This is a genomic window from Bacillus sp. JK62, assembly GCF_053663455.1.
In genome coordinates, this window is sequence record NZ_JBSJQA010000009.1 from 57,672 (window position 1) to 101,845 (window position 44,174).

The 44,174-nt window shown below is 46.4% G+C and carries 38 protein-coding genes and 2 pseudogenes (1 of these 40 only partly in view); 28 read left to right on the top strand and 12 right to left on the bottom strand.

Going from position 1 to position 44,174, the window contains the following annotated elements; all coding sequences use genetic code 11:
• The 9 genes from purC to purD all read left to right on the top strand — a co-directional run.
• Nucleotides 1-126: the 3' end of a phosphoribosylaminoimidazolesuccinocarboxamide synthase gene (purC, locus tag ACWJJ4_RS18580; protein WP_014417101.1), read on the top strand. 594 nt of this gene lie to the left of the window's left edge; 126 of the gene's 720 nt are visible here — the last part of the coding sequence; its start codon lies off the left edge, out of view; the stop codon is at nucleotides 124-126.
• Nucleotides 126-380 carry a phosphoribosylformylglycinamidine synthase subunit PurS gene (purS, locus tag ACWJJ4_RS18585; RefSeq protein ID WP_003155758.1) on the top strand — a complete coding sequence of 85 codons (255 nt, stop codon included), beginning with the start codon at nucleotides 126-128 and terminating at the stop codon, nucleotides 378-380. The genes purC and purS overlap by 1 nt, the downstream gene beginning before the upstream one ends.
• The gene (purQ, locus tag ACWJJ4_RS18590) at nucleotides 377-1,060 is read left to right on the top strand and encodes a phosphoribosylformylglycinamidine synthase subunit PurQ (protein ID WP_007408898.1); all 684 of its coding nucleotides are present in this window, start codon (nucleotides 377-379) and stop codon (nucleotides 1,058-1,060) included. Before purS ends, purQ begins: the two co-directional genes overlap by 4 nt.
• Nucleotides 1,044-3,272, top strand: a complete 2,229-nt coding sequence (purL, locus tag ACWJJ4_RS18595; protein ID WP_454021866.1) for a phosphoribosylformylglycinamidine synthase subunit PurL — start codon at nucleotides 1,044-1,046, stop codon at nucleotides 3,270-3,272. The genes purQ and purL overlap by 17 nt, the downstream gene beginning before the upstream one ends.
• Nucleotides 3,248-4,678 carry an amidophosphoribosyltransferase gene (gene purF / locus ACWJJ4_RS18600; RefSeq protein ID WP_060674456.1) on the top strand — a complete coding sequence of 477 codons (1,431 nt, stop codon included), beginning with the start codon at nucleotides 3,248-3,250 and terminating at the stop codon, nucleotides 4,676-4,678. Before purL ends, purF begins: the two co-directional genes overlap by 25 nt.
• Nucleotides 4,679-4,769: 91 nt before the next feature.
• Nucleotides 4,770-5,810 (top strand): phosphoribosylformylglycinamidine cyclo-ligase, encoded by a 1,041-nt coding sequence (gene purM, locus ACWJJ4_RS18605; protein WP_003155753.1) that lies wholly within the window; start codon nucleotides 4,770-4,772, stop codon nucleotides 5,808-5,810.
• Nucleotides 5,807-6,394, top strand: a complete 588-nt coding sequence (gene purN / locus ACWJJ4_RS18610; protein ID WP_204530338.1) for a phosphoribosylglycinamide formyltransferase — start codon at nucleotides 5,807-5,809, stop codon at nucleotides 6,392-6,394. Before purM ends, purN begins: the two co-directional genes overlap by 4 nt.
• Nucleotides 6,391-7,929, top strand: a complete 1,539-nt coding sequence (gene purH, locus ACWJJ4_RS18615) for a bifunctional phosphoribosylaminoimidazolecarboxamide formyltransferase/IMP cyclohydrolase (protein ID WP_353575432.1) — start codon at nucleotides 6,391-6,393, stop codon at nucleotides 7,927-7,929. The genes purN and purH overlap by 4 nt, the downstream gene beginning before the upstream one ends.
• A gap of 17 nt (nucleotides 7,930-7,946) precedes the next feature.
• Nucleotides 7,947-9,215 (top strand): phosphoribosylamine--glycine ligase, encoded by a 1,269-nt coding sequence (gene purD / locus ACWJJ4_RS18620; protein ID WP_353575431.1) that lies wholly within the window; start codon nucleotides 7,947-7,949, stop codon nucleotides 9,213-9,215.
• A gap of 165 nt (nucleotides 9,216-9,380) precedes the next feature.
• Here purD and ACWJJ4_RS18625 read toward each other — a convergent pair whose 3' ends face one another.
• Nucleotides 9,381-9,611: a YgaP family membrane protein gene (locus ACWJJ4_RS18625; RefSeq protein WP_003155749.1), complete on the bottom strand. Its 231-nt coding sequence runs from the start codon at nucleotides 9,609-9,611 to the stop codon at nucleotides 9,381-9,383.
• A 121-nt stretch (nucleotides 9,612-9,732) separates the two neighbouring features.
• Here ACWJJ4_RS18625 and ACWJJ4_RS18630 point away from each other — a divergent pair, with 121 nt between their 5' ends.
• The 3 genes from ACWJJ4_RS18630 to ACWJJ4_RS18640 are packed head-to-tail and all read left to right on the top strand — an operon-like array spanning nucleotide 9,733 to nucleotide 12,809.
• Nucleotides 9,733-11,475, top strand: a complete 1,743-nt coding sequence (locus ACWJJ4_RS18630; RefSeq protein WP_003155748.1) for an adenine deaminase — start codon at nucleotides 9,733-9,735, stop codon at nucleotides 11,473-11,475.
• A gap of 24 nt (nucleotides 11,476-11,499) precedes the next feature.
• Nucleotides 11,500-12,495 carry a DUF3048 domain-containing protein gene (locus ACWJJ4_RS18635; RefSeq protein WP_063174586.1) on the top strand — a complete coding sequence of 332 codons (996 nt, stop codon included), beginning with the start codon at nucleotides 11,500-11,502 and terminating at the stop codon, nucleotides 12,493-12,495.
• A gap of 2 nt (nucleotides 12,496-12,497) precedes the next feature.
• Nucleotides 12,498-12,809, top strand: a complete 312-nt coding sequence (locus ACWJJ4_RS18640) for a YerC/YecD family TrpR-related protein (RefSeq protein WP_003155745.1) — start codon at nucleotides 12,498-12,500, stop codon at nucleotides 12,807-12,809.
• A gap of 34 nt (nucleotides 12,810-12,843) precedes the next feature.
• Here ACWJJ4_RS18640 and ACWJJ4_RS18645 read toward each other — a convergent pair whose 3' ends face one another.
• On the bottom strand, nucleotides 12,844-14,418 hold the full coding sequence (locus ACWJJ4_RS18645) for an FMN-binding glutamate synthase family protein (protein WP_167859952.1): 1,575 nt from the start codon (nucleotides 14,416-14,418) through the stop codon (nucleotides 12,844-12,846).
• A 195-nt stretch (nucleotides 14,419-14,613) separates the two neighbouring features.
• Here ACWJJ4_RS18645 and ACWJJ4_RS18650 point away from each other — a divergent pair, with 195 nt between their 5' ends.
• The 5 genes from ACWJJ4_RS18650 (at nucleotide 14,614) to ACWJJ4_RS18670 (ending at nucleotide 22,055) form a co-directional block, all read left to right on the top strand.
• Entirely contained in the window at nucleotides 14,614-15,303 is a 690-nt protein-coding gene (locus tag ACWJJ4_RS18650; protein ID WP_003155740.1) for a heptaprenylglyceryl phosphate synthase, read from the top strand.
• Nucleotides 15,304-15,360: 57 nt separating this feature from the next.
• Complete coding sequence (pcrA, locus tag ACWJJ4_RS18655; protein WP_176283171.1) at nucleotides 15,361-17,580, top strand: DNA helicase PcrA; 2,220 nt, start codon at nucleotides 15,361-15,363, stop codon at nucleotides 17,578-17,580.
• 24 nt (nucleotides 17,581-17,604) lie between these two features.
• Nucleotides 17,605-19,611 (top strand): NAD-dependent DNA ligase LigA, encoded by a 2,007-nt coding sequence (gene ligA / locus ACWJJ4_RS18660; RefSeq protein WP_017419034.1) that lies wholly within the window; start codon nucleotides 17,605-17,607, stop codon nucleotides 19,609-19,611.
• A 15-nt stretch (nucleotides 19,612-19,626) separates the two neighbouring features.
• Nucleotides 19,627-20,823: a CamS family sex pheromone protein gene (locus ACWJJ4_RS18665; RefSeq protein ID WP_003155737.1), complete on the top strand. Its 1,197-nt coding sequence runs from the start codon at nucleotides 19,627-19,629 to the stop codon at nucleotides 20,821-20,823.
• 236 nt (nucleotides 20,824-21,059) lie between these two features.
• Nucleotides 21,060-22,055 (top strand): phosphotransferase enzyme family protein, encoded by a 996-nt coding sequence (locus ACWJJ4_RS18670; RefSeq protein ID WP_015388584.1) that lies wholly within the window; start codon nucleotides 21,060-21,062, stop codon nucleotides 22,053-22,055.
• A gap of 36 nt (nucleotides 22,056-22,091) precedes the next feature.
• Here the strand turns inward: ACWJJ4_RS18670 and ACWJJ4_RS18675 are convergent, their stop codons facing one another.
• Both ACWJJ4_RS18675 and putP read right to left on the bottom strand, forming a co-directional pair.
• Nucleotides 22,092-22,784: an MgtC/SapB family protein gene (locus ACWJJ4_RS18675; protein WP_003155735.1), complete on the bottom strand. Its 693-nt coding sequence runs from the start codon at nucleotides 22,782-22,784 to the stop codon at nucleotides 22,092-22,094.
• A 120-nt stretch (nucleotides 22,785-22,904) separates the two neighbouring features.
• Complete coding sequence (gene putP, locus ACWJJ4_RS18680; protein WP_007408914.1) at nucleotides 22,905-24,383, bottom strand: sodium/proline symporter PutP; 1,479 nt, start codon at nucleotides 24,381-24,383, stop codon at nucleotides 22,905-22,907.
• Nucleotides 24,384-24,803: 420 nt separating this feature from the next.
• Here putP and gatC point away from each other — a divergent pair, with 420 nt between their 5' ends.
• The 3 genes from gatC to gatB are packed head-to-tail and all read left to right on the top strand — an operon-like array spanning nucleotide 24,804 to nucleotide 28,010.
• Nucleotides 24,804-25,094 (top strand): Asp-tRNA(Asn)/Glu-tRNA(Gln) amidotransferase subunit GatC, encoded by a 291-nt coding sequence (gene gatC, locus ACWJJ4_RS18685; RefSeq protein WP_003155732.1) that lies wholly within the window; start codon nucleotides 24,804-24,806, stop codon nucleotides 25,092-25,094.
• A 14-nt stretch (nucleotides 25,095-25,108) separates the two neighbouring features.
• Nucleotides 25,109-26,566, top strand: a complete 1,458-nt coding sequence (gene gatA, locus ACWJJ4_RS18690; RefSeq protein WP_060674468.1) for an Asp-tRNA(Asn)/Glu-tRNA(Gln) amidotransferase subunit GatA — start codon at nucleotides 25,109-25,111, stop codon at nucleotides 26,564-26,566.
• A 13-nt stretch (nucleotides 26,567-26,579) separates the two neighbouring features.
• Nucleotides 26,580-28,010, top strand: coding sequence for an Asp-tRNA(Asn)/Glu-tRNA(Gln) amidotransferase subunit GatB (gene gatB / locus ACWJJ4_RS18695; protein ID WP_015388583.1), 1,431 nt, complete (start codon nucleotides 26,580-26,582; stop codon nucleotides 28,008-28,010).
• 62 nt (nucleotides 28,011-28,072) lie between these two features.
• Here gatB and ACWJJ4_RS18700 read toward each other — a convergent pair whose 3' ends face one another.
• The gene (locus ACWJJ4_RS18700) at nucleotides 28,073-28,921 is read right to left on the bottom strand and encodes a TetR/AcrR family transcriptional regulator (RefSeq protein WP_060674470.1); all 849 of its coding nucleotides are present in this window, start codon (nucleotides 28,919-28,921) and stop codon (nucleotides 28,073-28,075) included.
• A 128-nt stretch (nucleotides 28,922-29,049) separates the two neighbouring features.
• On the opposite strand from ACWJJ4_RS18700, the gene ACWJJ4_RS18705 reads away from it, so the two are divergent.
• The 3 genes from ACWJJ4_RS18705 to rlmD all read left to right on the top strand — a co-directional run bounded on the left by ACWJJ4_RS18705 (nucleotide 29,050) and on the right by rlmD (nucleotide 34,790).
• On the top strand, nucleotides 29,050-32,193 hold the full coding sequence (locus ACWJJ4_RS18705; RefSeq protein ID WP_454021867.1) for an efflux RND transporter permease subunit: 3,144 nt from the start codon (nucleotides 29,050-29,052) through the stop codon (nucleotides 32,191-32,193).
• Between the two features lie 152 nt (nucleotides 32,194-32,345).
• Nucleotides 32,346-33,257 (top strand): diacylglycerol kinase, encoded by a 912-nt coding sequence (locus tag ACWJJ4_RS18710; protein ID WP_020955460.1) that lies wholly within the window; start codon nucleotides 32,346-32,348, stop codon nucleotides 33,255-33,257.
• A 147-nt stretch (nucleotides 33,258-33,404) separates the two neighbouring features.
• The gene (gene rlmD / locus ACWJJ4_RS18715; protein ID WP_454021868.1) at nucleotides 33,405-34,790 is read left to right on the top strand and encodes a 23S rRNA (uracil(1939)-C(5))-methyltransferase RlmD; all 1,386 of its coding nucleotides are present in this window, start codon (nucleotides 33,405-33,407) and stop codon (nucleotides 34,788-34,790) included.
• A gap of 154 nt (nucleotides 34,791-34,944) precedes the next feature.
• On the opposite strand, the gene ACWJJ4_RS18720 is transcribed toward rlmD, so the two are convergent.
• On the bottom strand, nucleotides 34,945-35,394 hold the full coding sequence (locus ACWJJ4_RS18720) for a hypothetical protein (protein WP_327969583.1): 450 nt from the start codon (nucleotides 35,392-35,394) through the stop codon (nucleotides 34,945-34,947).
• A 351-nt stretch (nucleotides 35,395-35,745) separates the two neighbouring features.
• On the opposite strand from ACWJJ4_RS18720, the gene ACWJJ4_RS18725 reads away from it, so the two are divergent.
• Both ACWJJ4_RS18725 and ACWJJ4_RS18730 read left to right on the top strand, forming a co-directional pair.
• Entirely contained in the window at nucleotides 35,746-36,699 is a 954-nt protein-coding gene (locus ACWJJ4_RS18725) for an ABC transporter ATP-binding protein (protein WP_017419047.1), read from the top strand.
• Nucleotides 36,700-37,575, top strand: a complete 876-nt coding sequence (locus tag ACWJJ4_RS18730; protein ID WP_003155719.1) for an ABC transporter permease — start codon at nucleotides 36,700-36,702, stop codon at nucleotides 37,573-37,575.
• A 103-nt stretch (nucleotides 37,576-37,678) separates the two neighbouring features.
• Here the strand turns inward: ACWJJ4_RS18730 and ACWJJ4_RS18735 are convergent.
• The 4 genes and pseudogenes from ACWJJ4_RS18735 to ACWJJ4_RS18750 form a co-directional block, all read right to left on the bottom strand.
• Nucleotides 37,679-37,879: pseudogene (locus ACWJJ4_RS18735) on the bottom strand (TIGR01741 family protein); the annotation flags it as partial.
• Nucleotides 37,880-37,912: 33 nt separating this feature from the next.
• Nucleotides 37,913-38,176: pseudogene (locus tag ACWJJ4_RS18740) on the bottom strand (TIGR01741 family protein); the annotation flags it as partial.
• A gap of 13 nt (nucleotides 38,177-38,189) precedes the next feature.
• Nucleotides 38,190-38,675: an antitoxin YezG family protein gene (locus ACWJJ4_RS18745; protein ID WP_069473184.1), complete on the bottom strand. Its 486-nt coding sequence runs from the start codon at nucleotides 38,673-38,675 to the stop codon at nucleotides 38,190-38,192.
• Nucleotides 38,676-38,679: 4 nt separating this feature from the next.
• Nucleotides 38,680-40,686, bottom strand: coding sequence for a T7SS effector LXG polymorphic toxin (locus tag ACWJJ4_RS18750; protein ID WP_454021869.1), 2,007 nt, complete (start codon nucleotides 40,684-40,686; stop codon nucleotides 38,680-38,682).
• Nucleotides 40,687-41,155: 469 nt separating this feature from the next.
• Between ACWJJ4_RS18750 and ACWJJ4_RS18755 the strand changes: the two genes are divergently transcribed.
• From ACWJJ4_RS18755 to ACWJJ4_RS18765, 3 genes are read left to right on the top strand one after another with little or no spacing between them, the layout of a single operon-like run.
• Nucleotides 41,156-41,773: a hypothetical protein gene (locus tag ACWJJ4_RS18755; RefSeq protein ID WP_063174602.1), complete on the top strand. Its 618-nt coding sequence runs from the start codon at nucleotides 41,156-41,158 to the stop codon at nucleotides 41,771-41,773.
• A gap of 12 nt (nucleotides 41,774-41,785) precedes the next feature.
• Nucleotides 41,786-42,076 (top strand): hypothetical protein, encoded by a 291-nt coding sequence (locus ACWJJ4_RS18760; RefSeq protein WP_063174603.1) that lies wholly within the window; start codon nucleotides 41,786-41,788, stop codon nucleotides 42,074-42,076.
• 17 nt (nucleotides 42,077-42,093) lie between these two features.
• Nucleotides 42,094-42,567: a protein-export chaperone SecB gene (locus ACWJJ4_RS18765; RefSeq protein WP_063174604.1), complete on the top strand. Its 474-nt coding sequence runs from the start codon at nucleotides 42,094-42,096 to the stop codon at nucleotides 42,565-42,567.
• A 548-nt stretch (nucleotides 42,568-43,115) separates the two neighbouring features.
• Here ACWJJ4_RS18765 and ACWJJ4_RS18770 read toward each other — a convergent pair.
• Both ACWJJ4_RS18770 and ACWJJ4_RS18775 read right to left on the bottom strand, forming a co-directional pair.
• Nucleotides 43,116-43,406, bottom strand: coding sequence for a contact-dependent growth inhibition system immunity protein (locus ACWJJ4_RS18770; RefSeq protein WP_015417243.1), 291 nt, complete (start codon nucleotides 43,404-43,406; stop codon nucleotides 43,116-43,118).
• Between the two features lie 16 nt (nucleotides 43,407-43,422).
• The coding region (locus ACWJJ4_RS18775) for an RNase A-like domain-containing protein (RefSeq protein ID WP_454021870.1) at nucleotides 43,423-44,174 on the bottom strand (752 nt) is incomplete at its 5' end.

Below are 44,174 nucleotides of genomic sequence, written 5' to 3' on the forward strand. Positions count from 1 at the left end.
GACACGTGCCGTCTGTGGGACAAAGACACAAACGAAAAGCTCGATAAAGATTTGTTCAGACGGAACCTGGGAAGCTTAACCGACGCATATGAAGAGATTTTCAAAAGACTGGGAGGCATTTCATAATGTATAAAGTGAAAGTTTATGTCAGCTTAAAAGAAAGTGTGCTCGATCCTCAAGGAAGCGCGGTGCAGCATGCATTGCACAGCATGACCTACAATGAAGTGCAGGATGTGCGCATCGGAAAATACATGGAGCTGACGATCGAAAAATCTGACCGCGATCTTGACGCGCTCGTGAAAGAAATGTGTGAAAAGCTCCTTGCCAATACAGTCATTGAAGACTACCGATATGAAGTTGAGGAGGTTGTCGCACAGTGAAATTTGCGGTGATTGTGTTACCCGGCTCCAACTGTGATATTGATATGTTCCACGCCGTAAAGGACGAACTCGGCGAAGAAGTCGAGTATGTCTGGCACGAGGAAACAAGCCTTGACGGATTTGACGGCGTACTCATCCCCGGCGGGTTTTCATACGGCGACTACTTGAGATGCGGCGCCATCGCCAGATTCGCAAACATCATGCCGGCCGTGAAAAAAGCGGCTGCCGAAGGAAAACCGGTTCTCGGCGTCTGCAACGGATTCCAGATTCTGCAGGAGCTCGGACTTCTGCCCGGCGCCATGAGACGCAACAAAGATTTAAAGTTCATCTGCCGCCCGGTTGAATTAATCGTGCAGAACGGCGGTACGTTATTCACATCTTCCTATGAAAAGGGACAATCGATTACGATTCCGGTTGCCCACGGCGAAGGCAATTTCTACTGTGATGACGAAACGCTTGAAAGATTAAAAGAAAACAATCAAATCGCCTTCACATACGGCGGCGATATTAACGGAAGCGTCAGCGGCATTGCCGGCGTCGTGAATGAGAAAGGCAACGTATTAGGCATGATGCCTCACCCTGAGCGCGCAGTCGATGAACTGCTCGGCAGCGCAGACGGTCTTACATTGTTCCGGTCTATCGTGAAAAATTGGAGGGAAACTCATGTCGCTACTGCTTGAACCAAGTAAAGAACAAATAAAAGAAGAGAAACTCTATCAGCAAATGGGTGTCAGTGATGACGAGTTCGCACTCATTGAATCTATTATCGGAAGATTGCCGAACTACACGGAAATCGGGATTTTTTCCGTGATGTGGTCAGAGCACTGCAGCTATAAAAACTCAAAACCGGTTTTACGCAAATTCCCGACTAGCGGCGAACGCGTGCTGCAGGGTCCCGGAGAAGGCGCGGGAATCGTTGACATCGGTGACAATCAGGCGGTCGTGTTCAAAATTGAATCGCATAACCATCCGTCAGCGCTTGAGCCATACCAGGGTGCTGCGACCGGAGTGGGCGGTATCATCCGTGACGTTTTCTCAATGGGCGCCCGTCCGATAGCTGTATTAAACTCTCTTCGATTTGGTGAACTCACTTCACCTCGTGTGAAGTACTTGTTTGAAGAAGTAGTGGCGGGAATCGCGGGATACGGAAACTGTATCGGCATCCCGACGGTCGGCGGAGAAGTGCAGTTTGACGCAAGCTATGAAGGCAATCCGCTTGTCAATGCAATGTGTGTCGGCTTGATTGATCATAAAGATATTAAAAAAGGCCAGGCGAAAGGTGTCGGCAACACGGTCATGTACGTCGGCGCTAAAACGGGCCGCGACGGCATACACGGCGCTACTTTCGCATCAGAAGAAATGTCAGATTCATCTGAAGAAAAACGTTCTGCCGTGCAGGTCGGCGATCCTTTCATGGAAAAACTTCTCCTGGAAGCATGCCTTGAAGTCATCCAATGCGACGCCTTAGTCGGCATTCAGGATATGGGGGCGGCCGGTCTGACAAGTTCGAGTGCTGAAATGGCAAGCAAAGCCGGCTCCGGCATTGAAATGAACCTTGATCTCATTCCGCAGCGGGAAACGGGTATGACCGCTTACGAAATGATGCTTTCCGAGTCTCAGGAACGCATGCTTCTCGTCATTGAACGCGGACGTGAACAGGAAATTGTCGATATTTTTGATAAATATGATCTTGAAGCGGTTTCCGTAGGTCATGTTACGGATGATAAAATGCTCCGCCTCCGCCATAACGGAGAGGTTGTTTGCGAACTTCCGGTCGACGCACTGGCGGAAGAAGCGCCCGTATACCACAAACCGTCAGCAGAACCCGCGTACTACCGCGAGTTTCAGAAAACGGAAGTTGCCGCGCCTGAAGTGAAAGATGGGACAGAGACGCTTTTTGCCCTGCTGCAGCAGCCGACAATCGCCAGCAAAGAGTGGGTGTATGATCAATATGACTACATGGTGCGTACAAATACGGTGGTCGCTCCCGGCTCTGACGCGGGAGTGCTCAGAATCCGCGGCACGAAAAAAGCGCTGGCAATGACGACGGATTGCAACGCCCGTTATTTATATCTTGATCCAGAAGAAGGCGGAAAAATCGCCGTTGCCGAAGCGGCGCGCAACATCGTATGCTCCGGCGCCGAACCGCTTGCGGTCACGGATAATCTGAATTTCGGAAACCCGGAAAAACCTGAAATTTTCTGGCAGATCGAAAAAGCGGCCGACGGCATCAGCGAGGCGTGCAATGTTCTCAGCACACCCGTCATCGGCGGAAACGTATCACTTTATAATGAATCGAACGGAACGGCCATCTACCCGACGCCTGTTATCGGCATGGTCGGCTTAATTGAAGATACCGCTCATATTACGACACAGCATTTCAAACAAGCGGGGGATCTTGTATACGTGATCGGCGAAACAAAACCTGAGTTTGCCGGAAGCGAACTGCAAAAAATGACAGAAGGCCGCATTTACGGCAAAGCGCCGCAAATCGATCTTGATATAGAGCTGTCACGCCAAAAAGCATTGCTTGACGCGATTAAAAAAGGCTTCGTTCAATCCGCGCATGACGTATCAGAAGGCGGCTTAGGCGTAGCGATCGCAGAAAGCGTCATGACGACGGAAAACCTTGGCGCCAACGTGACTGTTGCAGGGGAAGCGGCGTTATTATTCTCTGAATCTCAATCCCGCTTCGTCGTTTCGGTCAAAAAAGAACACCAAGCGGCCTTTGAAGCAGCTGCGGCTGATGCGGTTCATATCGGTGAGGTAACGGCTGACGGACTTCTGGCGATTCAAAATCAGGACGGACAACAATTGGTTCACGCGCAAACGAAAGAACTTGAGCGCGCGTGGAAAGGAGCTATTCCATGCTTGCTGAAATCAAAGGCCTGAATGAAGAATGCGGTGTGTTTGGCATCTGGGGACATGAAGAAGCCCCGCAAATTACGTATTACGGCCTCCACAGCCTCCAGCACAGAGGACAGGAAGGCGCGGGAATTGTCGCGACTGACGGTGAAAAACTGACGGCGCACAAAGGCCAAGGACTGATCACTGAAGTATTTCAAAACGGCGAGCTCAGCAAAGTAAAGGGAAAAGGCGCGATCGGGCACGTTCGTTACGCAACGGCTGGAGGGGGCGGATATGAAAATGTTCAGCCGCTCCTGTTCCGTTCGCAAAACAACGGCAGCCTCGCGCTCGCCCATAACGGCAACTTGGTCAACGCCACACAGTTGAAGCAGCAGCTTGAAAACCAAGGGAGCATTTTTCAGACTTCCTCCGATACGGAAGTGCTGGCTCATCTGATTAAACGCAGCGGACACTTTTCGCTGAAGGATCAGATCAAAAATTCGCTATCTATGCTGAAAGGCGCTTATGCCTTTTTAATCATGACAGAAACAGAGATGATTGTAGCGCTTGACCCGAACGGACTCAGACCGCTGTCAATCGGCATCATGGGCGATGCTTATGTGGTCGCTTCAGAAACGTGCGCATTTGACGTCGTCGGCGCAACGTACCTTCGCGAGGTAGAGCCGGGCGAAATGCTGATCATCAACGATGAAGGCATGAAATCAGAGCGCTTTTCCATGAATATCAACCGTTCCATCTGCAGCATGGAGTACATTTATTTCTCAAGACCTGACAGCAATATCGACGGCATTAACGTGCACAGCGCCCGGAAAAACCTCGGGAAAATGCTTGCCCAGGAGTCAGCGGTTGAAGCGGATGTCGTCACAGGCGTGCCTGATTCCAGTATTTCTGCGGCCATCGGCTATGCCGAGGCAACGGGCATCCCGTACGAACTCGGTCTCATTAAAAACCGTTATGTCGGCAGAACGTTTATCCAGCCGTCACAGGCTCTCCGTGAGCAAGGCGTCAGAATGAAGCTGTCCGCCGTCCGCGGTGTTGTCGAAGGAAAACGGGTCGTCATGGTTGATGATTCCATCGTGCGCGGGACGACAAGCCGCCGGATTGTCACAATGCTCAGAGAAGCGGGGGCGACAGAGGTGCACGTCAAGATCAGTTCACCGCCGATCGCTCATCCGTGCTTCTACGGCATCGACACATCAACCCATGAGGAGCTGATCGCTTCTTCTCATTCCGTGGAAGAAATCCGTCAGATCATCGGAGCCGACACGCTTTCTTTCTTAAGTGTAGACGGATTGTTAAAAGGAGTCGGCCGAAAATTTGAAGACACCAATTGCGGACAATGCCTCGCTTGTTTTACGGGCAAATATCCGACGGAAATTTATCAGGATACAGTGCTTCCTCACGTAAAAGAAGCGGTGCTGACAAAATAAAATGTGAAAATGACATAAAGGCAGCGGGAATTCAGGCTGCCTTTCTCTTTCTGCCTTTTAAGGAGAAACGAATTGACAAGGAGTGATAGGGATGTCTGATGCTTATAAAAATGCCGGGGTTGACATCGAAGCCGGATATGAAGCCGTCAAACGAATGAAAAAACACGTGGAGCGCACGAAAAGGCTCGGCGTTATGGGAAGCCTGGGCGGTTTTGGCGGAATGTTTGATCTGTCAGAGCTTCCGTATCAAAAGCCTGTTTTGATTTCCGGAACAGACGGTGTCGGCACCAAACTGAAACTCGCATTTTCAATGGATAAGCATGACACGATCGGCGTCGATGCGGTCGCGATGTGTGTAAACGATGTGCTTGCCCAGGGAGCGGAGCCGCTGTTTTTCCTTGATTATTTGGCGGTCGGCAAGGCTGATCCGGTGAAAATTGAGCAGATCGTTCAGGGTGTGGCGGACGGATGCGAGCAGTCAGGATCAGCGCTTATCGGCGGTGAGACGGCGGAAATGCCGGGGCTGTATACGTCTGATGAATACGATATTGCGGGCTTTTCAGTCGGCGTCGCGGAAAAAGACGAAATCGTCACCGGTGAACATATCGAAGAGGGGCATCTCTTAATCGGACTTACTTCAAGCGGCCTTCACAGCAACGGATTTTCCCTTGTGAGAAAAGTGCTTCTTGATGACGGCGGACTTGATTTGGATACTGTCTATGAACCGTTTGCGCGTCCTCTCGGAGAAGAATTGCTGGAACCGACGAGAATATATGTGAAGCCGGTGCTCAAGGCGGTGAAAAGCGGTAAGGTGGACGGCATGGCGCATGTGACAGGCGGAGGATTCATCGAGAACATCCCGCGGATGCTGCCGGACGGATTGAGCGCGGAAATTGATCACGGATCATGGCCGATCCCGCCGATTTTTCCGTTTCTGCAGGAGCACGGCAAGCTGAAAGAAGAAGAAATGTTCAATGTTTTTAATATGGGCATCGGTTTTGTCCTTGCCGTTAAAGAAGAAAACCTGACAGACGTCATCGGCACGCTTGAAGCTCAGGGCGAGAAGGCTTATCTGATCGGCCGGGTCAAGCGGGGCGAAGGCATTTCTTTCGGCGGTGCGGCTCTTTCATGAAAAAGTTTGCGGTATTTGCTTCAGGAAACGGATCGAACTTCGAGGCCATTGCCAAACGCATGAGAGAAGAGAAGTGGGATGCGGAGCTCTCGCTTCTCGTGACGGATAAGCCTCAGGCAAAGGCGGCGGAAAGGGCGGAGGCTTTACATATCCCGTCATTCGCCTTTGAACCGTCATCTTTTGAAAACAAAGCGGCCTTTGAACAGGCCATTATTGAACAGCTGCGCCTGCACGGGGCGGAATTAATCGTTCTCGCCGGCTATATGAGACTGATTGGAGATACGCTGCTTGAAGCATACGGGGGCCGCATTATTAATATACATCCCTCGCTTCTTCCGGCATTCCCTGGGATTGACGCTGTCGGACAGGCGTATCGGGCCGGTGTGAAAGTGGCGGGTATTACCGTTCATTACGTCGACGAAGGCATGGACACCGGACCGATTATCGCGCAAAAAGCATTTGAAATACAGGAAAACGATACGCTTGAAGACATAGAGCGTACAATACACGAGCTTGAGCACAAATGGTATCCGAGCGTTGTGAAACGGCTGCTGGGACTAAATAACAGAGGTGAAAAGGCATGACAATCAAACGCGCACTAATCAGTGTTTCTGATAAAACAAATCTCGTACCTTTCGTAAAGGAACTGACAGAGCTCGGCGTCGAAGTCATTTCGACCGGAGGAACAAAAAAACTTCTTCAGGAAAACGGTGTGGATGTCATCGGCATTTCAGAAGTGACCGGATTTCCTGAAATTATGGACGGTCGGTTAAAAACGCTCCATCCTAATATTCACGGCGGTCTGCTTGCCGTAAGAGATAATGAAGAGCATATGGCGCAGATCAATGAGCACGGCATTGCACCGATTGACCTTGTGGTCGTCAACCTTTATCCGTTTAAAGAAACGATTTCAAAAGAAGACGTAACATACGATGAAGCGATAGAAAACATTGATATCGGCGGCCCAGGCATGCTGCGCGCCGCATCGAAAAACCATCAGGATGTGACGGTCATCACAGATCCGGCCGATTACAGCTCTGTGCTCAATGAGATGAAAGAACACGGCGGCGTTTCGCTCAAAAGAAAACGCGAGCTTGCGGCCAAAGTATTCCGCCATACCGCGGCATACGACGCATTAATCGCTGATTACTTAACACGCGAGGCCGGTGAGAAAGACCCTGAGCAATTCACCGTTACTTTTGAGAAAAAACAGTCGCTCCGCTACGGTGAAAACCCTCACCAAGAGGCGGTTTTCTACCAAAGCGCACGTCCTGTCTCCGGTTCCATCGCGGCGGCAAAACAGCTTCACGGCAAAGAGCTTTCTTACAACAATATTAAGGACGCGGATGCGGCCGTTCAAATCGTCCGGGAATTTACAGAACCCGCAGCTGTTGCCGTTAAACATATGAATCCGTGCGGAGTCGGTACGGGAGCTTCAATTGAGGAAGCATTCAATAAAGCGTATGAAGCTGATAAAACCTCCATTTTCGGCGGCATCATCGCGCTGAACCGTGAAGTTGATCAGGCAACGGCTGAAGCCCTTCACGGCATCTTTTTAGAAATCATTATCGCCCCTTCTTTCAGTGAAGAAGCGCTGAACGTGCTGACGGCGAAGAAAAACCTTCGTCTGCTCACGCTTGACGTGACCGCATCAGGAAAGAAAGAAAAACAGCTGACTTCCGTACAGGGCGGTCTTTTGATTCAAGATTTAGACGTCCATGGATTTGATGACGCCGACATCAGCATTCCGACAAAAAGAGAGCCGAGCGAGCAGGAATGGGAAGATTTGAAGCTGGCCTGGAAAGTCGTCAAACACGTGAAATCCAACGCGATCGTGCTTGCAAAAGACCATATGACGGTCGGTGTGGGCGCAGGACAGATGAATCGCGTCGGTTCAGCCAAAATCGCCATTGAGCAGGCCGGAGAAAAAGCAAAAGGCAGCACGCTCGGATCAGACGCGTTTTTCCCGATGCCGGATACAGTCGAAGAAGCCGCAAAAGCCGGTGTCACGGCGATTATCCAGCCCGGCGGATCGGTCCGCGATGAAGATTCAATTAAAAAAGCGGATGAATACGGCATCGCCATGGTATTCACCGGCATCAGACATTTCAAACATTAAGGGGAGGGGAACGAAGCGTGAATGTATTGATTATCGGAAAAGGCGGCAGAGAGCATACATTGGCTTGGAAAGCGGCGCAAAGCCCGCTTGTTGACACGGTGTACGCCGCGCCCGGAAATGACGGTATGGCAGACTGCGCGACACTGGTCAACATTGAAGAAAGCGATCATGCCGCACTCATTGCGTTTGCGAAAGAACATCATGTCGGCCTGACGATTATCGGCCCTGAAGTTCCTCTGATTGAAGGGATAGCCGACCAGTTTGAAAAAGCCGGACTGCTTGTTTTCGGACCGTCTGAAAAAGCGGCTATTATTGAAGGAAGCAAACAGTTTGCCAAGGATTTAATGAAAAAACACGGCATTCCGACGGCGGAGTACGAGACGTTTACTTCATTTGAAGAGGCGAAAGCATATGTACAGCAAAAAGGCGCGCCGATTGTCATTAAAGCGGACGGACTTGCCGCCGGAAAAGGTGTCACAGTCGCGATGACGGAAGAAGAAGCGATTGAATGCCTGCACGATTTTCTTGAGGACGAGAAATTCGGGGAGGCGAGCGCATCTGTTGTCATTGAAGAGTTTCTCGCCGGCGAAGAATTTTCTTTAATGGCGTTTGTAAAAGGGGAGACCGTCTATCCGATGGTCATCGCTCAAGACCATAAACGCGCCTTCGATGGAGACAAAGGGCCGAATACGGGCGGAATGGGCGCCTACTCACCGGTGCCGCACATTTCCGATGATATCGTCAGAAGCGCAGTCGAAACGATTGTGAAGCCGGCGGCAAAAGCAATGGTGAAAGAGGGGCGCTCCTTCACGGGCGTGCTGTACGCGGGGCTGATTCTGACGGAAGACGGATCAAAGGTCATTGAATTCAACGCGCGCTTCGGAGATCCGGAAACACAGGTCGTCGTGCCGAGAATGGAATCTGACCTCATTCAGGTGCTCTTAGATCTTCTGCATGAGAAAGATGTTGACCTAAGATGGAAGGATACGGCCGCGGTCAGCGTTGTCTTGGCTTCTGAAGGCTATCCGGAAGGCTATGCGAAAGGGACGCCGATCGGCAGTTTGACGTCCGCTGAAGACGGGATCGCCGTTTTTCATGCCGGAACGAAAAAAGACGGCGGACAATTTGTTACGAACGGCGGCCGGGTCGCCAATGTCACGGCATTTGCTGAGACATTTGAAGCGGCGAGGGATAAAGTGTACAGCGCCGTTTCAGGGCTGACAAAACCCGGACTGTTTTACAGAAGCGATATCGGCGCCCGTGCGCTGAAAGCATCGCAGCGATAAAGAGGAAACCCCCGCGTCTTAAAAGATGCGGGTTTCTTCTGAATGACGACTAAGATTGTCATGCAGTCTTGAATTCTGTCCCGGCTTTTGTGATGCCGGGATCGCCGGCAGATTCTTCTCATACTCGCGGGACAGGAGAAAAAAATAACAAGCCGAAACGGCTTGTTATTTTTCTTGCTGATGGCTGTCATCCTGATTCATTCCGGCTTGGAACATATATGTCACCGGACAGAAGCGGAGGATGCCGGACGCCGCTTTCATCGCGCCCATCATCATACAGAAGAGATGCATCTTGCACCAAGGTTTTCTCGTGTATTTTGCTGAAGCGGCAGACAAAATGGTGAGGCCGCAAGTGATGCGCATAACGGCATTTAATAAACTGATATTCGGTTTCATCATTTCAGCTCCCTTAGAAAAAGTTTTTCATTCATCTTCAATAATTTGTAACGTTTTAGCCGTGCGATAATTGTGCGGATGTGATACGATGGGTCTAATATAAGCGAAGGAGAGTATGTGAATGTCCGAACGTACCTTTAACTGGAAAAATAAAGACATCAGATCACAGGCGGATGTTGTAGACTCAAAGCTGCTTCCAACGCTACTTTTACGGGATGCTCTCGTATTAAATCCTTTTTTAAAACAATGGCTGAAAAAAAACGTCTGGATTTACGGAGACCGAATTGTATATGTTGGTCATGAGCTTCCTGATGCAGCAGAGCACATTCATACCATAAATTGTGAAGGAAAATACATTGTGCCAGGTTACATTGAACCGCATACACATCCTTTTCAAATATATAATCCCCAAACGCTCGCCGAATATGTGTCTCAATTCGGAACAACGACGTTTGTTAATGATAACTTGTTTTTTCTTTTGCACAGCGGTAAAAAGAAAGCGCTTACTATATTGGAAGAACTGAAAAAACAGCCGGTGCAATATTTCTGGTGGTCCAGATATGATCTGCAGACTGAAGTGCTGAATGAGGATCAGCTCCTTTCTTTTGATGTCCGCAAGCAATGGATTGAGCACCCGGATGTCATTCAAGGCGGAGAATTGACCGGATGGCCGCGCCTCATGGACGGCGATGACTTGATGCTTCATTGCATGCAGGCGACAAAGAAACTGCGCAAGCGGATAGAAGGGCATTTTCCCGGAGCCTCTGAAAAAACACTGACGAAGATGAAACTGTTCGGGGCTGATTCTGACCACGAGGCGATGAATGGCGACGAGGTGATGAGACGGCTTGAATTGGGTTACTATGTTTCGCTCAGACATTCATCCATCCGCCCTGATTTGAGAACGATTTTGCAGGATCTCCATCAAAAAGGCTTCCGGCATTATGATCATTTCTTTTACACGACGGATGGAGCGACGCCGCATTTTTATAAAGGCGGCATGACGAATGAATTAATCAAAATCGCTTTGGAGGAAGGGGTTCCGGCGATTGACGCCTACAATATGGCCTCCTTTAATATCGCGAAATATTATCAGATGGATGACTTTCTCGGTGTGATCGGTCCGGGCCGGCTTGCTTCATTGAACATTCTCGATGACCCGATGAATCCGGACCCGGTCACGGTGATCTCCAAAGGCATCCTGCTGAGGGAAGACGGCCGAAATATGAATGCGTTTACAGAAACAGATTGGAAAAAGGGCGGTCTTGTCCCTCTTGAGCTTTCATATGATATGACGATGGATGATTTACAGTTTTCAATGCCGATGGGTGTGATAATGCGCAACGCCGTCATTATGGAGCCGTATATGATTGCGATTGATAATTCTGTTGACCAGCTTTCTTTTGATCATGATGAATGCTATCTCACGCTTCTCGATAAGCATGGAAAATGGCGGGTCAATACAATGCTGAAAGGTTTTGCCGATCGGGTGCAGGGCTTTGTCAGTTCCTACACGACAACCGGAGATATTATCGCTGCCGGAAAAAATAAAGAAGATATCCTGCTCGCTTTCTCACGGATGAAAGAAATCGGCGGCGGAATCGTGCTTGCCGAAAACGGGAAGATTCTGCATGAGATCCCCCTCGCCTTAAACGGTTCTGCATCTGCGGAGAATTATGAAGAAGTGCTTGAGAAAGAGCAAAAACTGAGGACGCTGCTGGAGGAGCGGGGCTACCGATTCTGCGATCCGATCTATACGCTGCTCTTTTTGCAGAGCACACACCTGCCTTATATCCGCATTACGCCGAGAGGAATATTCGACGTGATGAAAAAAACTGTACTCTTTCCATCGATAATGCGTTAAAATATAAAAGCAGGGAGCCGACATATGAAAAGATGGAAAACCGTTTGTATGCTTTGTTTTGCGTTTTTGCTGCTTGCCGCCTGCCGGCAGAACAATGCCGATCAGGTGCAGCCGAAAGAAGCGGAAGCTCCTTTAACGGGGCTGAAAACTGAGCAGAAGCTCGCAGAACGCCGTCCGATTGCAGTCGCAGTGAACAATCATCCGAAGGCGAGGCCCCAATCCGGGCTGTCAAAGGCGGATGTTGTCATCGAAGCGCTCGCGGAGGGCCGGATTACGCGGTTTCTCGCGATTTTTCAAAGTGAGATGCCGGAAACGGTCGGGCCTGTGCGGAGCGCGAGGGAATATTTTGTCACGCTCAGCAGCGGGTTTAACAGCATATTTGTCCATCATGGCTGGAGTCCCGGCGCTAAAAAGCAGCTGGAGTCCGGAACTTACGATTATATAAACGGTTTGGATTTTGACGGCAGCCTGTTTTGGAGAGCCGATTTCAGCAAGCCGCCCCACAATTCCTACACGTCGTATGACAATATCAGGAAGGCGGCGGAACAAAAAGGATACAAGCTGAACGGAAAAACAGAACCGCTCCCATTTCAGACATCAGATGCAAAACCCGGAAACGAAACCTACAATATTCGGATAGATTATGGAACACAAAACGTTACAAATCTTGTCGAATACGATTATGATAAAAAAGCTGATGCTTATACAAGAAGCTCTGATGGTGTGAAAGCGACAGACCGGGAGACCGGAAAGCCTTTAGCCATGCACAACATTTTTATTGTTGAAGCCGGCCATCGCATGACAGACAAAGATGGAAGGCGGGCCATCGATATTCAGTCAGGGGGGAAGGGCCTCCTGCTTCAGCACGGCGATGTTATAGAGTCAGACTGGGAATATAAAGACGGCCGTATTCTGCCCGTAAAAGGCGGTGAGATTCTTCCGTTTGTGCCAGGAAAGACATGGATTAATATCGTGCCTGATCTCGATGCAGCTTCCATTAGTAAAGGAGAAGGTGTTTGACGATGCAAATCGATAAATTACGCGGAAAAGAACTGGACCAGTTATTTTTATCTATTTTATCGCTGAAAGATCTGGAGGAATGCTATCGTTTCTTTGACGATCTTTGTACGATTAATGAAATCCAATCGCTGGCGCAGCGTTTGGAAGTGGCGAGAATGCTCCGCGAAGGAAATACGTATCACAAAATTGAAAGCGAAACGGGTGCTTCCACAGCGACGATTTCCCGGGTGAAGCGCTGCTTAAATTACGGGAACGACGCCTATGAAATGGCGCTTGACCGCGTAAACAAAGGAGAATCCTCCTCAGCTACGTAAAAAACCGCTCTGCCGATGACGGCAGGCGGTTTTTTTATGCGTGCTGATTCAAAAGGCCGGAAAGTTCCCTCAGGCTTCCGTCTTCCTCCCGGTATACGATGTGTTCAGCTGAGAAATGAATCGGCGAGCTGATACCCGCCGCCGCGGCAAGGTGAAACAGCCCTTCACGCAACGAGAGCACGTAGTTGCAGACGCGGTGCTGTTTATCCTCGATACTGAGCGCGCGCTGAAGTTTTGGATCGGTTGTCGCCACTCCGACAGGACAATGATTGGTGTGGCATACTTGAGCACGGATACAGCCGACTGAAAACATCATTCCCCGGGCAATATTGACAAAATCCGCGCCTAACGCGAGGGCAACGGCAATCTTATCCGGAGTGAGCAGCTTTCCGGATGCGAAAATTTTCAGCTTATCTCTTATACCGTATGTCTTCAAAAGGCCGTCAACAAGGGGGAGGCCGGTCAGAATCGGCAGGCCGACGGAATCCGCCAGTTCATGGAAAGAAGCTCCCGTTCCCCCTTCACTGCCGTCAATCGTAATAAAGTCGGGAAGTTTGCCTGATGAACTCATACAGGAAATAAGGTCTTCAAGGTCTTTGCGGCTGCCCGGGACAATTTTGATGCCGACCGGTTTTTCACCGACAGTTCTTAATTTCTCAATGAAATCAAGCATGTCCGGAACATTTGAGAATTCGTTGAAGCGGTTTGGGCTGTCAATGGATTGTCCGGGCTGCACATTTCTGATGGCGGCAATTTCTTCGGTCACCTTTGAACCGTCAATATGACCGCCTCTTGCTTTCGCCCCTTGCGCAAGCTTTAATTCAAAGGCTTTAATCTGCTCGAGGCGGCTTTTTTTCTTAAATTCTTCCCATGAAAATTCTCCATCTTCAGTGCGCACGCCGAACAGCCCGGGGCCGATTTGGCAGATAATATCCGCACCGCCTTTCAAGTGATATTCAGACAGACCGCCTTCGCCTGTATTCATCCATGTGCCGCCGGCCTGGTGCAGCCCTTTTGACAGGGCGGTGATTGCCCGGTCGCCAAGTGAGCCGTAGCTCATCGCTGATTGTCCGATTAACCCTTTTACATAAAACGGTTTCTTGCATGTGTCGCGGCCGATCACTTGCACATCGTCCGGATGCAGGTAATAAGGGTCCGCTTTTGCTTTTTCACGGTGTTCGCTGCGTTTCAGCAGGTTGTCTTTGTCAATCTTGTATACCATCGTGTCGATCTTCGGCGTCTGATCTGTGCGCAGCTCCTCCCTTTGTTTCGGGAAGAGGGCGTTACGGATATAATAGCCCGGCTGATCGAAATCCCGTTCTGAGCCGAAGCCCATCATTCTGCTTTTATACTTTCCCGACATGACCGTCTGTTCATATTCTCTCCGGGAAAACGGCTGTTCTTCGTTATCATTGCTGAATAAATACTGCCGCAGCTCAGGTCCGATTTTTTCAAATATATAGCGCAGTTTTCCCGCTGCGGGATAATTGCGCAGCACTGAATGTTCTTCCTGCTTTTCGTCTCTTATGTATATCCAGAGAAACAATGCGGCGGGAACTAAAATAATAAAAATCAATATACAAATCAGTACGATAATGGCTTGTTCCATTGAGACCAGACTCCTTGCCTTTTTTCTCTTTGACATTCCACATATTGTCTGTTTTCAAACATAGACGTTTCCCATCGGGCGGAGCGCAATCTTTTTTTGTGAATCAGGTGAATGACGTCTTTTTCCGTTTTTCCGGGCCAAACGAATTTGTTATAATGTTTAAATGGCAAGAAACGAATGGAGGAACGAAAACGCATGTACGATGTTAACGAGTGGAAGCATGTTTTTAAACTCGATCCGAATAAAGATTTACCGGATGAACAGCTGGAACGGCTTTGTGAATCAGGGACTGACGCCATTGTGATCGGAGGAAGCGACAATATCACCGAGGACAATGTGCTGAGACTGATGTCAAAGGTGCGGCGGTTTTTAGTGCCGTGCGTACTTGAGGTGTCGACGATTGATTCCATTGTGCCCGGGTTTGATCTTTATTTCATTCCGAGTGTGCTCAACAGCAAAAAGGCGGACTGGATTGTCGGCATGCATCATCAGGCGATGAAAGAATACGGAGAGCTCATGTCAATGGAGGAAATCGTGACGGAGGGCTACTGCATCGTCAACCCTGATTGTAAGGCGGCCGCTTTGACGGAGGCGGATACACATATAGAAACAGAAGATATTCTCGCCTATGCGCGGGTCGCGGAACATTTGCTTCATCTCCCGATTTTTTATCTGGAATACAGCGGGATGCTGGCGGACATAGAAACGGTGGAGAAAACGAAGGCTGTGCTGGACAAGTCCGTCCTGTTTTACGGAGGCGGGATTAAAGACGCGGAAACGGCGGAACGGTTCGGCCGTCATGCCGATGTCATCGTTGTCGGAAATGCCGTATATGAAGATTTTGATCAGGCGCTCAAAACGGTGGCGGCTGTAAAGACAAAGTAGCCAAGCGAACGAAATTGATTTATGATAGAACATATGTTTGATAGGCGGTGAACGGATATGAATTACATTAGCAATCAATTATTAAGCGGATTAAATCCCGTTCAGCAGGAAGCGGTCAAGACGACGGACGGTCCGCTGCTTCTGATGGCGGGCGCGGGAAGCGGAAAAACACGTGTGCTGACGCACAGAATCGCATACTTAATGGCGGAAAAACACGTGGCGCCATGGAACATTCTGGCGATTACCTTTACAAATAAAGCCGCCAGAGAAATGAAGGAGCGGGTGGAGAGCATTCTCGGACCCGGCGCGGATGAAATCTGGATTTCCACCTTCCACAGCATGTGCGTGCGGATTCTGCGCAGGGATATTGACAGAATCGGCATCAACCGAAACTTCTCCATTCTTGATACGGCTGATCAGCTTTCCGTTATTAAAGGGATTTTGAAAGAGCGGAATATCGATCCGAAAAAGTTTGATCCGAGAAGTATTTTAGGCTCCATCAGCAGCGCCAAAAACGAGCTGATCGAACCTGAGGAATTCGCAAAAACGGCCGGCGGCTACTACGATCAGGTCACGAGTGACGTGTATACCGATTATCAGAAAAAACTGCTGAAAAACCAATCGCTCGATTTTGATGATTTAATCATGACGACGATTAAGCTTTTCGATCGTGTGCCGGAAGTGCTTGAGTTTTATCAGCGCAAATTCCAGTACATTCACGTAGACGAGTATCAGGATACGAACAGGGCGCAATACCTGCTTGTAAAGCAGCTTGCGGCCCGCCTTGAAAATATCTGCGTCGTCGGTGACTCCGACCAGTCCATTTACAGATGGCGCGGGGCGGATATCGCGAATATCCTTTCCTTTGAAAAAGATTACCCGAGCGCAAACGTGATTCTGCTCGAGCAAAACTACCGCTCAACAAAGCGGATTCTGCAAGCTGCTAACGAAGTGATCAAAAACAACTCAAACCGCAAGCCGAAAAACCTGTGGACGGAAAATGACGAAGGCATCAAGCTTTCTTATTACAGCGGCGACAATGAATTCGGCGAAGGCCAATTCGTCGCGGGCAAAATTTATGAGCTGCACAGCTCGGGGCGGCGGAAGCTTTCCGATATCGCGATTTTATACCGGACAAACGCCCAGTCGCGCGTCATTGAGGAAACCCTTTTAAAATCCGGTCTGAACTACAATATCGTCGGCGGAACCAAGTTCTACGACAGGAAAGAAATTAAAGACATTCTTGCATACCTGCGCCTTGTGTCAAATCCGGACGACGACATCAGTTTTACGCGGATCGTCAATGTGCCGAAGCGGGGCGTCGGCGCCACTTCGCTAGAAAAAATCGCGTCATATGCGGCGATGAACGGAATGTCAATGTTCCAGGCGATCAAACAGGTTGATTTCATCGGAGTCAGCGCAAAAGCGGCAAACGCGCTTGACGGCTTTGGCGCGATGATTGAAAATCTGACGAACATGCAGGATTACCTGTCCATTACGGAACTCACGGAAGAAATTCTCGAAAAAACGGAATACAGAGAAATGCTGAAGGCCGAAAAATCAATCGAAGCCCAAAGCCGCCTTGAAAATATCGACGAGTTTCTTTCCGTGACGAAAAACTTCGAACAAAAAAGCGAAGACAAGTCTCTCGTCGCGTTTCTGACCGATCTGGCGCTGATCGCGGATATTGATCAGCTCGACCAGAAGGAAGAAGAAGCAGGCGGAAAGGATGCCGTCACTTTAATGACACTGCACGCCGCTAAGGGGCTTGAATTTCCAGTCGTGTTCTTAATGGGCATGGAAGAAGGCGTGTTCCCGCACAGCCGCTCCCTGATGGAAGAAGCCGAGATGGAAGAAGAACGCAGGCTCGCATATGTAGGCATTACGAGGGCGGAAGAAGAACTGTATTTAACGAATGCTAAAATGCGAACCTTATTCGGCCGCACCAATATGAATCCGGAATCCCGCTTTATCAGGGAAATACCTGGCGATTTATTGGAGAACCTAAATGAGAAGAAAACACCTCGCATGCAGCCGGGACGAAAAGTGCAGCCGAAACGCGGGCCCGTATCCCGTCCTGTTTCCTATGCGAACAAAACAGGCGGCGACTCGCTCAGCTGGGCGGTCGGCGATAAAGCGGGCCATAAAAAATGGGGCACCGGAACGGTTGTCAGCGTAAAAGGAGAAGGCGAAAGCACCGAGCTTGATATCGCATTCCCGAGCCCAGTCGGCGTGAAGCGTCTGCTTGCAGCTTTTGCGCCGATTGAAAAGCAGTAACCTGAAGAGGAAAGGAAGAACATGATGGACAAAGAAACAGCGAAACACCGGGCAGAAGAATTGCGCCGCACCATCGATCAGTACAGTTATGAATATTACACCTTAGATGAACCGAGCGTGCCGGATTCCGAGTACGACAGACTGATGCAGGAGCTGATTGCCATAGAGGAAGAGCACCCGGAGCTCAGAACGCCTGATTCGCCCACACAGCGGGTCGGGGGAGCGGTGCTTGAATCTTTTCAAAAGGTGCAGCACGGCACGCCGATGCTCAGTCTCGGCAACGCATTTAACGATGATGATCTCCGCGATTTTGACCGCCGCGTCCGTCAGGCTGTCGGTGACGGCGTCGCTTACAATGTGGAGCTGAAAATAGACGGTCTTGCTGTTTCTCTCCGTTATGAAGACGGCTATTTCGTCAGAGGCGCGACAAGAGGAGACGGAACGACGGGCGAAGATATCACGGAAAACTTAAAAACGATCCGCAACATTCCGCTGAAAATGAAACGGAATCTTTCCATAGAAGTGCGCGGAGAGGCGTACATGCCGAAACAGTCATTTGAAGCGCTCAATGAAGAAAGGCTGAAACATGAAGAGGAGCCGTTCGCCAATCCCCGGAACGCGGCTGCGGGCTCACTCAGACAGCTCGATCCGAAAATTGCAGCGAAACGAAATCTTGACATCTTCGTCTACAGTATAGCGGAGCTTGACGAAATGGGTGTGGAAACACAGAGTCAGGGCCTGGATTTTCTGGATGAGCTCGGTTTTAAAACAAACCAGGAACGGAAAAAATGCGCCACGATAGATGAAGTCATTGAAATGATCGAAGAGCTGCAGGCGAAGCGGGCCGATCTCCCTTATGAAATTGACGGAATCGTCATCAAAGTCGATTCGCTCGACCAGCAGGAAGAACTCGGGTATACGGCAAAAAGCCCGCGCTGGGCGATTGCTTACAAATTCCCGGCGGAAGAGGTCGTGACAAAACTGCTCGATATCGAACTGAATGTCGGAAGAACGGGCGTTATTACGCCGACCGCCGTTCTGGAACCGGTAAAAGTCGCGGGAACAACGGTCTCAAGAGCATCCCTTCATAACGAAGATTTAATTAAAGAGAAGGATATCCGCATTCTCGATAAAGTGGTCGTCAAAAAAGCGGGCGACATCATCCCTGAGGTCGTCAATGTCTTAATTGAACAGCGGACCGGGGAAGAAAAAGAATTCAATATGCCGACCAGCTGCCCTGAGTGCGAAAGCGAACTTGTCCGCATTGAAGGGGAAGTCGCGCTGCGCTGCATCAATCCGGAATGTCCGGCGCAGATCAGAGAAGGCCTGATTCACTTTGTCTCACGCAACGCGATGAATATTGACGGACTCGGAGAACGTGTCATCACACAGCTTTTCCGTGAACATCTCGTCCGTAATGTCGCTGATTTGTATAAGCTGACGAAAGAACAGGTTATCCGGCTTGAGCGGATGGGGGAAAAATCAACTGACAATCTGATCAGCTCCATCCAAAAGTCGAAAGAGAATTCGCTGGAACGCCTGCTGTTCGGTCTCGGCATCCGTTTTATCGGCTCAAAAGCGGCCAAAACACTGGCCATGCATTTTGAAAGCCTGGAAAATCTGAAACAAGCCACGGAAGAAGAGCTGCTTGCGGTAGATGAAATCGGCGAAAAGATGGCCGATGCCGTTATCACCTATTTCCGCAAAGAGGAAATGCTTGAGCTTTTGAATGAACTTGAGGAACTCGGTGTGAACACACTCTACAAAGGCCCGAAAAAAGTAAAAGCGGAGGACAGCGACTCTTATTTTGCCGGCAAAACCATCGTGTTAACCGGAAAGCTTGAAGAGCTGTCCAGAAATGAAGCCAAGGCGCAGATTGAAGCGCTCGGCGGAAAGCTGACGGGATCTGTCAGCAAAAAAACAGACTTGCTGATTGCCGGAGAAGCGGCCGGAAGCAAGCTGACAAAAGCGCAGGAATTAAACATTGAAGTATGGAATGAAGCACAGCTATTGGGAGAGCTAAAGAAATAAGAGGAGTGTTTTCTATTGAAAAAGATGTTGGCATTGGCGGCGACGGCAACGGCGGCAGTACTCATGCTGTCGGCCTGTTCGCCGAGTTTCGGGGGAAAAAAAGAGGAAGAGATCACGCAGAAAACGGCAAAGTCTTCTGAAAAAGCGATCATACCGAAATATAATATCTCTGATTCCTACTATAAAATGGTGCTCCCGTTTAAGGCCGGAAAAGCGCGCGGCCTGACCGCGGACCGGCTGAACACGAGGCTGGACATCGATGAATTCGAGACGGGGCTGATGCGGCTCGCTCAAGACACGTTCCCGACGGATGACTATTTGTATCAGGAAGGCCAGTATTTAGATGAGGACACGGTACTCAGCTGGCTTGACCGCAAAAAAGAGGGCAGTGATCTGAAAAAGGCGAAAAAGGCAGACGCCAATTTCCAGAATCTCGGCTTAAACCCGGTGCTGCCAAGCTCGGGATCAGCAAAAGAGAAAAACGAAAACAGCCCGATTTACTTAGCGTCCATGCTTGAGCAGGATTACCTAGTAAGAAAAGATAAAAATTCCATCCAGCTTGGCGGTGTCATGATCGGTCTCGCTCTCAACTCTGTTTACTATTACCGCGAAAACACAGGTGATCCGCAGCAGGAAGTGGAGCTCAGCGACAAAACGATCCGCAGCCACGGGGAAGAAATCGCACAGGAAGTCGTTAACCGCCTTCGGAAAATGGATAACCTGAAAAATGTGCCGATTACCGTCGCCCTTTATAAACAAGCGCCGAAAACATCAATCGTACCGGGAAATTACATTGCAAAAACAGAAGTCAAAGCCGGCTCATCCACCATTTCAAACTGGGATGATGTTAAAGAAAAATACGTCTTCTATCCGGCGGATACAGACACGGCAAAGAAATACCCTGATGATTCCGAAGTGTTTAAACGCTTCAAAAACGCCATCGACAGCTACTTCCCGAATTACACAGGAGTTGTCGGAACGGCAATGTACGAAAACGATGAAATGAGAAAAATGAAGATTGAAATCCCGATGCAATTTTACGGGAAAAGCGAAGTCATCGCCTTTACCCAATACTTAACAGGTGAGCTGATGGATTATTATTCAAAAGGCTCAGTTGATGTCGAAATTAACATTACCTCGTCTGACGGGCAGGAAGCGCTGATCGTCCGCAATGCGGGTGACAAAGAACCGACCGTCCATATTTACGATTAACCAAGATGCCCTTGTTCATTTCTGTATGAGCAAGGGTTTTTTAGTGTGAATATCGTTGGAGAGAGGAATGAGGTATGTTAAGATATTTGTATAATTAGGAATTAACAGGAAAACACATTGCATTTCTAAGCGGATGTTACGAATCTGCTGTGAAAAAAGAAGGGCAGGAATGTTGATGAATGACATTTGCTGAGTACACACACCGCCTACAAACGTTATGAAAAGGGTGAATCAGCATGCATAAAGATATTAAAGCGATTTTTGAGGAAGATAAGGTGCTCGCTGAAGCAGGTGAAATATACGGATTTACCAAGTTTCAATTTATCGCGGACGCAGAGAACTACGTATATGAAATTGTGAAAGATAACGAACCGTATATCTTAAAAATTACGCATACGATCAGAAGAACACCGGAATATATTCTCGGAGAAATGGAATGGCTTCATCATCTGGCAAAGGGAGGGCTTTCAGTAGCAAAGCCGATTCCTTCATTAAATGGCAAAGATGTCGAAGAAGTGCCGGACGGAAAAGGCGGAGCGTTTTTATTAAGAGTCTATGAAAAAGCGCCCGGACGCAAAGTGGAGGAATCAGACTGGAACGGAACTCTGTTTTACCAGCTTGGAAAGTACACGGGGAACATGCACCGGCTGACGAAAAGCTACCGTCTGAGCGATCCGGCATATAAAAGGCAGGAATGGGATGAAGAGGAGCAGCTGAAGCTGAGAAAATACGTGCCCGCAGATCAGCATCTCGTATTTGAGCGGGCGGATGCTCTAATGGAAAAACTGCGCCGTTTGCCGAAGAATCCTGAAAACTACGGCCTTGTGCACGCCGATCTGCATCATGGCAATTTCAATTGGGACAACGGAAAAATCACTGCATTTGATTTTGATGATATCGGCTACAATTGGTTTGTGAATGATATCAGTATTCTGCTGTACAACATGTTGTGGTATCCGGTCATCCCGTATGAAGACAAGGCCGCGTTTACGGGTGAATTCATGACTCACTTTATGAAAGGCTACAGGGAAGAAAATGACCTTGATTCCGCATGGTTTGAACACATCCCGGATTTCCTCCGGCTGCGCCATATGCTGATCTACGGATTATTGCATCAGGCGTTTGACCTCAATTCACTCGGGGACGAGGAACTCGGGATGCTGAAAGCCTTCAGGCGCGATATCGAAAATGAAACACCGATTACGGAGTATCAATTTTCTGCATTCGTATAAATAGAAAAACGCCGGCTGAATCCAGCCCGGCGTTTTTTATAACGTATCACATTTCACTCCGACGACGCCCTGAATTTCTTTAATATCATAATAGACGTCAGTGGTGTAGCGGTTTTTATGAACACTGACTTTCACTTCCATAATCGGAAATTCTTTTTCACCCAGATCATCAATCCGGACGGAGTGAATGCGGAGCTGTTTGCTTTTCATTTCCTTTAAAATCTCGGTCATTTTGTCTTTATCGGAAAGAGACATTCTCACGCGGATATCCTTTTCCTTCAAGCGGTTGGGACCGATTTTTCTGATCAGCCACGGAAGAAATTCGACACTGATCAGGATAAACAAGAGGCTTGCGAACGCCTCTTTATAAAAGCCGGCGCCTGTAGCCAGACCCAGCCCGGCCGCGCCCCAGATGATAGCCGATGTCGTCAGGCCGGATATGACGTCATTGCTTTTACGCAGGATCACGCCCGCGCCGATAAAACCGACGCCGGAAATGATTTGGGCGGGAAGGCGGAGCGGATCCATCATGATACGGTAATATTTTGGGAAATGGTATGCCGCATTAATGCTGACGATCGTCAGCATACAGGAGCTGACGGCGATGACGATACAGGTTTTCAGTCCGAGCGGTTTGTTTTTCAGTTCTCGTTCAAGACCGATGATCATGCCGATCAGCGTGGCAATGCCCAGCTTTAATAAAATGTCTGGTTCGATAGGCCAGCTCAATTTGCACAGCACCTCCGCAATTTTTCTTATAATAAATTGATATGATTTTCTCACAGTATTTATAGCAGGACAAGTGCGGAAGAAAAAAGCCGTCAGGGATAAAATCTGACGGCTTTTTGTCTATTTCTTGTTTTTCAAAAGAGCTTCCATCCGGCTGAACAGCTGATAAGAAGCATCGGCCGGTTTTTTGGTCAGCAGGCTGACGGCAATACCGGCAATCAGACTGAGGAAGAATCCCGGAATGATTTCGTATACGCCGGTTGAAGCGGCAAGCCCTGTCGTAATCCAGATTAAAACGGCCGCGGCCCCGGTAATCATCGCCGCAAGCGCTCCCCATTCATTCATCCGTTTCCAGTACAGACTGAGCAAGAGCGCCGGGCCGATAGCCGAACCGAAGCCAGCCCACGCATATCCGACCAGATCAAGAATGGTGCTGTTCGGATTCATGGAAAGCAGGATGGCGATAACGGCCACGATCAATACCGACAGGCGTCCGGTCATGACCAATTCTTTATCGCTCGCTTCCCGTCTGAAAAAGGCGCGGTATAAATCTTCCGTAATGGCGCTTGCCGTTACGAGAAGCTGTGAGGAAATGGAACTCATGATCGCCGCTAAAATCGCAGACAGCAAGAAGCCCGTAATCAGCGGGTGGAACAAGATTTTAGAAAAAATAATGAAAATCGTTTCCGGATCTTTTACGGAGACCCCGAAGTGATGAGAATACGCAACCCCGATAATCCCGGTCAGCAATGAACCGACAACTGAAATAACCATCCAGCTCATCCCGATTCTGCGGGCGGGTTTTAAATCTTTCACTTCTTTAATCGCCATAAATCGTACGATGATATGAGGCTGGCCGTAATAGCCGAGTCCCCATGCCAAATAAGAAATAATGCTAATGACGCTCGCGCCTTTAAAGATATCCAATAGTTTCGGGTTAACGGCGTTGATCGAATCAATCGTCGTTGAAACGCTCCCGAGCTGGGTAAAAGCAACGATCGGCACAAGCACTAATGCCGCAAACATGATCGCTCCCTGTACAAAGTCAGTCAGACTGACAGCGAGGAAACCGCCAAACAGCGTGTAAAGGACAACAACACCGGCCGTTAAAAACAAACCGAATTTGTAGTCGGCGCCGAATGCCGATTCAAATAACCTGCCTCCGGATACCATCCCGGACGATGTGTACAGTGTGAAAAAGATCATAATAATCACGGCGGAAACAATTTTCAGCAATGATGACGAGTGGCGGAACCGTTTATCGAAAAAATCGGGAATCGTAATCGCATCATCCGCAACTTCCGTGTAAGCGCGCAGCCTCGGAGCAAGCAGCAGATAATTTGAATACGCGCCGATCGTCAAACCGAGCGCCAGCCATAAGGTCGATAACCCCGTTGCGAACATTGCGCCGGGAACTCCCATCAGCATCCATGCGCTCATATCCGCCGCACCTGCGGACAGCGCCGTTACGAACGGGCCGAGTCCTCTTCCGCCCAGCATGTAATCATTAATATTCGTTGTCTTTCTGAATGCGTACCAGCCGATTAACAGCATGGCAGCAAAGTAAATGCCAAGAGATATAATTAATTCAATACTCACGTTTTTGGACCCTCTCTTCTTTCATGTAAATGTTGCATCACCTCTGTAGATTAGTAGTGCCGGAATATGCGCCGGCGATCCAGCCTTTAGTCATCATTCCATGCGAATCACATATTTAGTGCCGGCTATGGTTACTAAACCTAACAAAGTATCCCCGATCAATCAACTCTCGAAACCTGGCCCGCTCAAGGAAAAAATCCCCGCCAACATAGAACAGCTTAGAGATGAAAACGCTACCAATAAATTATAAAAGTAAAAATTTTCTGACATATAATTCGTTTCTCTTTCTCCCCGATTTAGGATAAAATAGAGAGGGTTTCATCATGCCTCAGAAGGCGGCGTTTTGTTGCTTTAGAGGGCTCGTTTTTGATATGATCAGTATTATATGACGAAACGGAGAATTATGCGGAGGTGGATCTTATGTCACGAATTTCTATAGAAGAAGTAAAGCATGTCGCTCATTTGGCGAGACTCGCCATTACAGATGAAGAAGCTGAAATGTTCACAGAACAGCTTGACAGCATCATCTCGTTTGCCGAGGAGCTTAATGAAGTGGACACGGATAACGTGGAACCGACAACACACGTGCTGAAAATGAAAAACGTAATGAGAGAAGATGAAGCGGGTAAAGGCCTTCCGGTCGAGGATGTCATGAAAAATGCTCCCGATCATAAAGACGGCTATGTCCGTGTGCCATCTATTCTGGATTAAAGGAGGGAGACAGTATGTCATTATTTGATCACAAAATCACAGAACTGAAACAAATGATACATAAAAAAGAAATCAAGATTTCCGATCTTGTTGATGAATCTTACAAACGGATCGCATCCGTGGATGATAAGGTGCAGGCATTCTTACAGCTTGATGAAGAAAGAGCCCGCGCTTACGCGAAAGAACTTGACGAAGCGGTTGACGGACGGTCTGAACACGGTCTTCTCTTCGGAATGCCGATCGGCGTCAAAGACAACATCGTGACCAAAGGGCTTCGCACAACATGCTCAAGCAAAATCCTCGAAAACTTCGATCCGATTTACGATGCGACGGTTGTGGAGCGTCTTCAAGCCGCTGAAGCCATCACGATCGGAAAGCTGAATATGGACGAGTTCGCGATGGGTTCTTCTACTGAAAACTCCGCGTACAAAGCGACGAAAAACCCTTGGAATCTCGATACGGTTCCCGGCGGATCAAGCGGCGGTTCCGCAGCTGCGGTTGCAGCCGGCGAAGTGCCGTTTTCACTCGGATCTGATACGGGCGGCTCCATCCGTCAGCCGGCTTCTTTCTGCGGCGTCGTCGGATTAAAGCCTACATACGGACGCGTGTCACGTTACGGTTTGGTCGCTTTTGCGTCTTCACTTGACCAGATCGGACCGATCACAAGAAACGTAGAAGATAACGCATTCCTGCTTCAGGCGATTTCAGGCCCGGACAAAATGGACTCTACGAGCGCCAATGTCGAAGTGCCGGACTTTCTTTCTTCATTAACTGGCGATATTAAAGGCTTAAAAATCGCCGTGCCGAAAGAATATCTCGGAGAAGGCGTCGGCAAAGAAGCGAAAGAATCGGTTTTAGCCGCTTTAAAAGTGCTTGAAGATCTCGGAGCGACATGGGAAGAAGTATCTCTGCCGCACAGCAAATACGCGCTTGCGACATATTATCTGCTGTCTTCTTCCGAAGCGTCTGCAAACCTTGCGCGCTTTGACGGCATCCGCTACGGCTACCGCTCAGACAATGCGGACAACCTGATCGACCTTTATAAACAGACGCGCTCAGAAGGCTTCGGCAACGAAGTGAAGCGCCGCATCATGCTCGGCACCTTCGCGCTCAGCTCCGGCTACTATGACGCGTATTACAAAAAAGCGCAAAAAGTGCGCACGCTTATTAAAAAAGATTTTGAAGACGTATTTGAGAAATACGATGTCATCGTCGGACCGACAACGCCGACACCGGCATTCAAAATCGGCGAAAAAACCAGCGATCCGCTCACAATGTACGCCAACGATATTTTAACGATCCCTGTCAACCTCGCGGGTGTGCCGGGAATCAGCGTGCCGTGCGGATTTGCGGACGGACTGCCGCTCGGACTGCAAATCATCGGAAAACACTTCGATGAAGGCACTGTATACCGCGTCGCTCATGCTTTTGAGCAGGCAACAGATCATCATAAAGCGAAACCTGAACTGTAAGGGGTGAAATGAAGTGAACTTTGAAACGGTAATCGGACTTGAAGTCCATGTGGAATTAAAAACAAAATCTAAAATTTTCTCAAGCTCACCGACGCCATTCGGCGCGGAAGCGAATACCCAAACGAGCGTCATCGACCTCGGCTATCCCGGCGTGCTGCCCGTTTTGAACAAAGAAGCGGTCGAATTCGCGATGAAAGCCGCAATGGCTTTGAACTGTGAAATCGCAACGGATACGAAGTTTGACCGAAAAAACTATTTCTACCCGGACAACCCGAAGGCATATCAAATATCTCAATTTGACAAGCCGATCGGCGAAAACGGCTGGATTGAAATCGAAGTCGGCGGAAAAACGAAAAAAATCGGCATTACCCGTCTTCACCTTGAAGAAGATGCGGGAAAACTGACGCATACGGGCGACGGCTATTCCCTCGTTGACTTCAACCGTCAGGGCACGCCGCTTGTCGAGATTGTATCTGAGCCGGATATCCGCACACCTGAGGAAGCTTACGCATATCTCGAAAAGCTGAAATCAATTATCCAATACACAGGTGTTTCCGACTGTAAAATGGAAGAAGGTTCACTGCGCTGTGACGCCAACATTTCCCTCCGTCCGATCGGCCAGGAGAAATTCGGCACAAAAACGGAGCTGAAAAACCTGAACTCCTTCGCGTTCGTGCAAAAAGGACTTGAGCATGAAGAAAAACGCCAAGAGCAGGTGCTTCTGTCAGGCGGAGTCATTCAGCAGGAGACGCGCCGCTACGATGAAGCGACGAAAAAAACCATTTTGATGCGTGTCAAAGAAGGTTCGGACGACTATCGTTATTTCCCTGAGCCTGACCTTGTCGAGCTCTGCATTGATGACGAATGGAAAGAACGCGTAAGAGCAACCATTCCTGAGCTTCCGGACGAGCGCCGCAAGCGTTATATCGAAGAGCTCGGTCTGCCGGCTTATGACGCAATGGTTCTGACGCTGACGAAAGAAATGGCTGATTTCTTCGAAGAAACGGTCAATAAAGGCGCGGAAGCCAAGCAGGCATCAAACTGGCTGATGGGTGAAGTCTCAGCTTACCTGAACGCCGAACAAAAAGAGCTTGAGGATGTCGCACTGACTCCTGAAGGCCTTGCCGGCATGATTAAGCTGATTGAAAAAGGAACCATCTCGTCCAAAATCGCAAAGAAAGTCTTTAAAGAATTAATTGAAAAAGGCGGCGACGCAGAAAAAATCGTTAAAGAAAAAGGCCTCGTGCAGATTTCTGACGAAAGCGTGCTTCTGAAGCTGGTAACAGATGCGCTTGACAGCAACCCGCAGTCAATTGAAGACTTCAAAAACGGAAAAGACCGCGCGATCGGCTTCCTTGTCGGGCAGATTATGAAAGCCTCAAAAGGACAGGCCAACCCGCCGATGGTCAACAAAATCTTACTTGAAGAAATCAAAAAACGATAAAAAAAGCAGCCGCCTGAAAGGGCGCTGCTGATACGGAGACCGGTAAGCGCCGGTCTCTTTTTTTATAAGCTGAAATAGGTTTCAATGGAAGCCCGCAGCGTTTCAATCTGCTCATTTCCGCTGCCTGCCAAGTTGGATAGCATTCCTTTAATAATCGGTTTTCGCGGCTCTTCCTTTGCGTATTCCTCTTCAATGACTTCAAGCGATACGAGGACGTCCTCAGGCAGCCCCTGCTGTGCTTTTATCTTTTGAATATCCGCAAGCAGTCTTTCTCTGTCCGCCGCCGGCTGAGTGAAGATATCCTCAGGCAGCAGCGGATCGGGATTGTCTCTTATCAGTCCCGTAATCAGATCATCGATTCTGGCAATCAGAAAGGCCGCCACGTTTTCCGTCCGGAATGCCGTATGTTCATTAAAAATCAAGAAATGAATATAGGAGCTCACTATTCCTTGCGCCATAACGGACGCATCCGCTATAAACGGTATGACGGCATCTCCGTAAACGGAGAGCAAAGCATCCCGGTACAGCATGTTAAATTGAATATTGGCCTCATGAAAATACTGTTTGACCTTTTGATTTTCAGGAATGACCTTTTCGCTCAGCAAGAGAATGATAAAGTCCTTGTGCTCCATAAATTCCTGGAATTGATAAGCGATTTGTTTTCGGAATACGTCCTTAGGCGATTTATGCTGATGTTCTGTTTTGATTTTCTTTATTTCTTCCATAGACATGCCGATGTAATACTCACATGCTGAGAGCAAAAGGTCTTCTTTTGATTTAAAATGAAGATAGAAGGCCCCTTTTGAAATTCCGCATTCACCGGCGATTTCCTGAATGGTTGTTGAAGAAAACCCTTTTTTGGCAAATAAATGGATGCCTGTTTTTATGATTTTCTCTTTTTTTTCGTTCATGACGTGCTTCCCCTTAATCCTGAAAAATTTAGAAAAATTTACTGCCTTATTAGTTGACGATGTTGAGTTATACCGTTTAGTATTATATAGAATGACCAGTCAGTCAATAAAAATTAACGGAGGACATGATGAACCACATTATTAACTTTGTACTGAAGAACAAATTCGCAGTTTGGCTGATGACGATTATCGTTACTGTAGCAGGGCTGTATGCCGGTATGAATATGAAGCAGGAATCCATACCGGACGTCAACATGCCTTACCTCTCAGTAAATACGACTTATCCCGGAGCTGCTCCGAGTCAAGTTGCGGATGACGTGACAAAACCGATCGAGCAGGCGGTGCAGAATTTAGAAGGAGTGAGCGTTGTAACGTCCACATCCTCTGAAAACGTCTCATCGGTTATGATTGAATATGATTACAACAAGGATATGGACAAGGCGAAAACCGAAGTCGCTGAAGCGCTGGACAGTGTCAGCCTTCCTGATGACGCGAAAAAACCTGACATTTCCCGTTACAGTCTCAACTCTTTCCCGATTTTGACGCTCAGTGTGACAAGCGGCAAAAGCTCGCTTGAAGATCTGACTAAAAATGTGGAAAACACTCTCGTTCCTAAGCTTGAAGGCATTCAGGGCGTTGCGTCCGTACAAGTTTCCGGGCAGCAGGAAGAGCAGGTGGAATTCTCTTTCAAAGACAAAAAAATGAAAGAGTACGGACTTGATGAAGATACCGTCAAGAAAGTGATCCAAGGCTCTGACGTCAATACGCCGCTTGGATTGTACACATTCGGCAACAAAGAAAAATCAGTTGTCGTTAACGGAAATATTACGTCAATTAAAGATCTGAAAGAGATGAGAATTCCGGTCACATCTTCTTCTGCCGCTCAAGGTCAAGCGGGCGGAGCCGGTGCGGCATCTGCGGCGGATGCTCAGGCTATGCAGCAGGCACAGCAAAGCGCGTCAGCAGGGGTGCCGACAGTCAAGCTTTCTGACATTGCCGACATTAAAGATGTGAAAAAAGCTGAATCCATTTCCCGCACGAACGGAAAGGACAGCATCGGAATTAATATCGTAAAAGCCAATGACGCCAACACGGTAGAAGTGGCCGATGCGATTAAAGATGAACTGAATCAATACAAAAAAGACCATAAAGGGTTCAAATACAGCTCGACTCTTGATATGGCAGAGCCGATTACAGAGTCAGTGGATACGATGTTAAGCAAAGCGATTTTCGGCGCGATTTTTGCGGTCGTGATCATTCTCTTATTCTTAAGAGATATTAAATCAACGATGATTTCTATCGTTTCCATCCCGCTGTCACTGCTGATTGCGCTTCTTGTGCTGAATCAGCTTGATGTCACATTGAACATAATGACGCTCGGTGCGATGACGGTCGCCATCGGACGGGTAGTCGACGACTCGATTGTCGTGATCGAAAACATTTACCGCCGCATGAGGCTGAAAGATGAACCTTTACGCGGGAAGCAATTGGTGCGTGAAGCGACGAAAGAAATGTTTAAACCGATCATGTCATCAACGATCGTAACCATTGCCGTATTCCTGCCGCTTGCCATGGTCGGCGGACAGATCGGCGAACTGTTTATGCCGTTTGCCTTAACAATCGTCTTCGCGCTTGCCGCATCACTGTTGATTTCGATCACACTGGTGCCGATGCTTGCGCACAGCTTATTCAAAAAATCGCTCACAGGCGCGCCTGTTAAAGCGAAAGAGCATAAGCCGGGCAAATTGGCCAATTTCTATAAAAAAGTGCTGAATTGGTCATTAAGCCATAAATGGATTACATCTATCATCGCGGTTCTGATGCTTGTCGGCAGTTTGTTCCTCGTACCTCTGATCGGCGCGAGCTACCTGCCTGCGCAAGCGGACAAAACGATGCAGCTCACATACACGCCTGAACCGGGCGAAACGAAAAGCGAAGCTGAAAAAGCTGCCCAAAAAGCGGAAGACATGCTGCTTAAACGCAAACATGTCGATACCGTTCAGTATTCTTTAGGCTCGCAAAGTCCGCTCGGCGGAAGTTCAAACGGCGCATTGTTCTACGTGAAATACGAGGATGACACGCCTGATTTTGACAAAGAAAAAGACAATGTCTTAAAAGAAATCAAAAAAACATCGAGCCGCGGCGAATGGAAATCACAAAATTTCAGTTCGTCAGGCAACAACAACGAATTAACGTACTATGTGTACGGAGATTCAGAGTCTGATATTAAAGGCACGGTCAAAGACATCGAAGGCATCATGAAAAAGGAGAAGGATCTGAAAGACATCAACTCAGGCCTTTCCAGCACATATGATGAGTACACGTTCGTCGCTGACCAGGAGAAACTCAGCAAGCAGGGTCTGACGGCTTCGCAAATCTCCCAAGCCCTGATGTCCCAAACGTCACAGTCTCCTTTGACAACGGTGAAAAAAGACGGCAAAGAGCTTGACGTCAACATCAAAACAGAAAAAGACCAGTATAAGAGTGTAAAAGAATTAGAGGATAAAACCATCACATCGCCTGCAGGCCAAGAAGTAAAAATCGGCGATGTGGCGAAAGTGAAAAACGGCACGACGTCTGATACCATTTCCAAACGCGACGGCAAAGTGTACGCTGACGTAACGGCAACCGTCACTTCTGACAACGTCACGAAGGTGTCATCAGCCGTTCAAAAGAAAGTTGACAAACTGGATAAACCGGACAATGTATCGATTGATACCGGCGGTGTATCAGCGGATATTGCAGATTCCTTTACGAAACTCGGGTTAGCGATGCTTGCCGCAATCGCCATCGTATACCTCGTTCTTGTGATCACGTTCGGCGGAGCATTAGCGCCGTTTGCGATTCTGTTCTCGCTTCCGTTTACAGTCATCGGCGCATTAGTCGGACTGTATGTATCCGGAGAGACGGTCAGTCTGAATGCCATGATCGGTATGCTGATGCTGATCGGAATCGTCGTCACAAACGCGATTGTCTTAATTGACCGCGTCATCCATAAAGAAGCGGAAGGCCTATCGACGAGAGAAGCGCTCCTGGAAGCCGGCTCTACGAGATTGCGTCCGATTCTGATGACGGCGATCGCGACAATCGGCGCCCTGCTTCCATTGGCATTGGGCTTTGAAGGCGGAAGCCAAGTCATTTCTAAAGGACTCGGTGTCACCGTTATCGGCGGTTTAATCAGTTCGACTCTGCTGACTCTTCTGATTGTGCCGATCGTATATGAAGTATTAGCGAAATTCCGTAAGAAAAAACCTGGAACGGAAGAAGAGTAAGACAGCGGGCCTTGGCTCCTTAAACGGAGCCGGGGCCTTTTTTCTTCTGGCAATTCCTGTACATATTGTTGCGATTTTCTCAAGTCATAGTATAATTAAAGGTTGTTAGTGTTAATAATGGATCGGATACTCTTAAGTAGGATGATGAGATAATGAAACGTGCACGCATAATATACAATCCGACTTCAGGACGGGAGCTTTTCAAGAAAAATCTTGCCCAGGTCCTGCAAAAATTTGAACAAGCCGGTTATGAAACCTCCACCCATGCCACCACATGCGCGGGGGATGCCACCCACGCCGCAAAAGAAGCCGCTTTGCGGGAGTTTGACCTGATTATCGCAGCCGGCGGAGACGGAACGATTAATGAAGTCGTCAACGGTCTTGCGCCGTTAGACAAACGCCCGACACTCGGCATCATTCCGGTCGGCACGACAAATGATTTCGCCAGAGCGCTGGGCATTCCGAGAGAGAATATACTGAATGCCGCTGATACCGTCATTAACGGCGTAGCCCGCCCGATCGACATCGGACAGGTGAATGGTCAGTATTTTATCAACATCGCCGGAGGAGGCCGTCTGACGGAGCTGACGTACGATGTGCCAAGCAAACTGAAAACGATGCTCGGCCAGCTTGCTTATTATTTAAAGGGAATGGAAATGCTGCCTTCACTTCGACCGACAGAAGTCGAGATTGAATATGACGGCAAGCTGTTTCAAGGCGAAATTATGCTGTTTTTAGTGACGCTGACTAACTCGGTCGGCGGATTCGAGAAGCTGGCCCCTGATTCCAGCCTGAATGACGGCATGTTTGATTTAATTATTTTGAAAAAAGCCAATCTCGCGGAGTTTATCAGAGTCGCGAGCATGGCGCTCAGAGGCGATCATATTAACGATCAGCACATTATTTACACAAAAGCGAACCGTGTGAAAGTCAATGTATCGGAAAAGATGCAGCTGAACCTGGACGGCGAATACGGCGGCATGCTGCCCGGCGAATTCGTGAATCTGTACCGGCATATTCACGTCATCATGCCGAAGGAGAAAGCGGAACAGCTGGATGACTAATACGCTGACAAAATCCTAAAACAGTATTCGTTTTAGGATTTTGTCATCTTTTCAGCGTGATCGGAAACCTTTGAAGGCTGACATTGAATTTGAAGGTTTGCCAGCACGCTGAAACAAGGCTTTTGGTAAAACGAGAGGTGATTATAGATGAAAATGAAACCCCCGATAGAAAAAAATGAATACTATGACGTGACATTTGAGGATTTGACGCATGAAGGAGCGGGCGTCGCAAAGGTTCAGGGCTTCCCGATCTTCGTGCCGAACGCCCTGCCTGAGGAAAAAGCGCAAATCAAAGTGACACGTGTCAAAAAAGGCTTCGCTTTCGGCCGCTTGATCGAGCTGAAGGAAGAAAGCCCGCACAGAACGGATGCCCCGTGCCCGATCTACAAGCAATGCGGCGGCTGCCAGCTTCAGCACATGACCTATGAAGGCCAGCTCTTGTTTAAACAGAAACAAGTCAAAGACGTCTTAGAACGGATCGGCAAGCTGGCCCTCTCAAACGTCACCGTGCACCCGACGCTCGGCATGGAAGACCCGTGGAACTACAGAAACAAAGCGCAGGTGCCGGTAGGAGAAAGAGAAGGCGGACTCGTCGCCGGATTCTATCAGCAAAGAAGCCATGACATCATCGACATGAGCGCCTGCCTGATTCAGCAATCCAAAAACGATGAAGCCGTCCAAGCCGTCAAAGACATCTGTGCAGCATACGGTGTCAAAGCCTATAACGAAGAACGCCACAAAGGCTGGCTCCGCCACATCATGGTCAGATACGGCGTCGTCACGGGCGAAATGATGATCGTCTTTATCACTAGAACAAGCGATTTTCCGCACAAAGCGAAGATCATCGAAGACATTACGGCGCAATTCCCGCACGTCAAATCGATCGTGCAAAACATCAACCCAAATAAAACAAACGTCATCTTTGGGGACGAAACAAACGTCATCTGGGGCGAAGAATACATCTACGACCTCATCGGAGACGTCAAATTCGCCATCTCCGCCAGATCATTCTATCAGGTCAACCCGGAACAGACAAAAGTGCTCTACGACAAAGCGCTTGAGTACGCGGAGCTTCAAGGAGAAGAAACCGTCATCGACGCCTACTGCGGCATCGGAACCATTTCTCTATTTCTTGCAAAGCAGGCGAAAAAAGTGTACGGCGTCGAAATCGTGCCGGAAGCCATCGAGGATGCGAAACGCAACGCTGAGCTGAACGGCATCACAAACGCGGAATTCGCAGTCGGAGAAGCGGAAACCGTCATTCCAAATTGGTACGAAGAAGGCATCACGGCCGACACCCTCGTCGTCGACCCGCCAAGAAAAGGCTGCGACGAAGCCCTCCTGCGGACAATCATCGACATGAAACCGAAGCGGGTGGTGTACGTGTCCTGTAATCCAGGAACGCTTGCAAGAGACCTGCGGGTGCTTGAGGATGGCGGATATCAGACGCTCGAAGTGCAGCCGGTGGATATGTTCCCGCATACGAATCATGTGGAGTGTGTGGCTGTGCTGGAATTAAGAGAAGGCAACTAACCCTTAGGGATGGTTGCCTTTTTTAATCCGCATTTTTTTGTATTCAGGACGAACTCGTGACATGAGAGGAGTACCAGAAGATGTTTGGTTAACGTCTATAATATAGCTTTCTATACATCTCTTTATTAATATTCACTCTAGAGGGGCAGCTTTTTTAATACACTTTCATATCTTGTTTTTTCTCCTTACTAATCATTACTTTTTCTAAATAACTCTTAAGAAATACATTATCTATCCTATCCGGGATGTAACCCAGACGTTTATTTAATATATTCTCTATGATATACATTTTCTTTGTGTAATATTGGTAATTATCCGTTGCGATTTGAACACTTTCTGATTCAAGTCGAGATTTATATAGCTGATCATACTTCTGTTTACGTATTTTTCTTGAGAGCCGCAGTAAATGAAATAATTCAATTGTTGGCAGAGTCATTAGTTCTGGTGTAGACTTATCCAAATCTAATTCAGAAGTATGCTCACGATAATCTATGATTTCACGTTTGCCATCTCTCTGAACATTATGTATGTACATTAAGCAAAAACTACAGTAATACTGATTATCCTTTTGAATTGAAGTTGCACAATAAGGGCATGTTTCCATTACGTTCTCCTTTCTTAATGTTCTAAGATAGTATGTATTTCGGTTACAAATAGGAATTTTAAATAGTATTGAAATTCTTAACCAATAAAAACCCTTTTAATGATAAAGAGTTTATTGAATACAGCATGTATAAATTTCCTGCAAAATCAATAGTGATCCCCTTGTATAGAAAATCCACCGATCCCTAAATCCAATAACAAAACCCGAAAATAATAAATTATATCGTTATAATCAAGATAATTATTTATAAAAAGATAATAAATTTGGATAAAAATGAGAAAATCCTGGCGGGAATGACGATATAAAGTTAGTGAACAACGGTATAGAATCTTACTTTTCGAGGTGAACAGAATGGGAGAAGAACAAGACATTATTACAGTAACCGATCTGCGCAAAAAATATGGATCATTTGAAGCAGTGAAAGGGGTATCCTTTTCTGTCAAACGCGGCGAGCTGTTTGCATTTCTGGGAACGAACGGTGCAGGGAAATCGACCACTATCGATATTCTCTGTACGCTGATTAAAAAGACATCCGGAAAAGTGGTAATAGACGGTTATACGCTTGGTGAGGGGAAAGAGAATAATCATATCCGCAAAAAGATCGGAGTTGTTTTCCAAGAGAGCATTTTGGATGAACGATTGACCGTTTATGAAAATATCATGAACCGCGGACAATATTATCATTTAAGCAAGGTACAAGTGCAAGAGAACTATCAGTTTGTAACAGACTATTTAAAATTGGATGATATTAAGGAGAAAAAATACAGCGATTTGTCAGGCGGACAAAGAAGAAGAGCGGATATTGCCCGTGCCATCATCCATAAACCGACTATATTATTTTTAGATGAGCCTACTACAGGTCTTGATCCGCAAACGAGAGTATTTGTTTGGAATGCGATTAAAAGGCTGCAGGAAGAAACAAACATGACGATCTTTTTAACGACCCATTACATGGAGGAGGCCGCTGTGGCTGATAACGTTGTGGTCATCAAAGAAGGACGCCTGATCGCAGAGGGTACACCAAGTCAGCTGAAAGATCAATATGCGTTTGACAGTCTGCATATGATGTTTAAGCAAGGCGTTGATCCGACTGCATGGTTTGAAAATAAACAACTGGATTTTACGGTTAAAAACTCTATTTATTCCCTTCGTGTAGAGTCCACTCTCCAAGCGTTTGACATTTTGAAAGGTCTTGAAGGAAAAATTGAATCTTTTGAGGTGATTAAAGGGAATATGGATGATGTGTTTATCCATATTATCGAAGAACAAGGAAGCAGTTTGCCAGTAAAGGGGAGCATTGCATAAATGAAGTCTTTATCCAGTTTAATCAGCAGAAATATAAAAATATACTTCCGTGATCGAACGCTTTTGCTTCTTTCTTTGCTGTCAGTATTTATCGTCATTCTGTTATATGCCGTGTTCTTACAGCAGACACAGCTGGACGCCATTAAGGCCCTGGTCGGTTCGACAGATGATTCCAAAGCAATGGTGAACGAATGGATGGTGGCGGGATTGCTGTCCATTACAGCTGTGACAACGACTTTAGGCGCTTTCGGAATTATGGTGAAAGATAAAGAAAGCAAGAGAACGTATGACTTTTTAACAGCTCCTTTATCAAGGGCGACCATCCAATTGAGCTATGTCATTCATTCATTTGTCATCGGCTTGATCTTTTCTTTCATCGCCTTTTTAGGCTGTGAAATTTTTCTCGTTTCAACAGGCAGCAAGCTTTTAAGCGGTACAGATATACTTGAAGTATTGGGGATCATTATTCTTTCAGTTGCACTCTCAAGTTCCATAAATTTATTTTTAACGCTGTTTATTCACACACAAAATGCATTTTCGACGTTAAGTACGATTGTCGGAACAGCCATCGGTTTTTTATGCGGAGTATATGTGCCGATCGGCGGCGTACCGGTGTTTGTGCAGAAGATTATTATGTATTTCCCTATCAGCCACACCGCCGTTCTGTTCAGAAAAGCGTTTATGACAGACTCAGTTGATAAAGTATTTAAACATGCTTCTGCGGACCAAATACAGGAATATGAAAAGCATTACGGGATCGTCTACAAGTTAAACGGCCATTTTATCAGTACGGCTGCGAGCTTGTGGGTCATTGTCATTACAGCCATTATATTTACCGTCATATCTATTTTCATATTTAAAAAACAAAATAAATGACTTCTTCAGACGATACATAACGATGTAACAGGCAGCATCCGTTTACTGGATGCTGCCTGTTTTGTTTATCATTATTCTTTTTGTGCTCAATTCTTAATTCCTAAAAAAGTTCTCGGATTTCTCTTAAAAAAGTGTTGAAGATATCTTTATTTACACTGTATCAGGCTGGTAGATCTTGCGAATAAATCAGTTGACGTTTTTTTGGTGTCTTGAAGTGAAAGAGAACCATGGTAGAGTCATCTAATACTTCTGCATAAAGATATATTTTTGCCCATTCACAAGGTATGATGTAGTTATAAAAAATAGCCCAGCAAGGAAGTGCTGAGCCATTATTGACTTATAGACCGACGTAGTTTATTACAAATTCTTTATCGTCCTCATCTTCAGGCAAAATCCCCAAGTTTTGATATTCCCATACCACTTGCCGTTGTGTTCCGTTTAAGTCTGAGGCGATGACATCGGTGTAATCGTAGTCAATTGAGAATTTACCGGTATTCTCTAGTTTAAGCGTTAAATTGGTCCAACAATCTGGGTTATTTGCTTTAAATTCTTATCTTAACTCCTCGAATAACTCTTGAAGTTCAATTAATAAACTAACGTAATCAGAAACTAATTTAAATTTTTCCTTCGTTAGTCTTAATATAATCCTCTAAAAAGTCTCTGACCGTTTTCCTTTTTGGCAGTAAACCCAGGTTTTTATACACCCAAATAGCTTTTCTTTGAGATCCATTTAGCTCTGAAGCAATTACATCTTCATAGTTATAATCTATAGAAAACTGGCCTGTCCTATCTAGTTTCAAAGTCAAGTTTGTCCAAATTTGCGGATTATTTTCCTTGTACTCTTCGCGTAATTCTTCGAATGATTCTTGAAGTTCGATTAATAAATCATCATAGATATCTTCGCTTACATTAAAATGGTCTGGAATGTTATGTGAATATAAGAATTCACTCTCGCCCGGTATATTAAAATAAAAATATACTTCGGAAGAGTCCTCTAATATCTCGGCGTAAAGATATACTTTTTCCCATTCTGATGGAATCATTTCATTTATCTGATTTGCTATTCTTTGATACAATTCACCCATTTTTGGTGTGTCCATGATCTCAACCTCCAGATTGATTTTTTATTGTTACTTTTTCGAAATCAGCATCTCCAATGCTGTACTTAACGATGAATTTGTCTGGTCTTAGTGAATCACCTTTATATATGGCTTTTATATTAACGTTAACTTTTTGCGGTGGTTCTTCTTTAAGAGCCTTTGCCCATTCTTGCTCCATTTCATACCATCTGCCGCCGCTCCTATTAATCTGAGAATTCATCGGCACGATGTTGTCGAATTGGCCTGAGCCTTTGAATTGGGTGGCGATTAGGTGGCCTCCGTCGTCATCTGTCAGACGGTCTGGTTTACCTGCTTTTGACTGTGCATATTGGTTGCGTTTTGCTTCTCCCAGCTGCAAGTCTGCTTTGACACTTGTAATTCTACCATAGTTGTCAGTCGTGTATGTGTAGCCTTCTTTTGTTTTGTAAATGACATTCGGCTTCAATACTTTCTTTCTGGTCCATTTCGCAAAATGCTCGCCGTATTTGACCGTTACCGGCGGTACATGCGGTGCCGGTGTCCGTCTGCCGCTTGCGGAGGTTCCGTACGGTTTCGGCAGGATGACCTTGGCGAATTTCTGCAGTCCCTCTTTAAGTGTGACCCCGTTGACTGCATTGTAAGGCACGCCCGCCGGCACTAAGTCGTGACGCGGATGATACGGGAGAATATCAGCCAGGGTGAGATCTCCAATTTGATTTAACTTGGTTTTGACACGTTTTTTTGATACTTCCATGCTTGTGTTTACTTTTTGTTTGATGTGATCAACGGTTTGTTTTGAGACCGTTATCACTTTTTGTGCTGCGGCGGATTTGCTTGCTGCTGTTTTGACTTTGGTTGTCACTTTGGCGGCTGTGCCTGTTTTTGAGACGGCACCGACGCCTTTTGTGCCGACGACTGATGTCACAACGGTGCCCACTGCATATGACACCCATCTTGCTCTGGAGTAGGTGTCGCCATTCACCATGTCTTTTTGGTACGATTCTTCGATTGCCGCTGAAATGGCTTCATACGTCTTGATCGGGTGAGCCACCGCTCCTGTAATGGCTTCAACCGTTCCGCCCGGATCTGTGACCATATCCCATAGGCCAGTGACCGCGTCTTTTCCGGAATCATAAAGGCCGACGGCAACGCCTTTGAAACCGTCTGTAAGTTCACGCGTGTTTTCAATTTGAGTGAAGTAGCGCTGCTGTTCTTTTGTCAGGTTTTTATAGCCGATCGTTTTGGCCATTGAGTAGAATTCATCAGCATTCGCATAATCGTAGTTTTTCAGTCTTTCTTTCAGTTTTTCAATCTCTCGTTCCTTCGCTTCCTCTTTCTTCATCTTCAAATAAGCATCCGAATGTCTTGCAATCTCGCCTTTTTTCTTATGGATGTCGCTTTCACGGTACGCCTTGGCGTTGTAGTGAAGCGGCGTGGCGTTTTTTCCTTTGCCTGTGGCGTTTTGAAGCTGCTCAAAGTCGGCTTGGATGAACTGTTCGTTCGCTTCGGTTTCTGCGTATTCTTTCGATAGATCGTGATCGAGCTTGCCGAGTTTATGTATCGTTTCGCTTCTTTTTTTGTCAGCTGAAGAAAACTTCTGATCTGTGCTTTCCGTTGAAAACAGATCAAGCGAGATGATGTCATCGATCTCACTGAGGATGGAGCGCATTTCCTTTTTTTGCCCTTCCATCATCGCCTTTGATTTGCTGAGGGCGTGGGTGAGTTCATGCTCCAGGAAAGATTCCTCCACATGCGAACTGGAAAGTCCGGCATCTTCGACCTTGCCGGGAAGGCTTGTGAGAAATGCGATTTTCATATCAATCAGATCAAGCCAGCTGTCAGTAACGCCGGCGTGGTCCTTGAAAAAAGCTTTGATGTTATCTGCGCCCCGACCAGAGAAATCGCCGTCACCAAGATCAGCCATGCCTTGAAACGCTTTTTTCAGATTAACCATCTGACCGCGCAGTTTTTTGTATTCACCCGCGCGCTGTTTGGCGGCGGCCAGGAGGGTGGTTGCTTCGAAAACTTTCATGACCATATCCTTTCATGCGAAATACTTCAACAAGATATTACCATGGAAGAATAAAGAAAAAGGTTGATATGCGATCCGAAAAAGGAAAATGAATAATTTGACCCGTGTCATTGTGTTTATCCTTGTGTGGTTAAGCATTTGAGAAGTGGGTTTGAAGATAATAAACCGATAGAACTGGGAATTACTCCAACACTCGAATTGTATTCATTCGAAAAGCTCAAGCTGATCAAAAAGATTAAGACAATTGCATTGCTTATGCATGTTCAAATTCTAAAGAAGTAATAAGACACGCAACGAATAGCCTTAATGTATGAGAGTGGGGTTTGTCATATGTTTGCCATATATTCGTAAAGGGAAAATGGATAAAGAAGTAGATGTGCCCAAAGAACTTTTCTATTTACAAAAATTACATGGTGATTTATTATTGGCTTATATCAGTTAAAATCACTGGAATAAAAGGTGTAATTAAATGGGCAATCAAAAAATTGTAGGCTATCACGGCACATTTCAAACTGCTGTTGATAACATACTAGAAGAGGGTTTTAAACCGAAAATCAGAAGAAATCATTGGTTGGGGCAAGGAACGTATTTTTATACAGAGAAAAAACTTGCTCAATGGTTTATAACTAAAAATGCAAAAACAGATCAAGAAAAAAAGAAAATCACCAGTTCGGTTGCTATAATAAAAGCAACTATAGAAGAAGAGGATACTAAGGTTTTAGATTTAGACTCTACTGAAGGAGTTGACTTATTCTTTAAATGTGTTGATGAGCATCAAGATACTATACAAAAATTTGACTTTACAGAAGATGAGCATATAAATCGATGTATTATATTGGACTTGCTAACTCGATTATGTGATTTTAATGTAGTAAAAAAAACATTCGAGGCAAGAAATCACAAGCCTTCATATGCTAAAGTAAATACAGGTTTCTTTGATCGAAAAGTCATTCCTTTAAATATTCACTACAAGGAAACACAAATAAGAATTCAAAATCAAAAATGTATTAAATCTAAAGAAGTTGAATATCCTAATGAATATAAACAACCTAAAAGATTGCATTTTAACAGCCAATTTTTAGGTTAAGGAGCGATGAAAATGAACAAGGATGTCAATTCAATCGTAAAAGAAATTGCAGAATTGTATGGAGTGAGTTACGACTTAGATAAAACTGACTTTACTATTAGAGATGAAGAAGGAACAGTTAATGTCGTTGATAAAAAAACCTTGTATAAAGCATTAGGTGTTTCAAAGCCTGAAGAAGACAAATGGTCCAAGGTTTCTGAGAAGTATAATGTATCGTGGGAAAATCATGATCGAATTAATTATGTCATTAATGACGCTACATGTGATATTCAAGTCAGCAGTGATGCTGATAAGGTTGCTTAATATATAGAGGTGTAAATATGAAGGGTATTATTACTTTCAATGGTTATAAAGTAGATACATTAAATTATGAAAGAACATATAATTTTGATTTTAGTAAGGATTCAGCTAAATTAACTCCTGAGTTTTTAATTTATAAAACCGAATCAATAGATGATCCATCTTATTACAATCTTATTTTTGGTGTTAGGATAGGTCAAGAGGAAGGTAATCTTCCATTTAAAGCGGAAGTGATTTTAAGGGGATTCTTTTGTTTTAATAGTGAAGATTTCAACCAAGAAGAATATGAAATTGATGATTATCAAATATTCACAATCATCAATGGCTCAGCAATTTTATATCCTTATCTAAGATCGGTGCTTACAGATTTAACTAGTAAAAGCAATCATAATCCGATTATACTGCCAACTATTAACTTCAATGAGTTTATTCGAGACAAAGAATTAAACGAGTTATTGATAGATAGTGAGTATTATGAGGATATCGAAAAATAAGCTTACCTAAATGTAAGCTTTATATCCATTTTCCCTTTTTTAAAACTTCAATCGTTTACGCCGGTAGTTCATTTTTGAATGAATTGGTTTGGAGGTCGTTGGGGACGAATTGGGAACCCATTTGTTCAAAAAGAATACCAGAAAGGCTGGTCAGCAAACATTATAAAATAAGGTTTTCAAAATAAAACGTCTGTTTGTATCAGAAGATAATCACTACCTTGACAGGGTAGAGGTCGCTGGTTCGAGCCCAGTCGGAATCATAGCCGAAACCCTTGCGTAGCAAGGGTTTTTTACTTTCTTTTAATATAGCCGGTTTATCAAATTCGTAAGTTGTTCGCAAACTGTGGGCGAACTTGATTTTTTGGCTCGAAATTTATTGGCCGTATTTCTTTTTAGGATCAAAATAGTTGAAAAGTTCAGCTGGTGATGCCGTCAAGTAGATCCAAACCGCACTGTCGGTATTGGATTTCTATCCGGATAAAAAAGCCAAAAAATCGGTATCAATATAAAAAGGCCCTCTCATAAAATGGGGGCCTTCAGTGTTTCTTTTAAATAGCTTCTTTTAGTTGTTCTATTACACTTTTCAACCATTCTATAGGTGGTAAGCCAATTGTCGGGAAATATATTTCTGCATTACACTTTATAATGTCTTCCTTTTCTTCTTTAGTTAGATCGCTATTTAGAAACTCTTCGCAATACTTTACTGTAAATAGCAAACCTTCTTTACTAATTTCCTCAATAAATTCGTCTAAGGCGTGTTCAGGGGATTGGATATCTTGATGAAATGTTGCACCTAAAAAATTTTCTAATTCATCTAAGAAATCATACCTTTCATCCATGATACTTCCTCTCTTTCTATTTGGTTGGATATCCTGTAAGGATAAAGTTACCGTTATTATCTTTTTTGAGTATAATTTTTGCGTTTGTAACGTTTTCTACTAGTTCTGAATTTCTTGATACACTTCTGCCGATTATTTCTCCATCGCCCTTGTATCTTAACATTAATTTAGGTTTTTTAGGATCATCAATCCAATTTTCGATTTTCTTTATATTTTTTGGATCGTTTAAAACTGAATTAGCAATTCTTTCAGCGGTAGCCCTATCTTTAAAAGTAGATGAAGCTGTAATATGTGGGTTAGGATCAGTTTTCAGTCTTTCTATTAATTCTTTATCTGTTTTCCCAACATGCCTTTCTATAAGGTGTCCGCCTTTTGCTTCGTGAGCAGCTAAACCCCCGCCCGGTGCGAGAGGACTGCTGTCTCCTTGTTTAACACTATGTATGCCGTTATTGTCAGAAGTCACAGATTTACTGAGAACACTTTCTTTCTGATCTTCAATAATACTTTTCAATAAAGGCGTATTCTTCACATTGTGAGTATTTTCAATATCCTGGCCTATTCCGGCAAGCGCGGGTTGGTACTTATTTTTAGAAACGGAATTGATATAATTTTTTCCTTTTTCAATCCTGGTTTTTACATGTTTTGCAGCCGCTTTTTCACCGGCTTCCAAGACGTTATCCACTTTGGCGGCACCTGTTTTGGCGAGCTTGCTTGATACTTTTACAGCTGAGCCGGAACCTTTTAGTCCGACGATGCTCCCGATGGCGT

Coding starts and splice junctions, on each gene's coding strand:
- gatA (WP_060674468.1), top strand. CDS start 25,109: ATGTCATTATTTGATCACAAAATCACAGAACTGAAACAAATGATACAT.
- purN (WP_204530338.1), top strand. CDS start 5,807: ATGAAAAAGTTTGCGGTATTTGCTTCAGGAAACGGATCGAACTTCGAG.
- ACWJJ4_RS18730 (WP_003155719.1), top strand. CDS start 36,700: ATGAAGTCTTTATCCAGTTTAATCAGCAGAAATATAAAAATATACTTC.
- ACWJJ4_RS18640 (WP_003155745.1), top strand. CDS start 12,498: ATGCAAATCGATAAATTACGCGGAAAAGAACTGGACCAGTTATTTTTA.
- ACWJJ4_RS18750 (WP_454021869.1), bottom strand. CDS start 40,686: ATGAAAGTTTTCGAAGCAACCACCCTCCTGGCCGCCGCCAAACAGCGC.
- ACWJJ4_RS18770 (WP_015417243.1), bottom strand. CDS start 43,406: ATGGATGAAAGGTATGATTTCTTAGATGAATTAGAAAATTTTTTAGGT.
- purM (WP_003155753.1), top strand. CDS start 4,770: ATGTCTGATGCTTATAAAAATGCCGGGGTTGACATCGAAGCCGGATAT.
- rlmD (WP_454021868.1), top strand. CDS start 33,405: ATGAAAATGAAACCCCCGATAGAAAAAAATGAATACTATGACGTGACA.
- ACWJJ4_RS18765 (WP_063174604.1), top strand. CDS start 42,094: ATGAAGGGTATTATTACTTTCAATGGTTATAAAGTAGATACATTAAAT.
- ACWJJ4_RS18635 (WP_063174586.1), top strand. CDS start 11,500: ATGAAAAGATGGAAAACCGTTTGTATGCTTTGTTTTGCGTTTTTGCTG.
- gatC (WP_003155732.1), top strand. CDS start 24,804: ATGTCACGAATTTCTATAGAAGAAGTAAAGCATGTCGCTCATTTGGCG.
- purS (WP_003155758.1), top strand. CDS start 126: ATGTATAAAGTGAAAGTTTATGTCAGCTTAAAAGAAAGTGTGCTCGAT.
- ACWJJ4_RS18725 (WP_017419047.1), top strand. CDS start 35,746: ATGGGAGAAGAACAAGACATTATTACAGTAACCGATCTGCGCAAAAAA.
- ACWJJ4_RS18720 (WP_327969583.1), bottom strand. CDS start 35,394: ATGGAAACATGCCCTTATTGTGCAACTTCAATTCAAAAGGATAATCAG.
- ACWJJ4_RS18760 (WP_063174603.1), top strand. CDS start 41,786: ATGAACAAGGATGTCAATTCAATCGTAAAAGAAATTGCAGAATTGTAT.
- ligA (WP_017419034.1), top strand. CDS start 17,605: ATGGACAAAGAAACAGCGAAACACCGGGCAGAAGAATTGCGCCGCACC.
- ACWJJ4_RS18710 (WP_020955460.1), top strand. CDS start 32,346: ATGAAACGTGCACGCATAATATACAATCCGACTTCAGGACGGGAGCTT.
- ACWJJ4_RS18745 (WP_069473184.1), bottom strand. CDS start 38,675: ATGGACACACCAAAAATGGGTGAATTGTATCAAAGAATAGCAAATCAG.
- ACWJJ4_RS18670 (WP_015388584.1), top strand. CDS start 21,060: ATGCATAAAGATATTAAAGCGATTTTTGAGGAAGATAAGGTGCTCGCT.
- ACWJJ4_RS18755 (WP_063174602.1), top strand. CDS start 41,156: ATGGGCAATCAAAAAATTGTAGGCTATCACGGCACATTTCAAACTGCT.
- ACWJJ4_RS18705 (WP_454021867.1), top strand. CDS start 29,050: ATGAACCACATTATTAACTTTGTACTGAAGAACAAATTCGCAGTTTGG.
- purL (WP_454021866.1), top strand. CDS start 1,044: ATGTCGCTACTGCTTGAACCAAGTAAAGAACAAATAAAAGAAGAGAAA.
- purF (WP_060674456.1), top strand. CDS start 3,248: ATGCTTGCTGAAATCAAAGGCCTGAATGAAGAATGCGGTGTGTTTGGC.
- ACWJJ4_RS18650 (WP_003155740.1), top strand. CDS start 14,614: ATGTACGATGTTAACGAGTGGAAGCATGTTTTTAAACTCGATCCGAAT.
- purH (WP_353575432.1), top strand. CDS start 6,391: ATGACAATCAAACGCGCACTAATCAGTGTTTCTGATAAAACAAATCTC.
- ACWJJ4_RS18700 (WP_060674470.1), bottom strand. CDS start 28,921: ATGAACGAAAAAAAAGAGAAAATCATAAAAACAGGCATCCATTTATTT.
- ACWJJ4_RS18645 (WP_167859952.1), bottom strand. CDS start 14,418: ATGGAACAAGCCATTATCGTACTGATTTGTATATTGATTTTTATTATT.
- pcrA (WP_176283171.1), top strand. CDS start 15,361: ATGAATTACATTAGCAATCAATTATTAAGCGGATTAAATCCCGTTCAG.
- ACWJJ4_RS18630 (WP_003155748.1), top strand. CDS start 9,733: ATGTCCGAACGTACCTTTAACTGGAAAAATAAAGACATCAGATCACAG.
- ACWJJ4_RS18625 (WP_003155749.1), bottom strand. CDS start 9,611: ATGAAACCGAATATCAGTTTATTAAATGCCGTTATGCGCATCACTTGC.